This window comes from Desulfobacter hydrogenophilus (assembly GCF_004319545.1).
Lineage (GTDB): Bacteria > Desulfobacterota > Desulfobacteria > Desulfobacterales > Desulfobacteraceae > Desulfobacter > Desulfobacter hydrogenophilus.
The window spans coordinates 57,672-115,342 of sequence record NZ_CP036313.1; the positions used below are offsets into that span (position 1 = coordinate 57,672).

Here is a 57,671-nt window from a genome sequence, read left to right on the forward strand (position 1 = left end):
GCTGCCAGGGATGCAAAATGGTCCATACCATGCTCATGGAATCAGAGCAGTACAAAGATACAAAAGATTTCAAGGAGACCGACCTTTACAAACAATGTGTTGCCGCAGGTATTGTCCCGGACACATCTTTAGAAACGTCGGCATCGTCGGAAAGAATCCCTGAAATACCTGCCGAAAATGTATCCGGGATGGATGAAGAGGTTCCCATTGATTCCGAAAATTTTCTGACCCTTAATCTCCAGATTCAAAATATGTGGTGTCCGGCCTGTGCGTGGATAATTGAAAATACGCTCACCCGGTCAAAGGGCGTGATAACCGCCTCTTGCAATTTTTCCAGCGACCGGGGAAGCGTGATGTATGATCCCGTAAAAACCTCTCCTGAAAAAATTTATACCGCCATTGAAAAACTGGGTTACCCTTCTACTGATATTGATCAGAAATCCCCAAAAAGCAGAAAAGAATTTATCCGTATTTGCGTGACCCTGTTTTTAACCATGAATGTCATGATGCTCAGCTGGGCCATCTATTCCGGATTCTTCATTGAGCTATCGCCCCACTCCGTTCAGCTGCTGGCCTGGCCGGTATGCATCATGGCCACCATTGTTGTGTTTTACGGCGGATACCCCATACACAAACGGGCCCTTGTGGGTATCACATCCGGATGGCCCGGAATGGAAACGTTGGTATCCACCGGTTCATTCTCAACCTATACGTACAGCCTGTTTCATTTTTACCGGGGAAGCATCCATCTCTATTTTGATGCCGCATCCATGCTGATCCTGCTCATACTGACGGGAAAGATGCTCGAACAGTCCGCAAAAAACAAAATTGCTGAAGGCCTGTGGAAATTTTTTTCCCTGGTTCCCCAGAAAGTCAGAATCTGTGCAGCGCAATTTCCCAAGGGACGGTATGTTTCCATAAAACAATTGGCCGAGGGGGACTCGTTCCTGGCGGAAGAAGGAGAAATTTTGGCTGCAGACGGCATTGTCACCCAGGGTGCTGCCGTCATTGACGAGTCATCCATCACAGGGGAGGCAAAACCTGTCAATGTCCGGTTGCAGGACACGGTCAAAAGCGGTACCCGGATTGTTTCCGGCAAGATTCAGGTAAAAGCCGTGAAAGTGGGTGATAATTCAATTCTCGGCAGAATGCTTGCCATCATGGAAAACAGTCTTTCAGAACAAACCGCCCAGACCCAGCGGTTTGAGAACATCTTAAAATTTTTTGTCCCATCGGTTATCGGATTTTCCGTGGTGACCTATTTCTTCTGGATGTTATACGGACTGACTTCCTACGATGCCTTTAATCGGGGGATATCCGTCATGGTCATTTCCTGCCCCTGCGCCCTTGGCATTGCCATTCCCCTTGCCCTTGTGGCCGGCGTGTCTGCCGCCGGGAAAAAAGGTATCCTGGTAAGGGATTTTGAAGCATTTGAACGGGTTGATGGACTGGATACCATTGTTTTTGACAAGACTGGTACACTGACCACGGGCCAACTGAAGGTGCTGGGCATGGACACGGCAAACGATTTTTCCGAGCAAAAAGCCTGGCAGATAATCCACGCCATGGAACAAGGCTCGGACCACTACATTGCCCACACCATATCAACCTATGGGATGAGCCGGAAAATACCGCCCCTTGAACTGGAAGATGTTGTTTACCACGCCAACGGTATCAGTTGTCGGTTCCAGGATGAAACCTATTGTTTCGGCAGCATGGATTTTATGAATAAAAGCCTTCCGGAAGGACCTTCTTTTGTCTCGTTTTCCAGGCAAGGTGCACAGGTCATATCAACGGTTTTTTTATCTGCGAATGATAAGATTGTAGCCGCTGTCCATCTGGGAGATTCAATGAAAATCGGTGTAAAGACGCTTGTTTCAGATCTTGATAAAATGGGACTCACCTGTTTTTTGATTTCAGGAGATGCTGAAAAATCCACCCTGGCCGCCGGCAGCTTTGTGCAGATCCCGGCTGAACATACCCATGGGGGATTGCTGCCGCATGAAAAAGCCGAATTTATCAAAAACCTTAAACAATCGGGCAAAAAAGTTGCCATGGTTGGGGACGGTGTAAACGATGCTCCCGCCATGGGTCAATCCGATATTGCCATGGCCGTCCATTCAGGCCTTAACCCGGCTGAAGGTGTTGCCGCCATCACCCTCATGCAGGAGACCCCGGTCCAGCTCATTGATTTTATATCGCTTGCCATACGCGTGAATCGTAAGGTCAAGCAGAACCTTGTATTTGCGTTGATTTATAACATCATCAGCATCCCGGTAGCCGCCGCCGGATTTTTAAATCCCATAATCGCTGCAATTGCCATGCTTTTCAGCAGTCTTTCCGTGACATGCAACACCCTGCTCCTGGTAAAAAGAGAATCCAGAAACAAACCGCAACCCCATACGTAATTGCAAATCAAAACTGTTTCTCGATAAAAATTGGGGTCATATTCATGCAAGTATTCATGACTCCTGAAAAGTCAATGCGTTTGCCCTGCCTGACCCTGCCCCCCCCCTTTACACAGTTCGGGAATACTGGTATGGAATTCAGCAGATATTAACAAAAAAATAAGCGCGCCGGTTATCCTTCTTTTCCGCATAATATGCGGTTAGATATCAAATCATTGAAGATATGCGGACAACCGGTCATCAACTTGATTAATGGCAGCCCCTATCAGCTAACTGGAAAAGGCTATATATGGAACAAAAATTAATCGAAATTTTCAAGGATACCGCGGCTGGTCCCTTTCTATTTCTTGGTTCAGGATTTTCACGAAGATATTTGGGGCTTGAGGACTGGAAAGGCCTTTTGTCTAAATTTTGCGTAGTAGGCAAGCCGTTTGAATACTACTTGTCCTCCGCAAATGGAAATTATCCTAAAGTAGCCGCGCTTTTAGCAAAGGATTTCAACGAATATTGGTGGTCAGCCCCGGAATACGAATCCAGTGTTAAAAAGTTTAAATCTAAGATCGAAGATGAAACGTCGGCGCTTCGAATTGAGATATCGAACTACTTGGCTACGCTAGATCAATCGAAAGCTAAGGAGTCTGGCTATTCTAAAGAAGTAACACTTCTTGCTAATCTGAACGTCGATGGAGTTATTACAACCAATTGGGATATGTTTATCGAACAAATCTTTCCTGAGTACAAAACGTATATTGGACAGAAGGAGTTGTTATTTCAGAATCCCCAAGCAATTGGAGAAATATATAAAATACATGGATGTTCTACCATGCCCAATTCACTGGTTCTAACTGACTCTGATTACGACAGGTTCAACGAGAAGAATACGTATCTCGCAGCTAAACTAATCACTGTTTTCGTAGAGCACCCCGTGGTTTTTATTGGCTACTCTATATCAGATGAAAATATCAGCGGCCTATTGAAAGCAATATCGTCGTGTATAGGAAGGGAAAACGTTGAAAAGCTCAGAAAAAATCTAATATTTATCCAGAGGTTAGCGGACGGGGAAGATCCTAATATATCTGATACTTACTTGACTATTGATGGCACACAAATACCTTTGGTTTTAGTGAAAACCAACGATTATATACCAGTCTATAAAGCAATCGAGTCTACCAAAAGAAAAATCCCTGCAAGAGTTCTACGTTACTGCAAAGAACAATTATATGAACTCGTTCAGTCATCGAACCCAGAAAAAAAGATATGCGTAGTTGATATTGACGAAATTGAATCAAAAGAAGATGTTGAGTTTCTTGTTGGTGTAGGAGTGGCGCACCAGGAGCCCACAAGCCCATCATGTGTTGGCTATGCATCAATTGGAGCCCCAGATTTGCTTCGTGATCTGATTCACGAAGATCAGGCTTTTGACAGCGAACAGGTGCTCAAGAATGTAGCTCCTAAAGTCTGTAAAAGATCGCCAAACGTACCAGTGTTCTTTTATCTAAGAAAACTTGGAGTAGATAGCCAAGAAAAATATTCAGACAGTGAGTTCGATTTAGACAAAGTTGTGTTGAGAAGTCTAAAATCATTTCGCGTGGAATCTTACAAGAAGCCCTTCTTCAGAAACTATGAACACATGTCTATGGATGAAATAATAGAGTCATGTACTCCTGAGAACGCCGCAGCATACATTCCCTTCCTTTCAAGAGATAAAATTGATGTCGATCTTCTTCATAAATTTTTGATTGAGAATGAACATAAGCTTGACTATGAGGTATCAAATTATGCAAGCAGTTTCAGGAAACTGGCATCACTTTATGACCGCTTAAAGTGGGGATGGTGACGTATAATGGGGATTTTGGCACAACGCCCCGAAAAGGAGCATTCCAGAGGCATGCGGTTTTTTCAAGTTATCAGAGATAAATCGAATTGATAAGAAAAGGGGTCAAGTCAAAAAGGGGTCAAAAAGGGGGCAAAAAGGGGGCAAGTCGACTTTTGACCTTTTTAACCTAATTTAAAATAGAGAAAAATAGAGGACGGACCCCGATTTTTGCATGAGAATACAATTGAGAAAAGACCGTGATCTTGTTCATCAACTGGATAAATTGACCGAATTGATCGATAAAAGTCAACTAATTCGGGGGCTAATTCGGGGGACACCTTACTTAATTCAAACAAGTGAAATGCTGACGGGTAAACCGCAGATTTCAATAGTTTCTGTTTAGTTCAAAATTCAAAGGTTAAAAAAATGCTGAAGAATCATGTTGCGTATTGCGCACCATGCGGTATAATAAACTTATGATAAAATCCTTTAAACACAAAGGGCTGCGAAAATTCTTTGAAACTGGTAATTTGTCAGGTGTTCAACCCGGACATAAACAAAAACTTAGAATACGGCTAATCGCGCTTGATTCCTCTACATGCATTGATGATATGAATACCCCAGGTTGGCGGCTCCACAGTTTAAAAGGTAATCGTCAAGGATTGTGGGCGATTGATGTAAATAAAAACTGGCGTATCGTTTTTGAATGTCAAATGGGGTCGGACCAAGGAAAATGCCATAACCCACTGTTAACATGTATAAAATTTTTCAAAAAACTCGAAAAACAGCTCTTAGCGGCCCCATTTTGACCCCGAAATAGGACTTCTAAGAGAATATGATCGAATAATTCGGTGTTAAAAAATTCAAACTAATTCGGGGGACATCTATGATAAGTTTTGTCAAGGGGAAAATGTAGGTTTCCCTTCACTTTTTAAAGACTAACTCCAAAAGCTGTTAATGGCCATCTATAATGACCCAATTTCGGCCAATACTTTTGACCCACTAAACTCATAAATTTCTGAAGAAAAACTTAATTCAGACAAAGAGCTTGGTTTTGATTTAGGCTCCCCCCCTTGACCATTTAAGACAAGGGGGACGAGATGAAGAGGTGGGATATGATCCATAAAATAAAGATGCTGCATGACAACGGCAATGGCCTTTCAATGAGACAGATAAGAGATGAATTGGGCATTTCCAGAAATACGGTAAAGAAATACCTGAAGATGGATGAAGAGGCTATTTGTAACCATTTCAGCAACCGGGAACGTGAAAAGAAGCTTGATCAATACAAGGAGTGGATAGTGCATCTCCTGCAAAAATTCCCCAAGCTGACATCTGTAAAGATAAGAAGGAAAATGAAAGAAAAGTTCCCTGAATTTGAGATGTCAGACAGAAGTTTCCGCAGGTATGTGGGAAGATTGAAGTCAGAATACCCTGTAAAGCAGGTATGTTATTATGAGCCTGTCATTGATATCTGAAGTTTCCTGATTTTTATTTTACTGTTATTTTGGACTAAATTGTATATAGTATTGAAATTATATGATATTTTTCTATCAGCGGGATTTGTATGAACAGGGAGAATAAAATGGGGTTTTGCTATTTACATGGCAAAACCTATCAAAATTAAACTCGACCCTGCTACAATCCCACATCATAGACAATCAATAGGCTGATAAAAATCAGGAAACTTCAGATTGATATGATTCCCGGTGCAAATGGGGTCGGACCAAGGAAAATGCCATAACCCACTGTTAACATATATTAAATTTTTCAAAAAACTCAAAAAACAGCTCTTAGCGGCCCCATTTTGACCCCGAAATAGGACTTCTAAGAGAATATGATCGAATAATTCGGTGTTAAAAAATTCAAACTAATTCGGGGGACACCTTACTTAATTCAAACAAGTGAAATGCTGACGGGTAAACCGCAAATTTCAATAGTTTCTGTTTAGTTCTAAATTCAAAGGTTAAAAAAATGCTGAAGAATCATGTTGCGTATTGCGCACCATGCGGTATAATAAACCTATGATAAAATCCTTTGAACACAAAGGGCTGCGAAAATTCTTTGAAACTGGTAATTTGTCAGGTGTTCAACCCGGACATAAACAAAAACTTAGAATACGGCTAATCGCGCTTGATTCCTCTACATGCATTGATGATATGAATACCCCAGGTTGGCGGCTCCACAGTTTAAAACTCGATGATCCAGTTTTTTTGAGGGAAGACCAGGTAATCAGTATTGAAAAATGCAAAGGCTGGTCAAGTCGATGCTATAATACCAATTTTCCAAACTGATATCTCACTCATCGGTTGGCCAGCCTTCAATGAGCAGAGTAAAATAAATGTTATTTGAATACAATAGTTCAATTGCAGTATAACACCTCATTTATGAAAATAAGGAATGAGGCGGATGTGTTAATAAATAAGCTGTTGCCGTTTGTTGAAAAGTATACTGATTCACTGAATACTGAATTAACACAGTCATCCCCAGGAATGACCTTAAGCAAATCACAAAAATTCTGGCTGGGTTTCTGCATCACTGGAATCATCTTGACCAGCAGCATCAATTGGGCTGCTTTTTCACGTATCAGTGTGGGATTGTATAAAACTACAGCTCTTTCCTGGATGTTTCGCCATTCTAAAATTGCTTGGGAGCATCTGTTTCATCTCAGCCTTAAAATTATTTTCAAAGTATATGGCATTACCAAAGGTGTTGTCAGTATTGATGATTCCGATAAAAAGCGTAGTAAATGCACAACAAAAATTTTTGGAGTCCACAAAATAAAAGACAAATCAACGGGTGGTTTTTGCATGGGGCAAGGCTTAGTATTTTTGGTGTTGATAACACCAAAACTCAGCTTTCCAATTGGCTACGCCTTTCATATTCCTGATCCAAAAATCAGCGAATGGACCAAGGAGGATAAAAGATTAAAAAAGGCTGGCGTACCAAAATCAGAACGCCCAAAAAAACCGGTGCGCTCAGAAGAATATCCTACCATTCCAATGATTGCCAAGGCTCTTTTAAAAATATTTGTAGAGAAACACCCGGAAATAAAAATAGAAGCGATTGTTGCAGATGCCTTATATGGGAATGCTGAGTTCATGGATGAAGCGTCTAAAATTGCAGGAAACGCCCAAGTTATCAGCCAAATAAGGTACAATCAAAATATTTTACTCAAGAGCGATAAAAAATCAGTTGAAACATATTTTAAAAATATTCAACCAATTCAAAAGACCATACATGTACGTGGAGGTAAAGAGGTTGTTGTACTCATTAAAAGTGCCAGAATACATGTGTGTGCTCATAAGAAAAAAAGATTTGTCATTGCAATAAAATACATTGGAGAAAAGGACTATCGGTATCTTGCCGCTTCGGATCTGACCTGGCGATATCCTGATATCATAGACGCATTTACACTCAGATGGTTAGTAGAGGTTTTTATTCAAGACCATAAGACGAATGAAGGCTGGGGAAATTTGACCAAACAACCTGATGAAGACGGGTCTTACAGAAGTTTGACCCTGAGTCTGTTGGTTGATCATTGTCTCCTGCTTCATCCTGACCAGGTGGCCTCGATAAATAACAAACTGCACGCAAGAACTGTTGGCAGCCTATGTGACACCGTCAAAGTTGACTGCATCTTATCCTTTGTCGAACAAATCATTCATAGTGATGACCCAGAATCCCATTTCAAGCAGATCTCGGTATTTTTAAAAGAGCATTTTGTAAAGGCAAACGATTCTCAAAAGCACATGAATCTAAATTCTTGGGGGAATTATCAATCCGCCCCATCATTAAAATACAAAGCATTCTGTTAGCATGGGGATAATAACTGCCAGCGAGGTCTCATGTCAATTTTTAAAAACTGGATCATCGAGTAAAAGGTAATCGTCAAGGATTGTGGGCGATTGATGTAAATAAAAACTGGCGTATCGTTTTTGAGTTTAAAGATGGTAATGCCTATATTGTAGATTATGAGGATTATCACTAATGGCTATGTATAACCCACCCCATCCAGGGGAATTCATCAAAGAAGTTTACTTGGAACCCTTAAGAGTCTCACCTCGCAGTGTTGCCTTACAGCTTAAAGTCTCGCCTTCCACATTCTCAAGGCTTATTAAAGGACAAAGTGCAATTAGTCCGGGAATGGCTCTACGCCTATCTAAATGCCTGGGGCGTAGTCCAGAAAGTTGGCTCCTGATGCAGGATAGTTATGATCTATGGCAAGCCAGACAAAATGTTGATCTTTCAGGAATAGAACCAATAGTAATACCAGTTTAATCAATCAGAATCACACAGAACCCGGAGCTGGAGTTGACCTGGGGCCACTTGGCGGCCTTTAAAGCTTAGGTTAGGTAAAAATTGAAATCATGCTGATCTTTCGGGATCAAGACCCTATGCAACTCCGCTTTATCGTTGGGCCTATTTATAAACAAGACCTTCAAAGGCAGAAAAGATGATTTGGACACTTAAAATTGAATGTGAGTGGGGAAGATATCTTGAAGAAGAATGTATTCGCATGATTGAAATAGACGAAGAATCAACTCTTTATGATTTACATTTGATTATCCAAAAATCCATCAAGTTTGGTAATGATCACTTGTTTGAGTTTTTTAGAGGAAGACATTTCAGACACAGAAAGCCCTTCTTTTCAGAAGATGCTTGGGATTTTGATTACGAAAAAGCAATTGATAATTATCAGCAAATGACACTCAACGAGATCTACCCCTTGCCCAAAGGGTTAAAGTTATTTTACCATTTCGATTTTGGTGATGATTGGATTTTTAAAATTACTAAATCAAGAAAAAAGCCAAAATCACCAGATAAAGAAGTTGAATATCCCCAACTCATAGAAAGTATTGGTCCAGCACCACAACAATACCCTATCTGGGAGGAGTGAAGTAAAATGAGTAAAGTAAAATGATAAAATTGATAAAATTAAAATGGGGTCGGACCAAGCAAATTATCGCAACCAATTGTTAATAAAAAGGAAAATTTTTCAAAACTCAATAAAACAGCTCTTAGCGGCTTTATTTTGACACTAAAACAAACCTTTTAAAGAGTGATTTCTATCATGAGAACATGATAGAAATAATTAACTCAACTTTCGGAGGAGTAAATTTATACCCCCAATAATTCCTCAGGCCTACTTGAAAAACCGAAATACTTGAGAGCTTGGCCCATTACCTGATCAAGCATCACTTGGGGGTTGATCATAACTTCGTCCACTTTGTGCCAATTTTTTAATTGACGGCAAAATAACGTTTTGATTACAGATGATTGATAGTGTCTTATATCTGGTCACCACATAGGCGGCCCATCTTATGATCAAGCCCATAAATCCGAAGAACTAGAAAAATCTACAACTACCGAGGAATCCTCGGTAGTTCGGCAGGAAGGCAAACGTCAGTTCGCAGAAAAATCAAATTTTATAATCTTGATGCAATAATTTCAGTTGGTTACAGAGCCAATTCAAAAAAAAGGACTCGATTTAGAATATGGGCTACTCAGCGCCTTAAAGAATACCTTGTGAGGGGTTACAGCATTAATCAAACTGATAATAAATCTACTCTGCCAAAACCAACAAATCAAATGAAGCGGATAAATCAGATGGCTTGAGTTTATGGACAACCGGTGGTTACAAAAAACGTCCCCACCCGACCGCGCTCTTGATTAATGAAAAAACTCAACAATAAACATGGATAAAAACGTGGTCTGTCCCTCATTTGCACCTCATTTGCAAAGCATAAGCTTTGTCATGATTTCAGGCGAATCCCGTCAGCCTTGTGCAGGGTGATGCGGCCTTGTTTATACAGGCTGCCCACGGCCCGTTTAAATTCCTTTTTGCTCATGGCAAATGCTGCTTGAATCTCTTCAGGGCGGCTTTTGTCATGACAGGGGCTTACGCCTCCACCAGCCTCAAGTACCTGTATAATTTTTTGGGCAGAGCCTTCAACTGAGGCGTATCCCGGCTGTTTCAGAGTTAAATCCACCTTGCCGTCCTCCCGGACACGAAGGACATACCCACTGCACCGGTCACCAATGGAGAGGTCTTCAAAGGTCTCATTTTTATAGAGCATACCCTGACAGGTTTTATTGATCAGGGCTGTATAGCCGATGGGTGAAATACTATGGATGATCAAGTCCACAGCCTCCCCATAAGACAGTTCCCCGGCATCACCAGAGGCAAGGTTCGACATCAGGGTGGACCCATAAATCCTGTGGGTGGATTCATCCAGACAAATCCTGACCAGATGGGTTTCACCAGGCTCCATCCGCCCCTCCTGTTCACTGCGGGGAACCAGAAGATCTTTTTCCAGACCCCAATCCATGAAAATGCCAAAAGGGGCTGTATCCTTGACTTTAAGTCCCACAACATCTCCCACAACCCCGGCAGGCTCCAATGTGGTTGCCACTGGCCTGTCCTCGGAATCAGTATAGACAAAAACACGGATTGTCTGCCCCACAGCAGCATTTTCCGGCACATACTTATTGGGCAGAAGCACCCGGTCCTGGCCAAAACTTAAATAGACCCCATAGTCGGAAAGGTTCTTCACCGTCAGATCCTGGAACTGCCCAACCACAGCGTCAGGGTCCTTTGCTAAAAAAGGATGGGACTGTCTTGAAGATGAAGAACGGGGCTGTCTTAAAGATGGCCGGTTTTGACTTTTTCTCAAAAATTTTTCTGCCTGCTTCCAGGGCGTAGTTTCTTCGGACATGGATTTTCCTTATTGTTAATATATCTGATCACCATATCATATCAGTGCAGGCACCACCATAAAAACGCCTTATTCACCAGGGTCAACGCACGTAATTGGATATTTTTGGTCGGGCTCACAAAATAGGTCCATTCAATATGTGTTGAAATTTTCGTACATTATAGTATAACCCCTTTTTTTGATAACAGATAATTCAACCCAGGCAAATGTAATGTCGGGTTTTATATTTTTATGGAAGAAGGATAATATAATGCAATTAAACTGTGGAATCGTTGGACTCCCCAATGTGGGAAAATCAACTATATTCTCAGCGCTTACATCTGCACCTGCAGAAAGCGCAAACTACCCGTTTTGTACAATTGAACCCAACGTGGGCATTGTGGAGGTTCCGGATAAACGCCTTGGAATGATCTCTGAACTTATTACGCCCCAAAAAATAATACCCGCGGTTGTTGAGTTTGTTGATATCGCAGGTTTGGTCAAAGGTGCTTCCAAAGGAGAAGGGCTGGGAAATAAGTTTTTAGGTCATATCAGGCAGGTGGGTGCAATCATCCATGTGGTTCGTTGTTTTGATGACGATGATATTGTTCATGTGAACGGGGTTGTGGATCCTGCAAGTGATATAGAAATAATTGGAATTGAACTTGCGTTAGCTGACCTTGAGACGGTTCTAAAAAGGCAGGAGAATCTTGTCAAGCAGATGAAGTCCCACGATAAAAAAATATCGGATAAAGCAAAGGCTGCTGATCCGATTTTAAAGCAGATAGCAAACGCCCTTGAAGAAGGCAGGCCCGCCCGAAGTGTTGAACTTGATAAAATTCAAAAAGAGCTGATTTCGGATCTTCATCTCATTACCATGAAACAACAGCTTTATTGCTGCAATGTAAATGAAGATGGGCTGGATTCCGACAATGAATACGTTAAAAAGGTAAAGGCACTTGCCCAGAAAGATGATTCCCAGGTGGTTGTCATATCTGGGAAATTAGAATCCGAAATTGCAGATCTTGACTCTCAAGAAGAAAAAAACGAATTTCTCGAAGCTGCCGGGCTCGAAGAATCCGGGCTTGATCAGCTTATCCGCACAGGGTATGACATGTTAGGATTAAACACTTACTTTACAGCCGGTGAAAAAGAAGTCCGGGCCTGGACTTTTCCTAAAGGGTGCAAGGCGCCCCAGGCTGCCGGAATCATCCATACCGATTTTGAACGGGGATTTATCAAGGCAGAGTCATATCATTGTACCGATCTTTTTGAGTATAAATCCGAGCTAAAGTTAAAAGAAGCCGGTAAGATTCGTCTTGAAGGTAAAGACTATCAAGTGCTGGACGGTGATGTGCTTAACTTTAGATTTAATGTTTAATGACGTCGTAAAAAAATAGGGAACAGACTAATTGTATCTTCTTTCAAATTAGCCAGGTAGGGTGGGCACAAAAAACGTTCCCACCCTACCCCGCTCTTGATTCATGAAAAAAACTCAAATGACGCTCCGGTCAACAAATCACTCCATCTCTTTTTGTAACCAAATTAATGTTTCCGGGAAAGTCTTGAATGTTACTTCCGTTCCTGTTTCGTTGTAGGATTCATTTATCATGCTGGCTTTGTTTTTTAACTGTCCTAGAAGATGCCCTTTGGCGTAGGGTATCACCATGGTCGTTTCGATCATATTTGATTCAAAGAACTGAAATTTTTTTCTCAGGGTTATGCGCGGAGATGAAAAGGCCATCGGGGAATTCAAGCGCGGGACCGAAAGGAGCATACAGATCCTGGTTGGTTCCCTTTTAACCTGAAAGTTGCAACTACCGCAAGTGCCTGGCAGCGCAGCAGATCCGGTTAAATAACGCTCCCGCAGGGTTCATGATTTTTAGGTTTAAAATAGATCAAGGAATGCCTGTTCTGCCTCGGTTGTGCCGATAAGAATCAACTCTTCGTTCTTTTTCAATGGAACCAGGGGATCTGGACCAACAATTATATCCCCCGGTGACTTGATGGCAATCACAGAACAGCCCGTCCTCTGTCTTATGTGGCTTGCCACCAGATTTTTGCCCACAAGGGATGGAGGCATGGGCCGTCTGAAAATATTCAACCCTTCGGTAAACATGGAAATCTCGTCACTTTTCAGGACGTTGATAATAGAATTTGCCCCCATAGAGGCATAGGACAAGACCAGATCTGCCCCGGCCATGTGAAGCTTTGCAACACTCCTTTCGTTGGTTGCCCGGCTGATAATCTGAACCTGGGGGCGTAACTGACGGCAGTAAAAGGCAAGATAAATGTTCATGGCATCATTGTGGGTGGTTATGATGATGGTTCTTGCCTCCATCACTCCGGCACGTTCCAGAACCTTGATATCCGCAGCATCCCCCTGGATATATCTCTCCCCTTTATCCTCGGTAAGAACGGCACGCTTCTCAACGACCCTGTAGCTGATACCATGCTCTTCGAGGGTTTCAACAACGGCCACCCCAACACGGCCACCACCAAGAACAAGAACCGGAGCATCCTTTGCATGCATCCCCTCTATAATGGCATACATGTCTTCAAATTTTCCAAGTTGTCGTTCGGTCCCTGCGAGCAGCAGCATGGTCGTTGCGCTGATAACCGTCTCTGGCTGGGGCAAATGAAACATGCCCTTTTCCCAAAGTCCAACAACGGTGACTCCGGTCTTTTCACGCATCCCGATGTCAATCAGATTTTTACCGCAAAGCCGGGTCTGGATCGCCGGAATCTCTGCAACGTGCAGCTTATCGGAACTGATCACAAAATTCACCGGCCTTCCCAGCCCGATCGTTCGATTGCCAAGGGCATGACCAAGCATTCTGGCAAATTGAAAGACGTGGATATTACCGGGGAACTGGAGAATGTCCAGGGAATTTTCATGATTGGCACTGGTGACGATGGAAACGTTGGGCGACGTTTCTCTAACGGTAAAGGCAACCGAAGTGTTAATCATGTCGTCACTTGTTGCCACCACCAGGGCCGCCTTTTTAACACGAAGACGGTGATAGGTTTCAGGGTCATCCGGCTCGCCAACAACGACTCTGTACCCTGCATCGTATAGCTCCGCCGCCTGCTGCAGCTCCGCCACGACGAGAACATACTGAAAATCTCTTTTTCTGAGCTTGGCAACGAGTTTTTCCGTTATGGGGTCTAGGCTTGTAATTATGATGTGACCCGAAGTGTTTTCCGGGAGTTCCCTAGGCGTCCGGCTCTTTGATTGTGCCTCCAGCCAGGGAGAATAAAAAAACTGAATAAAGGTAAACGGCAGCATGATCAAAAGCAGAATTACACCGGAACTGAGCACCACAATCGAAAAGAGCAGCCCCAGATCCGTAGAAAAAGTGATATCACCAAACCCCAGGGTTGACATAACAGTAAGGGTCCAGTAAAGACCAGTAACCCAGCTGTACTCCCTGCCTTCATAGAGCATGAGCTTATGAAACAAAAGACTGTACAAAAAAACGATGGTGAGAATAAAAGCGATGAACTTGGCCAGAAGGGTCAGGTTTTTTCTGGTAGTCTTATTCTGGAAAAAAAACAATAACTGGGACGGTAAAAATTTCATAGTTTGGCTCTGAATATCTCCATTAGCGACTCAAAAGAATAAAAAACAAGGATGAAAGTTTATAGGATTCAGCTTAACTTGTCTGTATATCATATTCCTCCCATTTTTAAAGACAAATCCAACCGTTTAAAAATTTGCGAATGGCTGCTCAGTGCTTATTTTAGCCTTTAACTTCTTAAAATGGAGTGGACAAATATGATACTCGATGATCCAGTTTTTTTGAGGGAAGAACAGGTAATCAGTATTGAAAAATGCAAAGGCTGGTCAAGTCGATGCTATAATACCAATTTTCCAAACTGATATCTCACTCATCGGTTGGCCAGCCTTCAATGAGCAGAGTAAAATAAATGTTATTTGAATACAATAGTTCAATTGCAGTATAACACCTCATTTATGAAAATAAGGAATGAGGCGGATGTGTTAATAAATAAGCTGTTGCCGTTTGTTGAAAAGTATACTGATTCACTGAATACTGAATTAACACAGTCATCCCCAGGAATGACCTTAAGCAAATCACAAAAATTCTGGCTGGGTTTCTGCATCACTGGAATCATCTTGACCAGCAGCATCAATTGGGCTGCTTTTTCACGTATCAGTGTGGGATTGTATAAAACTACAGCTCTTTCCTGGATGTTTCGCCATTCTAAAATTGCTTGGGAGCATCTGTTTCATCTCAGCCTTAAAATTATTTTCAAAGTATATGGCATTACCAAAGGTGTTGTCAGTATTGATGATTCCGATAAAAAGCGTAGTAAATGCACAACAAAAATTTTTGGAGTCCACAAAATAAAAGACAAATCAACGGGTGGTTTTTGCATGGGGCAAGGCTTAGTATTTTTGGTGTTGATAACACCAAAACTCAGCTTTCCAATTGGCTACGCCTTTCATATTCCTGATCCAAAAATCAGCGAATGGACCAAGGAGGATAAAAGATTAAAAAAGGCTGGCGTACCAAAATCAGAACGCCCAAAAAAACCGGTGCGCTCAGAAGAATATCCTACCATTCCAATGATTGCCAAGGCTCTTTTAAAAATATTTGTAGAGAAACACCCGGAAATAAAAATAGAAGCGATTGTTGCAGATGCCTTATATGGGAATGCTGAGTTCATGGATGAAGCGTCTAAAATTGCAGGAAACGCCCAAGTTATCAGCCAAATAAGGTACAATCAAAATATTTTACTCAAGAGCGATAAAAAATCAGTTGAAACATATTTTAAAAATATTCAACCAATTCAAAAGACCATACATGTACGTGGAGGTAAAGAGGTTGTTGTACTCATTAAAAGTGCCAGAATACATGTGTGTGCTCATAAGAAAAAAAGATTTGTCATTGCAATAAAATACATTGGAGAAAAGGACTATCGGTATCTTGCCGCTTCGGATCTGACCTGGCGATATCCTGATATCATAGACGCATTTACACTCAGATGGTTAGTAGAGGTTTTTATTCAAGACCATAAGACGAATGAAGGCTGGGGAAATTTGACCAAACAACCTGATGAAGACGGGTCTTACAGAAGTTTGACCCTGAGTCTGTTGGTTGATCATTGTCTCCTGCTTCATCCTGACCAGGTGGCCTCGATAAATAACAAACTGCACGCAAGAACTGTTGGCAGCCTATGTGACACCGTCAAAGTTGACTGCATCTTATCCTTTGTCGAACAAATCATTCATAGTGATGACCCAGAATCCCATTTCAAGCAGATCTCGGTATTTTTAAAAGAGCATTTTGTAAAGGCAAACGATTCTCAAAAGCACATGAATCTAAATTCTTGGGGGAATTATCAATCCGCCCCATCATTAAAATACAAAGCATTCTGTTAACATGGGGATAATAACTGCCAGCGAGGTCTCATGTCAATTTTTAAAAACTGGATCATCGAGTGATAGACAAATAAAAAATTAAATGGGCAGAATGGGCTTAAATCGCTGACCTTTATCAACCATCTTCCCTGTGATATAGAAACCGAAAAACTATCGCCACCAGGTCAAAAATGCAAACTACTCGATTGTCCAGCCTGCCACGGTTAAAAAGCCTGAGCTGGGGGCTGCATCATGGGAGGCGGCCGAACTCTTTGACCTCTCCATGGAAGACCTATATTCGTCTTTATTTCTTGAGGTCTTTTCCGGGAACCGTTTTATTGCAGGTATGAAGCCCTTTGTAACTTGCTATGGAGGGCATCAATTCGGCAGCTGGGCAGGCCAGCTTGGCGACGGCAGAACTATCAATTTAGCCCATCTTTTTGGGTGAGGGTTAAAATCTACTATAATTGCAAGCTACTCCATTTTTGATTTATTCGTTATGGCACTACTTTTATTTATTACTCTTTTAACCGTTCTCCCAGGGTAAAACCTGATCTCCAAGGCAGAATAAATTTCCTGTTGCCTTGGCTCTGATCGGGTACTTTTTCTCACATACACGATATCATCATTTTTGCAGCACATTGAAACTGTGGTTCTATTCTGACCTGTCAGTTGCTCTCTTAATCCAGACCAACCAGTGACAATGCCGGCCTTTTTAAGCCGGTTGAGCACGGGCTCAAAAAATAATGCCGGTTTCGTTAAATTTCGGCCACAATAGCTTAGCACAACAGCGACACTTTCGAAATTTTCAAAATTTCAAGAGGATTTCATAGTTACAAATCAGCTAAAATGCGGTAATTTACCACCCTTTTTTATGTAAAAAGGAAAAGTGTCGCTGTAGTGTTAGGGGTATTGAAAATAGGAATTGGGTTCACAATATATCTATCATTGAACTTCGAGAACCTTTCCAGGAAAGGCGTTTACGACCTCAAGATTATGTCACTGGAGCTTTGAATATTGATGAAATGATTTTTTGTAAAAATCATCTTCCATACCGTCCAAGTGTTTCCCTGTTTGAAATTGTCCATAGAAATGTTATCATCAAACCATGTTAAAATTCCTGGATAAAATCCCATATTCGCTGCTGATCGTTTTTACCATAATGATGCTGGCGGCTCCGATAGTGCCAATGCCTCATGTGGTTGAGAAAATTCTAATGCTGAGCAATGGTACTCTCACCAGGCCCATTGATATTTTCGATTTATGCTTTCACTTGTTTCCGCTGATTCTTCTGATCTTAAAATTCATAAAAGACCGCAGATGGACACCTTAGCCGGGGGAGTGTAGCTCTGGGGACATACGTTGGCGGTTGTTTGTTGCAGGCCTGCAACAAAGATACTTTTTTTTACAGAAACAAATCCATGAGCACCACACACAGAAGAAAGAGTGGATAATAACTTGCTTTGTTGAAAAGGGTCATTGCGGCTTGGTTTAGTCCTGTTTTCCGAAGTTTTTGGGCAGGAAGAATCAATAGGAAAAAAGAGCCTGTCCCGAAAATTAGATATGAAAACCAGTTAAAATTAACCGGCGACATAAAAAATACTATCGTCATTACACATAACGCGGCACCCAGAGACCCCATGATCAGAAAACTTGCCGTTTCACGTCCAAACACCAAGGGGAGGGTTTTTGCATTTATCTGCCGGTCTTCTTCTATATCGGTATAATCGTTGGGGATATTCTGCCCCCCGGCTTCCCATAGGAAAAAGAAAATAAAAATTAAGCATAAAAACAGGGCATCGGGATTTTTGTCCACGGCAAAAACAGCGGCAACGGGACCTGCGGCTTTTACAAATCCGTTGATGACAATCCTGAGATAACTGATTTTCAACAAAAAGCAATAAATAACTTCCAGCAGCGCGCCGCCCAGAAAAATCAGGATACAGACAGGGTTTAAATACCAGGCACCCAGCAAAGCCGCAACAGACCAGAAACCTGCCCATACAGCAGCGGATTTCAGGCTGATCACGCCCTGGGCAAGGGGATGCCGGATCAGGATCGAGTCCAGATCGGTTCCGTTTTTGTCACCCGGCCGAATATTTTTTTTATCATCCCTGTATCCGGCAATATCATTGAGTGCATAAACTGCTGTATAGCCGGAAAAAACCGTAATAATCCCTGCCAGGACAATCCCCGGACCAGGAAACTGACCAAGATAAACCAGGGCGGCAAAAACAGGTGCCATCATATCAAGTACGCCATGATGGGTACGTGAAAGCGCAAAAAAAGATTGAAGCTTTGCTGGAACTATCGTGTCATAAAAGGACATTACATATTTCAATCGCCACCCCGCCAAAAGGAGAATTAAGCATCAAACACCGTATTAAAGCCAAGTCATCATCCTGTCTAAAACCGCACGCCCATGTAGTGATTCTTTAAAATTATTGTTGTAGATAACCAGATCTTTATAGTAGAAAGCCATAAACATACAAAGGCTGCATCAAAACATCGGTGAACCCATTGCAATAATCACGCATGGACAAAAAGTATAAACGGATCAGGTTAAAACTTCAAGAAATTAGTGACTAAAACGCTTGAATAAAACCATAGACAGGGAGTTTCAAGGAACCGGATGACATACAATATATCTTCGAGTGAAATTGAAAAATTCAACGATTTTGCAACCGACTGGTGGGATAAAAACGGAAGAATGAAATCTCTTCATGATATCAACCCCTTAAGGCTTGAATACATTATGCAGCAAACGGATCTTAAGGGAAAACGGGTGCTGGATGTGGGTTGCGGCGGCGGAATACTCACTGAAAGGATTGCCCGGCAGGCTGCCGAGACCATCGGCATTGATGCCTCCTCACATATGACGGCCATTGCCCGGACCCACGCAAAACAATCAAATATGGACATCCGCTATATTGACACGGACATCGAACATATCACCCGGTTCACGAAAACCGGTTTTGACGTTATCCTCTGCATGGAACTGCTTGAACATGTGCCAAACTATGAATCGGTTATTGGTGCATGTAAAAAGGCCCTGAATCCCGAGGGTATCGTCATTTTTGCAACCATCAACCGCAACCTGATGTCTTTTTTTCTGGCTGTGGTGTGTGCGGAATATGTTCTGAGGCTTCTGCCAAAGGGTACCCATGACTGGGCATCATTGATCAAGCCTTCTGAATTGAACCGGGCCTGTTCTAAGGCTGGATTAAAACAGGTGGATATCACAGGGTTTTCATACAACCCGATTACCCGGAATTACTATTTATGTAAAAATCCCATGGTCAACTATCTGACAAGCTTCACCGCTGTTTGACCACTTTGGTGATCCGGTTGTTTATACCCGGATCACAGCAGGCTCTTAAGAAATGCAATCCCCTGCCTGACAACGTCAAAATCCATTTCATGGCGTTCACATTTCTCCCCGATGCCATGGGGCATGGTAAATGTCAACCTACCCCCCAAGTGCTGCCGGAATTCTTCAAGCCCGTTTTCTATTTCAAGGCGACCCGAAGGGTCCGTGGCCTCCAAATATTCGCTCCAGACCGGGAGACCGCAATTGATCAACGATGTGATGAGACGATCGAGTTCAGCCCGGGACATCAGGGACATCTGCCATGCATAATAGGAATCGAGAGCAATGCCAACCGATACGGCTTGGCCGTGTCCCATGGAAAACCCGGACAGCATTTCAAGCTTATGGGCAGACCAGTGTCCGTAATCCAGGGGCCGTGACGACCCTGTTTCAAAGGCGTCACCGCTGTGGGCGATATGATCAACGTGAAGCCGGGCGCATCTTTCGATGGTTTCTTCTATGGCCTTTGAATCCCTTTGTTTCAGCAGTGCGCTGTTCTTCTCAAGAAATAAAAAAAAAGACTTATCGCGTATCAAAGCAATTTTAAAGGCTTCCGCCACCCCTCCGATAAAATGCGCAAAGGGCAGCGTTTCCAGGAAATCATAGTCATTAATCACCGCTATGGGCAGATAAAATGTGCCGATACAATTTTTTTTGCCATACTGGTTTATGCCGTTTTTAACACCAATGCCGGCATCATTCTGGGCCAGGGTTGTCGTGGGAATCCGTACCAGCTGTATCCCCCTGTGGAAAATGGAAGCGCTGAATCCGGCCATATCCAAAAGGGCTCCCCCGCCCATGGCAATGACCACGCCATGCCTGTCTATGCCCGAATCATCCATGGTTTTTGTTGCCCGGTGCACATGGTCCCAGGAATTTTTTACCTGCTCACCGCCGGGAAAGACCATAGGTTCCCAGGCCAGACAAACAAGATTCTTGTGGTATTCAAACCACTGGAATATGTCATTTAAAAGCTGGGGATTCTGATGGGTCAGCCCGTCATCAATCATCACCACTATTTTCCTTGGCCCGGTCTGGTTTTCACCGGCAAGGGTATTGATGAGAACGGGATTTGCGGTATTAAAAATATCCCGGGTAAAGCAAACCGGGTAATGATACGCCTGATTAAATTTCAGCGGGACAATGGTCTCTTGGGTGTGGTCTTTTTGTAACGATACTTTATTATTCATAATTAAACTGGAAAACCATATTTTTCCATTACGGGTTTTAACGTCTCAATACTTTTCACTCCGGCCTCGCAAGGGGCTTCGGTATAGGTATAAAGCTCAACACAAACATCTTTGGTGTAGTTGAGTTCCCCGAGTCGTTTAAAAAATGCATCATAGTCTATGGCACCCAGACCCGGGATGAGATGGTGGTGCTTTCTTGTGGACGCAATATCTTCAATGTGGATATGGCCAATTTTATCAAACAGGGTTTCAAGGGCGACTTCCGGCGCCTCACCCACACAGTAAAAGTGACCCACATCAAAGTTAACCCCCAGGTTTGGAGATGTAAAATCCTTAATAAACGAACTCATCTGGCTGCTATTTTCTATTAAAAGATCGGGTTCCGGCTCAATGAGGATGGAGACGCCCAGGGCCTCTGCTTTGGGAATGACTTGTTCAAGCCCTTGGCGGAACAGTTTCAATGATGCGTCCCGGCTCATTTCAACCGGCGGCCCGCCGGGGGGAACCGAGATACACGGGCTTCCCAGGAAATGGGCGATATCCAGACAGTTAAGTGTATGGTCGATTCTCTCCTGCCGTCTTGATTCATCCGGCTCTATCCAGGAAGGAAGCCAGGTATTGCCCACGGCAAAAAGGGTGAAGCAGTTGAGGTTGGTAATCGTCAAATTTAGCGATTTGAGTAATTGCTTGAATTCTTCAAGATCCTGTTTGTTTGCATCCGGGGGGTACAGATGGGGTCTGTCGCACATGATCTCAACCCCCTTAAATCCTGTCTGGGCGATTAATTTAACTGCCTCGGCAAGAGAATATTTAACAAACGCATTGGTGCTGTATGAAAATACCATTAATTTCAAATCCTCATTTTTATCATTGATCGACGACTTTTCCCCATAAATACGTTTAAGGCCATATCATGTCAAGGACAATCAACCATACCAACGGGGTGTTATGGGTGTTTTTCCAAGACCGGTATAACGACCAAGAAAACAAGGAAGCGTTTGACAGAACTAAATTCAAATTGTATTGTTTTAAAAAAAATCGTCAGTTAATTCGGTCAAGCAAAGGAAAATGTCATGACACTTCACTTGGACCCCGCCCTACTTGCAAGACTTCAGTTTGCCTTTACCATATCGTTTCACATCTTGTTTCCGGCTTTTACCATAGGCCTGGCAAGCTGGCTGGCGGTGGTGGAATGGCGATGGCTTAAAACCGGTGATGAGACATACAGGGATGTCTACCGGATGTGGGTAAAGATATTTGCCGTGACCTTCGGCATGGGCGTTGTCTCCGGTATAGTTCTTTCCTACCAGTTCGGTACAAACTGGTCCGTCTTTGCCGATAAAGCCGGCAATATCATAGGCCCGCTTCTGGGGTTTGAAGTACTGACCGCCTTTTTCCTGGAAGCCTCTTTTCTGGGAATCATGCTGTTTGGATGGAACCGCGTCAGCCCCAAAATGCATTTTTCCGCCACAGTAATTGTGGCCTCAGGAACCCTGGTTTCCGCTTTCTGGATCTTGTCAGCCAATTCCTGGATGCAGACCCCCCAGGGATTCTTTATAGGCGATGACGGCCTTTACTATCCCCTCAACTGGCTGGCCATTATTTTTAATTCATCCTTTCCCTATCGCATGATCCATATGGTGACTGCGGCATACTTGACAACGGCCTTTGCCGTGAGCGGGGTGGGCGCCTTTTATCTGTATCGCAAAAAATTCACTAACCAGGCAAAGGTCATGTTCGGCATGGCGATGCTCATGGCGGTATTTGTTGCGCCGCTCCAGCTCCTGTTCGGAGACCTTCACGGCCTGAACACGTTCAAGGAGCAGCCGGTCAAGGTAGCCGCCATGGAAGGCCTGTGGGAAACCCAGGAAGGTGCGCCGCTGGTATTGTTCGGCTGGCCGGATGAAGAGAGGGAAACCACCCGGTTTGCCGTTGAAATCCCTAAAGTGTCCAGTCTTATTCTCACCCATCACCTGGACGGAGAGGTCAGAGGCTTGAAAGAATGGCCCAAAGACCGCCGACCACCGGTTGCGCCTGTTTTCTGGTCCTTCCGGATCATGGTGGGTGTGGGTATGATGATGATTCTAACCGGGGTTATAGCCCTTTTTCTGTATTGGAAAAAACGCCTGTTTGACTCCCCGTGGTTTCACCGCTGGTGTATGTTGATGACGCCGGCCGGTTTTATTGCGGTTCTTTCAGGATGGTTTGTAACGGAAATAGGCCGCCAGCCGTATATCGTTTTTAACTCTCTTTTGACGTCTGAATCCATATCCCCGGTGGCAGGTATTCATATCAGTCTTTCGCTGATAGCCTTTATCATCATTTATGGTTTAGTATTTGGTGCCGGCATTTATTATATCTTCCGCCTTGTCCAAAAAGGACCGGTTCCCGAAACGGAAACCCCATACGGCGGCCATGGTATTGAAGCCCCACCCCTTGTTTCAGATGTTGTAACGGCAAAAGGAGAAGACCATGTTTAGTTTTGAAGGGTTTATTGATCTGCCCCTTATCTGGTATGCATTGATTGGTACTGCCATTTTTTTATATGTTCTGCTGGATGGATTTGATCTGGGTCTCGGCATCCTGTTTCCCTTTGCACCGTCTGAAAAATGTCAGGACCGCATGATGGGATCCATTGCCCCGTTCTGGGATGGGAATGAAACCTGGCTTGTGATGGGCGGCGGCGGACTTTTTGCGGCCTTTCCCCTTGCCTACGCCATTTTAATGCCGGCGTTCTACATTCCCGTCATCTTGATGCTCCTGGGTCTGATTTTAAGGGGGGTTTCCTTTGAATTCAGGTTCAAGGCCCACGACCGATCCAAAAAACGCTGGGGCTATGTTTTCCATTTGGGCTCCCTGGTTGCCACACTCACCCAGGGAATGATGCTGGGCGCTTTTGTCCAGGGAATCAGCGTCACCGGAAGAACGTTCAGCGGCGGACCATTTGACTGGCTCAATGCTTTCAGTGTCATGACCGGGGTTGCCTTAGTGGCCGGTTATGCCCTACTGGGTGCTGCCTGGCTGATTATGAAAACCGAAGATGTGACCCAGCAGTGGGCGCGCAAATGCACCGGATATCTGTTCTGGCATGTGGCCCTTTTCATGGGACTGGTAAGCCTTTGCATGCCGATCATGGATACGAGAATCCGAGAGTTGTGGTTCAATCCGCTCAATTTCATTTATCTCAGCATCATGCCGGTCTCTTGCATGGTCATGTTTTGGATGCTGTGGAAGGACCTTCGCAACAAAAATGAATACCGGCCCTTTTTCCTGATTCAGGGGATTTTTCTGATGAATTACATTGGCATCGGCGTCAGTACCTGGCCTTGGCTGGTGCCCTACCGGGTGACCTTTCGCCATGCCGCGGCCGCACCGGAATCACAGTCCCTCCTGCTGATAGGAGCAGTGATCATGTTGCCGGTTGTGCTTGCCTATACCGGTTATTGTTACTGGATATTCCGGGGTAAGAGTTCCCATGAAACCTCCTACTAAAAGCCTCAAACAATGGCTCTGGTTTGCAGCGCTCTGGTGCGGTGGACTGCTGTCCTTTGCCCTGATTGCCGCGATTGCCCGCTGGATTGTCCGGCTGGGATAAATGACTTGAGAACTCTTTAGCGCCTGTTTAAAAATTAATTGATCATTATGAATTCTTTTGAAAAGAAATGAAATGAGATCCTTCAAACGCCGCCAATTTTTAAAAACCCTGTCTTTAACGCCTTTATCCCTGTCTTTATTTCTTCCTGCTGCCAAAGCAATGGATTGTAATGTACTGCATCCCTTGATGCCGCCGCAAACTCAGTTCCAAGGACAATGTCCGGTTTGCGGCATGGTTCGACCAATGTGGGCGCGAACCTGGATCAGGTTTAAGCCTCTTCAGGGGGTAGAACAGGTCTGCTCTTTTCATTGTCTGGCCGACTGGATTATAAAAACAGGCCGGAATCCAACCGATATTATGCTCGCGGTGTATCACAATCCCGGGAAGATGATACCTGCAGACAAAGCGTTTGTCGTTCTGGGGTCGGCTGCGGCAGGCACCATGAGTCCGGTTTCCAAAATCGTGTTTGATGACAAGACCAAGGCCGCTGAATTTGCTGAGCACTGCGGTGGTGAAATCGTTGATTTCCCGGGCGCGCTTGCTGCGGCTAAATCCAGCGTCTTAAAAGAAAACACGATGGTCAAGGCCCGGCAGCTTAAAAAGGGCAAGATCGTTGAACCGTCCGAGACAGACAGATGTCCGGTCTGCAATATGTTTCCGGCCCGCTACCCCTATGGCAAATGTCAGATACAAATAAAGAGTGGGAAAACGTTTCACTTCTGCTCGACCCAATGTTTATTCGCCTTTATGGGAAAGCAGTCCCTATATGTGGATACGCCGGTGGAACCTTTTTTAATTTGGGTGGTGGATCGCAATTCCGGCATGTGGACCAGTGGCCGAACCGCATTTTATGTGATCGGATCGTCAAAGGTATTCGGCCCCATGGGGTATGAGGCGTTTCCCTTTAACTCAATTGCTGAAGCATCAGCATTTGCTGCCGAGAACGGCGGCACTGCCGTCGGCTATGGTGGGGTCAGCGTTGAAAAAATTGTGCCGGAGTGGCGGTATCCTCTTAAGGTCTTCAAAACAACTGAATGATCAAAAAAGGGCTGCAATCCCATCCAGAAGAAGAGATGCGGCCATGCCGATCATGAGCATGCCGGAAAAAAGATCAAAGTGCCGCCGGTAACGGCGGGCGATGACAGAGGCTCCCGTACCCAGAAGCAGCAGTCCCGGCAGTGTTCCCAGACCAAATGCAAGCAGAAACAATCCGCCCTCCATTGGCCGACTGGCAGCCAATGCCCTTGAAAAGGCAGCAAAAGACAGGCCGCAAGGAATGAAGCCCATAAACATTCCGGTAATAACCATTAACCAGCGATCGGATCTTTGAAAGGCTGAACGTACAATAAAGCGGTAACCCGGTATTATCTGGGGATTCGATATCATGAGCCATTCAGACTGCCCCAGGATGCCCAGCTGGCCAAGGCCAAAGAGAACCAGAAAGATGCCTGCCAGCAAAGAAAAAACCAATTGTATGCGGGCCAGGGTTGCCAGGTAGTCGAGACCTGTAACCGAGGCAAGTTTTGCCAGTGCCAGGCCAAGACTTCCCATAAGGACACCAATGCCCGTGTAGGTTATAATCCGACCGGCGTGGTAACATAGATGGGAATCGAATTTTCCTGATTTACCGGGAAATGCAAGGATAAGCGGACCACACATGCCGAGGCAATGTCCTGTTCCGGAAAGGCCCAGCAAAAATAAGGACAACAGGGAGGATGCTTGCATCATTCAAGGGTTCCATTCGTGGGGCATGAATTGATTTGGGTTGCTTATCACTTTTGAGTATAGTACCGAGGGATGGGTAGTGCGTCAACCAAGGAAGCGTCTGCTTAAAAAATAAAAATAATTCGAAAAAGCTTTGCACCGGATAAAAAAGGAGGAAATTTGTTAAAGCGCTTCATTAAAAAAATAATGGGTACCATAGCACTTTTACTCACATTTGCGCTGGTATTGCTGCCTATAGCGGGAGCTGAGGCTTTCGACGGAAAACACCCCCAGAGCGGCCTCAAGCCCTTAGACGAAAATAGACAAATGCAGATAAGTCCCGGGGATCGTTGTCCGGTTTGCGGAATGACTGTAATTCAGTATCCAAAATTTAATTGTGCCATCCAGTTAAAAAATGCAACCACTTATTATTTTTGCACGACCGGTTGTATGGTTCGTTCTTGGATGCACCCTGAAATATACCTGGGCACGGCCAGGGATATGCTTGAACGACCCATCGTTAGAGAATACTTTTCTGGACAGCAGATTGACGCCCGTGACGCAGTACTTGTATATGGTTCTGATGTCATTGGCCCCATGGGGCCGGCCCTCGTACCTCTTTTGGATGAACGTTACCTGACGGTTTTCAAAAGACGGCATGGCGGTAAAACCCAGGTTCTTCTCAAGGAGCTGACTGATGACAGGTGGTATGAAATGACAGGCAAAAAAATAGCAGAATAAATGAAGCGCGAACCCTGCGATCGATTGGACACATCCAGATATGGCCTGATGGTGATAACCCTGGTAAGCTTTATTGCGCTTGCTGTTATGACCATACTCACTATCCATACCCATCGCGACTCCCGGCAAACAACCCGGATGTGGATCACCTATTTAGCACTCCATACCCCTGCCGTTCTTCCATCAGGCCATGTATTACGAAATAGCGGTTATTCAGGTCCGGCAATTGACCGGCGTCACAGTCCATATTTGCCATTGATGGATTTTTCCCTGGAAAGCATAATGGTCGGCAGCCTCAAACCGGAAAGAGGAGAGATGCCATTAAAAGACTGATGTTTAATACCATGCAGATCTGGGCTTTCAGGGATCTTTTGCGGCGGCCTTTTGAGTCCCTTCTCCTTGGCATCACATTGACATTGACGGTTGCAATATTGGGGACCCTGCTGCTATTTCCACGGGCCCTGCATGATACGCTCAACACCTTATTAAAAGCGACACCCGCCATTATCCTGAGACGCTTTGATGCCACAGGCTTTTGTCCCTTGCCGGTTCAGGCGTCGGTCCTGGCTGCGGAAAACGTTATCGGGGTCGTTTCTGTAAGGCCCAGAATCTGGGGCGTGGTCAATGGCCCGAATGGCCCATTGACCATCGTAGGGATATTAGAAAACAAAATACCCAAAGCCCTTGCCGACAGCTTGACCCGCCTGCCGGAGCCCGGTCAGGTGATCATCGGGTTTGGCGTTTCCACCGGCCCATCTACCGACACCCTGGAATTAAAAGGCGAAATCAGCCGGAACTATCAGGTCATTGATCGGTTACCTGAAAAAACAAGCATGTTTACCCACGACCTGGTACTGATGAATCCTGAGGATGCCCGACAGCTGATCGGCCTTCCCCAAGGCTATGCCTGTGACCTGGCCATTGACGTTTTCCATGAAAATGAGCAGGACGCCATTTTATCAGACCTGACCGCGTCGTTTTCCTGGCCGGTGGAATGTGTCACAAGATTACAGAGCCAAGGGCTTTGTGCAGGCCATTTGAATCGCGGCAGAACGCTTGTCGCCATTGCAGTGATTCCTGCTGTGCTGGCGTTGTGTCTTCTGGTTGCGGTAAACACCCGAAAATCAATGGGACGGCAATCGGATCTTGGTGTCATGAAAGCAATAGGCTGGACCACAGGTGATATTATCCGATTTCAACTGTATCGGGAATTATCTGTCTGCCTGCCTTCGGCCGTTGTGGGCATCTGCCTGTCCTTTGTTCTGGTATACGGACCCGGCGCAGGTTGGGCCGCTGATTTTTTCCTTGGCTGGAAAACTCTGCCCCCCTCCCTTTACCTTGAAATAACGGGAGCTGCAACCGTTGTGCTGGAAATGGCAGGGTTGATGCTGGTGCCAATGATTGCGTCGGCTTTTTTACCGGCATTAAAGGGCGCAACCTCGGATGTTCATGATATGATCAACGATGCAGGTAGTCGATGAGTTCGGAAATTACATGCCACGATGTGAGTGTTGTTTTCCCCATGGGCAACAAAAAAAATCGCCGCGTACTGGACAAGATCAATGTCAGTTTTCAGGCAGGCAAAATAAACATTATCACCGGCCCTGTTGGTGCCGGCAAAACCACCCTGCTCAATATCCTGGCAGGGCTCTCCCGGCCAACATCGGGGGAGGTGATTGTAAACGATGAGAAGGTTTCCCGGTGGACCGGACCCCACAGGGAGCGATGGCGGCGGCAAGCGGGCATTGTTTTTCAACACGACCATCTTCTCCATGACCTAACGGTGCTGGAAAATGTCATGCTGCCCTTGATTCCCCTGGGGCGCTCCCTGGCCACATGCCGAAACCAAAGCATGGAGGCACTTAAACAAGTCGGGATGTTGCACCATGCAGGCAGTTTAGCCAAATCCCTTTCAGGGGGGGAACGCCAGAAAACAACCATTGCCAGGGCAATCGTAAACCAGCCGGGTTTTATCTTTGCGGACGAACCTTTTGCTCACCTGGATGCCGAAAGCAGCAAACAGATGATGAATCTGCTGCATCATCATGCCTGTCAAAATGCGGTTGTGATCGTTGCCGCCCATGGTTTAAACCTGGAGACACTCCCGGAAAACCACCTTTGCTACCGGCTGAAAAACGGTGTACTGAACCCATTGAGTTCCTGAGGCGTATCATGTTTTGGCACCCCCTGTTGCTGGCCGTCATATCATCACAATTTATGGCACTGCTTCTGTTGCTTGCGGCCTGCCCCGCATGGTTGAACACGGCACTGAACTGGGATCCGCTTGTCGCCGACCATCGGCAATTGTCACTGGAAACTAAGGCCGAAGGCGCCTCCATATTGGGAAGGGCCGCTTTCGGGTTATCCTTATTTTCAGGGGTGCTCCTTGTTTTCGGTATTGCCAATATCTTTCATGAGGATATTCCCGGCGCAATGTGCGGTACCGGCGTGTGTCAGGCAATGTCCGCCGATGGCAGCACCCGATTGCTGTTGTATAACGGTCTCTTAATAATGTTGATGAAGCTATGGTATGAACTGGACAAACTCAATCGCATGCTTGCTGAGATGCCGTTAACCCAAATATCCGCCCGCCTGTTCCTGACCATTCCCGTGGTGGCTGTATTAACATTAAAACAAACCTATGACTCTTTTGCAGGGATCAGGCCGAACCAGCCGGTCGACTGCTGTGCCGTTGTTTACGATCAATTTTCAACCATAGAACAGGCAACCAGTATTTTTGGCCTGGGGGATCATGTGTGGCTCATTGCTTTCATTGTGCTTAACATACTGCTTTTAATTGTGTCAGTGGCCTTAAGCGTTTCAAGGATTGACCGTCCCTGGGAAAGACCCGCACTGGCCGTCATCACCTGGCTGTGGCTGCCGGTGGCAGCACTGATACTGGTCAATGTTCTGTCAGCCTATCACTATGAAGTGCTTCACCACCATTGCCCATGGTGCCTGTTCCTTCCCGAACATCATATGGTTGGTTATCCGCTTTATGGCGGAATGACCCTTATAGGAATGGAGGGGGTTACACTCTTCATACTTCCTATTTTAGTGAAACACGACACCGGCATTTACCGGATCGCAGTGAATCTTGGCCGCCAGGCAGCAAAAAAAATCGCCATAGCACAACTTCTTTTTCTGATTATAGCCGTTCTGCCGGCCATTATCTGGCGGCTGCGCTATGGTGTATGGATGTCTGGATGAAGCACCTACGGCTGGCATGTAGATCCATACTATGCCCGCTCAGAATACAAGGAACAACCAAAACTTAAACGAATAAGGATAAATCGTGTAAGGAACAAACCACGATTCCATCCGATTATTGAACAAGTCCGGCCATGAATCAGGTTGTTTCAATATATGAAAAATATCCTTCCGGGTAGAGGCATCGGTTGCCCGACGCCTCTACCCGGAAATAAAATTCTTTAAAATCAGATTCTGATACTCGATGATCCAGTTTTTTTGAGGGAAGAACAGGTAATCAGTATTGAAAAATGCAAAGGCTGGTCAAGTCGATGCTATAATACCAATTTTCCAAACTGATATCTCACTCATCGGTTGGCCAGCCTTCAATGAGCAGAGTAAAATAAATGTTATTTGAATACAATAGTTCAATTGCAGTATAACACCTCATTTATGAAAATAAGGAATGAGGCGGATGTGTTAATAAATAAGCTGTTGCCGTTTGTTGAAAAGTATACTGATTCACTGAATACTGAATTAACACAGTCATCCCCAGGAATGACCTTAAGCAAATCACAAAAATTCTGGCTGGGTTTCTGCATCACTGGAATCATCTTGACCAGCAGCATCAATTGGGCTGCTTTTTCACGTATCAGTGTGGGATTGTATAAAACTACAGCTCTTTCCTGGATGTTTCGCCATTCTAAAATTGCTTGGGAGCATCTGTTTCATCTCAGCCTTAAAATTATTTTCAAAGTATATGGCATTACCAAAGGTGTTGTCAGTATTGATGATTCCGATAAAAAGCGTAGTAAATGCACAACAAAAATTTTTGGAGTCCACAAAATAAAAGACAAATCAACGGGTGGTTTTTGCATGGGGCAAGGCTTAGTATTTTTGGTGTTGATAACACCAAAACTCAGCTTTCCAATTGGCTACGCCTTTCATATTCCTGATCCAAAAATCAGCGAATGGACCAAGGAGGATAAAAGATTAAAAAGGCTGGCGTACCAAAATCAGAACGCCCAAAAAAACCGGTGCGCTCAGAAGAATATCCTACCATTCCAATGATTGCCAAGGCTCTTTTAAAAATATTTGTAGAGAAACACCCGGAAATAAAAATAGAAGCGATTGTTGCAGATGCCTTATATGGGAATGCTGAGTTCATGGATGAAGCGTCTAAAATTGCAGGAAACGCCCAAGTTATCAGCCAAATAAGGTACAATCAAAATATTTTACTCAAGAGCGATAAAAATCAGTTGAAACATATTTTAAAAATATTCAACCAATTCAAAAGACCATACATGTACGTGGAGGTAAAGAGGTTGTTGTACTCATTAAAAGTGCCAGAATACATGTGTGTGCTCATAAGAAAAAAAAAAGATTTGTCATTGCAATAAAATACATTGGAGAAAAGGACTATCGGTATCTTGCCGCTTCGGATCTGACCTGGCGATATCCTGATATCATAGACGCATTTACACTCAGATGGTTAGTAGAGGTTTTTATTCAAGACCATAAGACGAATGAAGGCTGGGGAAATTTGACCAAACAACCTGATGAAGACGGGTCTTACAGAAGTTTGACCCTGAGTCTGTTGGTTGATCATTGTCTCCTGCTTCATCCTGACCAGGTGGCCTCGATAAATAACAAACTGCACGCAAGAACTGTTGGCAGCCTATGTGACACCGTCAAAGTTGACTGCATCTTATCCTTTGTCGAACAAATCATTCATAGTGATGACCCAGAATCCCATTTCAAGCAGATCTCGGTATTTTTAAAAGAGCATTTTGTAAAGGCAAACGATTCTCAAAAGCACATGAATCTAAATTCTTGGGGGAATTATCAATCCGCCCCATCATTAAAATACAAAGCATTCTGTTAGCATGGGGATAATAACTGCCAGCGAGGTCTCATGTCAATTTTTAAAAACTGGATCATCGAGTGATATGATTATACTATTTCCTAAATATATTCTTCAATTTGTTTTTTCTATTTTTGGGAATTAATATGGCTCATTTCCCAGGACAATTGGTCTGTTTATCTATATTCACCTTCATTACTCAACTTTCGGAGGAGTAAATTTACACCCCCAATAATTCCTCAGGCCTACTTGAAAAACCGAAATACTTGAGAGCTTGGCCCATTACCTGATCAAGCATCACTTGAACCATACGCTCGGTAAAATTAAATAATTGCCGAATATTTACCAAAGCTAAACGCATGATCCGCTCCAAAGAAACCATAAAAGACAAATTGGTCATCTCATCGTTACAGGCCCTGAAGAGCTCCCCGAATGATCTCTGATCCATACATTGCCGCTGATAAAGGCTGAGAATATTATACCTGGCAATAACCAGAGATGTATGGCCCACAAGGCCATCGTAATTTCGAATTTGTATTTCCTTCACCAATTTTAAGTGCTGTTTGCACATTTTGAAAAAGACCTCTATATCCCAACGTTTGCCGTACAGACGAATGATTTCTTCATTAGGAAGGGCCAAATCTGTCGACAGGAGTGCAAGCCAGCCACGTTTTTTATCACAGGGAACAAAAATGATTTTTGCCTGCTTGCCGTTGGAAAGAGTAACAATAGCTTGGGCTTTGACTTTTGCTCTTCCTCGTTTTTTCTTCAATTTTCCATAGAGTTCGGACAGCCTAAGCTTTTTGCCTTGATATTCATAAAGCCATTTTGGATGATCTTTCAGCATGCATATGACGTGTATGTATTCCCGCAAATTTGCGATTGCTGACGGCATCGAAAACCAACTGTCCATTAAAATATACTTAGCCCGGACACCCATATCAAGGGCTCTTTTTACCATCGGTACGAGATGGGCTGTGGTTTTGTAACCGCTTCCTGGCGGCGATGATATCCGCAGGTCCTTTTATCAATATCAGGATTTATTTCATTGTATCGATTCTTTTTGTCTACAGATGATAAAAGGGCAAAATCAAGTCCAAGAAAACTGTTACCGTCAGACCAGCCAAGAGTCAGCATCCGGAATCCTTTGATGTACTTCATATCTGTATGATCAAACACCCGGGATAAAAGCTCGACTTTTTAGAACGGTTTCTGCTATAGGTAGAATCGTCGAAGATAAGAACTTCTTCAGAAGAATCATCAAGGAGCTTTCTGATGATAAAATAAATTCGGCGGCAGAGCTGAAGGGTAAACCGCCGCCAGTTATATGTTGGAGAGTTCAAAAATTGTAAGCGGCGTCCTTATCGACCTCAACTTTTTATTTTTCACAATGCCCTGGTATAAATTCTTGTTGTGAAATGCCAAGTTAAATAGGGCTGTGAAAATGGCAAGCGGTGAGGCTCCTTTGGTTTTAACGATTCCTGATTGATTCAATAACTTACCAATTTTGAATTTTGTAAAATAATCATTGAGTACGCCGATTTGTTCTGAATTTGTCATTTGATTTTCTACGTTGGTAAGGGTAGTATTCATTTTGGCGAATTTCCTTTGTATGAAATGTTTGTTTAGTGGTAAACAAAGCGTATCATATAAAGTGAAATTCGTCAATTTAAATAATAAAATCAGTTTGTTGTGTTTTTATTCACTATCATTTTTAATCACCGAAAGTTGAGTTCATTATAATCTGTGTTTGCGGCATTGCTGGTGCAGTCTGCAAGGCTCAAGGCTGCACAGCCCACAGCCCCCCCCCTAAGAAAACGGAATTTTTTCCGGTTTATGACCTGATCAAACCCAATGTGATATTCTGGTCCAATGTATTTACCCAATACACCCAGAGTCGAAGAAGATATTATCAACGCAATGCATCGGTGCTGGCCATGAAGTTACAATTTCTTTGCTCGCCTCCGGCGCTGCTGATTTTGAAAAAAAAATTATTTTCCAGCAACATAAAAAAAGAAAAGGAACAATGGCGGTTACCCAAATGTTGTACACGGAAGCTATATCAAGAATGAAACCTGGTGACGTTATCACTTTTGGTGGTAAGGGCGAATCTTCTGAAACTATTAAATTTTCCACATTTTTTGATGTGTCTCACGTTGGTGTTATTCTCCTTTAATGAACTTATTACCAACTGAAAGAAGATACGAATAAAAAAATTAAGCGTTACAAATACAGCGAATCCTTCTCATTGGAATATATAGGGCACTAACAAGGTAGAGCTGAGCAGATCGGCCGTTGGTGCGAATAGAACCGACTACAAGATTGTATATGCGACTTGACGAAAAACTGGATCATCGCGTAAAAACCCGCGCGTAAGCGCGCTAAGTTCTCTTTCTGAAATGTATAGAATTAATAGTATATAGCACAACATAATTATTGTAATAATTTAAGGTTTAAACCTCTATCAGGAGTAAAAATTAATGAAATCGTCGAGCATTGCCAAAAAAATATGGTTCAGCCTGGGCATCCTGATCATAGGGTATCTTATATCCATGGTCGCCGGGTTTTACCTGGGGTTAAAAATAGAAAATAAACTAATCGTGGCCTCTGATGCACTTTTTCCGGCAACTATGCACAGCAACACAGCCTTGAACTCCTTTGAAAAACAGATAAAAGGCTATAATGATGCCATCCTCATGGGGGAAGAATCCATTTTCGCCATGACCCGAGAAAAAGCGGATGAAGTCCGTGCCAGCCTTGAATCCGTAATTGAAATGCCCGACATCAGCGAACCCCTTAAAACAGATATGCAGCAGACCATCAAAGAACTGGCAGCATTTACCCATACGGCCCAGTCCTATTATGGTGCTGTCAGCCGGGAAGAAGCTGAAATGGATGCTGAAAAAATGGGTGCGTTAGCGGCCCAAACCCAGGTGATTCAGAAACAACTCACCCAGTACAAAACCGAACTGACACAAGCCCTCAAGGACAATCTAACCCATATCGGCGAATCATCAAAAGACCAGAGGATGATGAACATCTGGTTGTTTCTTGCCGTGGTTATCGTATCCGTGGTCAGTGCCTGGTTAATCATCACCCGGGCGGTGATCGGCCCAATCAAAAACACCGTTACCATGCTCCAGAACATTGAAGGGGATCTGACCAAACGTCTTGATATCAAAAATAAAGACGAAATGGGTGATGTCGCCAATGGTTCAACACCTTTATTGAGAACCTCCAGTCCATCATCACTGAATTTGCAAAGAATGCCACCGTCCTGAATACGGCCTCAGATACCCTGGTCAACCTTTCCGCCCATATGACCGAAGAATCCCAGGGGCTTTCGAACAAATCCAATACAGCCTCCTCCGCAGTCCAAGAAATGAGCGAAAACCTTAACTCAATGGCTGCTGCCATGGAAGAAACCAGTGCCAACACTACAATGGTGGCATCTGCTGCAGAAGAGATGAACGCCACCATTAACAATATCGCCAAAAATACAGACCAGGTCAAAACCATTTCCAATACAGCTGTTAGCCAGACTCAGAATGCCTCAAACAAAATGAAGGAACTGGCCTCCTCTGTCAAAGCCATCGGCATAGTCACAGAGGCGATCACCGATATCTCTGAGCAGATAAATCTTCTAGCCCTGAATGCCACCATTGAGGCTGCCCGGGCCGGTAGTGCAGGCAAGGGATTTGCCGTCGTGGCCAACGAAATAAAAGAGCTGGCCCTGCAGACCGCTAAATCCAGCGCAGATATCAAGAGCCAGGTTCTCGAAATCCAGCAGACCACAGATTCTACCGGTTCTGAAATCGACCAGATTACACAGGTGATCGCTACTATCAATGAAAATATAGACACTATTGCTCTGGCCGTGGGGGAACAATCCGAAACCACCCGGAACATTGCAGACAACATTGCCCAGGCATCCCAGGGCATCCAAGAAGTCAATGAAAACGTAAACCAGAATTCCACCTCTGCTGCTGAGATTAACAATATTATCCACGAGGTGAATCAATCTGGAACCGAAATTTCAGGCAATTCCGAAAAGGTAAACCTTAATGCCCAGGATTTAAAGAAAATAGCTGATGTGCTTAATGGGATTGTCAGTCGGTTTAAAATTTAGAATCCAACCTTTAAGACCCGAAGATATAAAATTAAAAATAATTTTTCCCGGATTCCTTGGGTGAATAATCCGGGATGTCAAAACTGCCTTTTTTATCCCTTTCTGCCCAGGCATGATACAGCAGAAAAAACGGGCAGCCCACTACAACTAAAACTAAAATCATGCAAAAAAAGGAGAGCAAAGAATGAAAAAAAACGTGAATGGTTGATCCTCATCACCATGGCGCTGCTCATGATGATCCCCATGTTAGCAGCGTCCCCAGCCCGGGCCGGCGGTGTAAAGGTCATTACCAGTTCAAGTACGCCTGTGGATTCCATTGACCAGGCCGATGTAAAAAAAATTTTCCTAGGTAAAACCAAATCCTGGCCCGATGGAAATCCAGTTGAATTTGTAGTGCTTAAGTCCGGTGACGTCCACGAAAATTTCCTTAAATCCTACGTCAAAAAGAGCGCATCCCAGTTTAAAACCTACTGGAAAAAACAGGTGTTTACAGGTAAGGGAAAAAACCCCACAAGTTTTGGTTCTGAAAACGAACTGTTGGCCTATGTGACTGGGAAAACCGGGGTAATCGGATATGTTTCCGCCGAAACAGACACGGCCGATGCAAAAATATTAAGTGAACAATAAGGAGATGTATATAAAATGAAAAAAAAAATTATCGGAATTGCTGCAGCAATTATTTTAGCAGGCACCTGCCTGATTACCACCAGCTCATTTGCAGTGGAACTGGGAGGCGTGGATATACATGGGTTTATATCCCAGGGATTTATCATAAGTGATGAATATAATTACCTAGCCCACAATTCCACAGACGGCAGTTTTGAGTATAATGAAGTGGGAATCAATTTTTCAAAAGAATTGACCGAGCAGCTCCGTCTGGGCATCCAACTCTTTTCAAGGGATATTGGGGATGCCGGAAATAACAAGGTCACCATTGACTGGGCCTATGGTGATTATCGATTCAAGGACTGGCTGGGGTTCCGGGCCGGCCGGATAAAACTCCCTTTGGGCCTTTATAATGAAACCCGTGATATTGACATGCTCAGAACCAATATTGTCATTCCCCAGTCCATTTATCCCGACCTACTCCGGGATACGGTTATTGCTGCCAACGGCGTCAGCCTGTACGGAACTATTGATTTATCCTCTGTAGGAAGCTTGGAATACCAGGCCATTGCAGGTCAGGTCAACATTGACAATGACAGCGGATTTGAAAAATATTTCGAGCACCGCACCGATGATTTCGGTACTGTCGTTACTGGTGACTCAGACTCGGACATCACCTATTCAGGGGCCCTGCGCTGAAACACCCCCCTGGAAGGACTCATCATAGGCCTTTCCGCTTTGCAAAGTACCGTTGACACCCCTATGGACGCTTATTTTGGATTTAGTTTTTCGGGAAATACTGAATCAGAAAATACCTTTTATACCGCCAGTATTGAATATACCTGGGAAAATCTTGTAGTCGCCGCCGAATACCAGCGTTATGAAACCGATTCTATCGTGAGCAACTCTAGCGTGACCTTGCCGGAGCTCTCCACTACCAGCGAAGGATATTATCTGTCCGCCTCCTACAGGTTCACGGACCTATTCTCACTTGGAGCCTATTATTCAGTATTTTACGCGGATAAAAACGATAGGGACGGTGATGACCTTGCTGTCAGGAGCGATGCCTGGGAAAAGGATTTTGCCCTGTCCCTTCGGTTTGACATCAACGAGTATATGATATTCAAAATAGAAGGCCACATGGTCGATGGAACTGCAAGGGTTATTCGTGCCGATGATAACGCGGGTACCGATGAAGATTTTACCTATGGCGTTGCCAAAGTAACCTTCAGCTTCTAGACCATAAAATCATACCGGACTCTATCCATCCAGTGCGGTTACACCGGGCGGGTTTCATAAAAGACCAGTGAACCCACCCGGTTTCTTTTAAAACAAGATTAATCTTAACAATCCGATTTAACTCTAAAAAATACATTCATAATTTTTAGTAAGGGGGATCACATCCCATGCTTTTTTTTCAGGCCCCGGAATTGGTCATAGGATATTCCAAGGTTTGCTGCGGCCTGTTTCTGGTTAAACCGAGCCTCGGTCAGGGCCTGGGATAAGCGGAAGCGTTCAAGGGCAAGCACGGCCTTTTTCAGCGGCAAACCAGCCAGTTCCGCCAATGGCAGGACAGCATATTCATCGGGGTCCAGTGCCTTTTCTGTATCCCGGATTGACTTTCTATCAGCAGACACATCAGCTGCCCGGCTTTCAGCTCGTCCGACTGATGGCGTCCCGGGCCCAGGCCCGGGCAAAGGTCCGTATGGTGACACAAACGGTGAAAAACCAATTCGGGTAATGACCTGGCCGTTTGTTTTATACACAGCGCGTTCCACCACATTTTTCAATTCCCGGACATTACCGGGCCACGCATGGGATTCAAGGTCCTGAACCGCTTTTTTCCCAAATTCCGGCACTTGATCAAATCCCAGTTCAAAGGCCATGCGTCCGGCAAAATGATTGGCAAGCAGCATGACATCGCCTTTGCGCACCCGCAACGGGGGGACATAAATCACCTCAAAAGAGAGACGGTCCAAAAGATCCTGTTTAAAATGGCCAAGCCGGGCCATTTGTGCCAAATCCACATTGGCAGCCCCCACGATGCGAACATCGGTATGGACAGGCTTAACTGCCCCCACCCGCTCAAACCGGCCGTATTCCACCACCCGAAGAATCTTTTCCTGGACTTCCATGGGGATATTTCCGATTTCATCCAGAAACAGGGTACCGCCGTCGGCCTGTTCAAACCGCCCGATGCGGCGGGTACCGGCCCCGGTAAACGCACCTTTTTCATATCCGAAAAGCTCGGATTCGATCAGGGTAGCGGTTAGGGCAGCGCAGTTCAGCGTAACAAAAGGCTTTTGCCAACGCCGGGATAAAAAATGCAGCCGCGCGGAAGCCAGTTCCTTGCCCGTGCCGCGCTCTCCTAAAATCAATACAGGCCGGTCAATGGGCGCTACCCGGGAGATCTGCTCTTGAAAATTTAAAAACGCCTCGGACTGCCCCAGAGCCTCGGACATACTCACAGACCCGGTACTGTTATCCATGGAATCGGTATATGCCAACCCCACCCCCCCTGTTAATAGTTAATTTAACCAAATTTTAGTAATTTATACTATATCACGACCAATATCACCACTCAAAAATTTTTTATAAAAAAATATAACCAACCGAAACTCAAGGTAAATATGACAATAACACCTTGTGGCACATTTTCTGCTTTAATAAAATTCAAAAACCGAGAGTAGAAAAAGTCAAATAACTTATAAAAGGAGAATAAAAATGGGTATTTTTACACGCTTCAGAGACATTGTATCTTCAAACATCAACGCCATGTTAGACAAGGCCGAAGATCCTGAAAAGATGATTAAGCTCATGATCCGGGAAATGGAAGACACCCTGATTGAGCTTAAATCATCCTGTGCCGGCACCATTGCCAATCATAAAAAAGTGGAACGTTTAGGGCAGGATGTCAGGGAAAAAGAGGCATTCTGGAACGAAAAAGCAGAACTGGCAGTAACCAAAGGACGTGATGATCTCGCCCGCCAGGCCCTGATGGAAAGACGCAGATTCAGCCAGCGTTTGGACGCTGTGGAAACAGAACTTGTTGACCTTTCAGCCATGGTGGATCAGTACAAAAACGACATCACGGAACTTGAAAACAAGCTGAAATCTGCCCGGGAAAAACAGCGCATGCTGGTCCAGAGGCATATCCGTGCCCAGCATAAAAAACGGGCCAGACAGGAAATCCGCAGGGCAGACTCCACCGAAGTAATCAAAAAATTCGAAGAAATGGAAAATCATATTGAACGTATGGAAGCCGAAGCCGACCTAGTTGATTTTGGCAGACGATCCAGCCTTGAGACTGCCTTTGATGACCTCGCAGCTGACGAGGAGATCGAAAATGAACTCAATATATTGAAATCCTCCCAATCCGGCGCAATTAATGATACAAAATCCTGAGCCTAACTTTGACAATTCCAAAGGAGGAATATGAGCAGCATATTCATTGCAATCATCAATGTCGGCGGGTCAATACTTGCCTTGGTTATTCTGGGAATAATCATCATCGCCATTATCCGGGCAGCCAGAACCGGAGGGCTTTCAAAAAATGATAAAGACTCCCGGGACGAAGAGACAAGAATGATCCAAGACATATACAATGCCCTGCCAAAAATGGAGGAGCGGATTGAAGCCCTTGAAACCATCCTCATTGAACGTGGGCACCAAAACCGTTAACGGCTGTTTTCAACACGCCTGAAAGGATAAAAAATGAGATACCATAAAAACCGTTATCGCCGTGCAGGTGCAGGCATGGGGGGGGGGACAAAATATGGCGGATTCCGTCAGAGAATGGACCGCCTGACTGCATCCGAGGGCTTCTACCGCTCCAGGCGAGGCATTATCTTCGGCGTTTGCCGGGGCTTGGCAGAACATTTCAATTTTTCAGTATTCTGGACCCGGGTTGTTGTACTTGTCCTGTTTTTATTCACTGGATTCTGGCCCGTCGGCGTCCTTTATTTTGTTGCAGGGCTTCTGCTGAACCCTGCGCCTGTCATTCCGCTGGAAAATGAAAGTGACGAAGAATTTTATCAGTCCTATACCCGATCAAGATCCTCGGCCATCCAGCGGATTAAAAAAAAATTTGACAATATTGACCGTCGGATTCAGCGCATGGAAGATACGGTTACATCAAAAGAATTTGATTTTAAGTAAAAATAGTGTTAGGTCAAGGGCGGAACAATAAAACGTATTGTTCTTTTCCTTTTTTTCGCCTGCCCGGCAACGGGCAGGCGTTTTTTTATGCATCAAAAATTTAATCGTTTACAAAACTGTGCCCGATATTCCACGAGTCAATCACGATTTCCCTGATTTTAGGCCGAATCAGTACTCTACTCTACCCAATTTGACACTACCTGTTCGCGAATCAATCCCGCTATCGGGGGGATCAGCCGACTTGTCTGGGCCTATCCGAAGGCCTATGCTGAATCGCGCAGTACGGACCCTTATGCTGCGTGGTGTGGGAGGGAGGAACCGCAAGGCTCCTCCCCTATCCCGATCGGTTTTGGTGTTTGAATTAGAAGTCAAACAGCTCACCTAAAAAACCACCTTCTTTTTCTTTTTATGGTATTCATAATCTCGTGAATCCTGTGAATATTGTTTTGACCTGCTCTCATCATGCATAGATTTTTGTTGTGGTGATGCCGCACTGGAGCGTTCGATTCTTTTATTCAGTTCACCACGATCTAACCAGACGCTTCGGCATTCCGGACAATAATCAATGTCTATACCTTGGCGATAGAAAATCGTGGTCTGTCCCCAATTTTTCAATTTTTCCCAATTTTTCTTTATTGACTCCATTGGGGTTGAACGTAGCATTTACTTAAAATTAGCCTGGAAATTATAATGACCATATCCGGTAATCAATTAGTTCTGAAATCTTCGGATACAGATCTGCGCTTCATGGCACCAATGATATCGCTATTGAGAATTCTTTGTATAGAATAGCCAATAAGTCACAGTTATTTCTGCCCAACTTATTTAATCTGCGGTCCTAAGGCCCTATACCGTAGATGATCGGAAGCAACCAGGAAAGCGTGATCCACATTATCAGGACCAGTGGCACTCCAATCCGAAGAAAGTCATTGAAGTGGTATTTTCCTGCGTTCATGACGAGCAGATTGGTCTTGTAGGCCATGGGGGTGGCATAGCTCATATTTGCACCAAACAGTACCGCAAGGACAAACGGTTCGGGTGGTTGCCCCATTTGGGTAGCAATGGAAACGGCGATGGGGGTGCCAATGACCGCTGCTGCGTTGTTGGAAACGATGTTGGTAAGAATGCCTATCAAAAGCATCAACCCGCTGATCACGAAAGTCGGCGAAGTGTCCCCTGCCAGAGTCACAAAAATTTGTGCCAGGTAATCCGCACCGCCGGTCTTGAGCAGCGCAACTCCGATGGCAAGACTTGCGGCCACGATAAGGATGACCTGCGCATTCAGTGCATTCGTGGCATCTCGCCATTCCAGGCATCCGGTGAAGATCATCATCAGCGCTCCGAGCGGTGCGCTGATGGCGATGGGCAGAAACCCTACGGCGGCCGAAACAACAATGCCCAGCATAATGAGCAGGGCCACCGGTGCCTTCCGTTCAAAAGGCAGATCCGTCGTGGCATCGAGCACGAGAAAATCCTTTTCTTTTTTGAGACCGGCGATCTGTTCCCGGGGGCCCTGAACCAAGAGGATATCCCCGCCCTTCAGACGGATATCCCCAATTTTATCGTATAACTTTTCGGGGTGCCTGCTCGCCCTGTGTATGGCCAGCGCAATCATCCCGTACCGATCTGCGAATCGGATTCCGTTAAGAGTTCTTCCCGCAAATCGGGACCCTTCAACAAGAACAACCTCCGCGATCTGCTGATTTTCATCCTCTAACGGGTGTTCATCGTCAACAGGTGCGACCATGGCGTCATCCGCATAGAGTGTTCCCTCCAATACCTTTTCAAATTCCTTCAGACGATCGGGCGTGTCACGGATAATCAGGTGGTCGCCAGCTTTCAGTACCAGGGTGGGAAAAGGTATCAGGAAGTTGTTAAGCCCGCGTTCTACGCTCAGGACTTTCATGGACCCATCGACTTTTTTTCTGGCGTCGGCCAGTGTCATTCCTTCAATCGGGGTTCCTTCTATAACGGCAAGATGGGCGGAGAAAACCCTGAGGGAGGTGTCTGCCAGGGTGGGTTTACGCTCCGGTATAATCCGAGGCGCAACGAGCCAGAGATAAACGATGCCGACGCTTCCGGCAATGGCCGCCGGCACCATGAAATCAAACATATCCATCCGCTTTAAGCCCATGTCTGAGGCCACGGAGACTACCAGCAGATTCGTGGAGGTTCCGATGGTGGTGCACGTGCCCCCCAGCAGAGTTGCGAATCCCATGGGCATCAACACGGAAGAAGCCTTCATACCCGTACGCAGGGAAACGTTGATCAAAATAGGAAGAAACAATACGACAACGGGGACATTGTTTATGAACGCGCTGATAAATGCCCCAACCACAAGGGTCAACAGCAGGGAAAGACTCGGGCTCACCTTCCAGAGCCGTGCCATCACCCTTCCCACAGGTTCCAGCGCCCCCGTGCGGACAATTCCCTGTCCGGCGATCATCAAGGCGCAGACGGCAACCAGCGCCTCGTGTCCAAAACCCTGGAAAAAGTCCACGGCGTGTAAAACGCCCCCGTCCACCTGGAACGGAAAGAGTTCGAACCCAACAACCAGACCGATGAGCACCAGGAAACTGGAAGACTCAAGGGGTATCTTTTCACGGGTGAACAGAATCAGTGCTACGACGGCAAGGATTAGCACGGCCACGGCATGGGCATTGGGCGGCGGAGGAAGGATCATATCGTGTAACTCCATGTTATAATCATTTGCTATTTTATTATTTTTTCTAAAAGTTCTTTTGCGCGTTTTTTATATTCTTCTTCACTAATATCACCATCATCAAGTGCTTTTTTCATCCTTTTAAGTTTTTCATCTGCAATTTCTCTTTCTTCATCTGAAAAATTTTTCCATGCCTTCCATGCTTTTGAAATAGCTTCATAAGAAAAGGTTCCACCTGTAACAGCATAAACAACAATCCAACCTGTAGCTCCAATAACACCAGCAGGTGCGAATGCGGGTATACTGAGCAAAACACCAACGGCAGTTGCACCAGCTAATAACGATTTTATAAAAATATTATTTTGAATCGAAAGAGGGATGAATTTTAAGACTACTTCTTTGATTTGTTCTGCTGAAAGACGAGCCATGAAATGATCTCCTACTTATTAAGTTAATGACATTACGGTACCAACGTCAGGGTCTTTTGTGCATGGGCCTTAATGGCGGCATCTGAAAACCACCAGTACTGGACAGAACCATCCATAAAATCTTCAACCAGGTCTTTCTGGTGGGGATGAAAGGTACGGCCTGCCGCCCCGCCCGGCAACACCGCCATAAGCTTTTCATCATCCCCCATATCCGCCACAAAGCGCAGGGATGCACAATGGGTCACGGCATAGGGGGCGTCAAAATCATACCATCCCCGATACAGCGTTTCACCGGATCCGCCCATGGGCATGGGCCCTGTGCCAAACAAGGTCTTTAGTGACCCGTTACGAACAAGGGGATTAACCAACTCAAGGGTATGCAGATCCCCCCAGCGCCATTGGACAGGGTCATCGCCAAGGGCATGGGACAACTCTCTTCGGGCGGCATGGGCAGCCTGGACAAAAAGATCGGCCATGGTTTCTGTTTGACCGGCAGTGCGTACATCATCGAAAAAAAGACTATCACCGGCCAGCACAAACTGCAGGAGGCGCTCCTGCCAGTAATACCAGGCATTCAATAGCGTCCAAACCTTTTTGGGGCCCAGGTCGTCTTCAAACACAGCCAAAGCAAAATACCGATATATGGTTTGAAACACCAAAGGCCCTGGTTTTTCAGGATCATCTTTAAAATCCCAATCCGCCAGAATCTGTCCTAAATCATTTGTATCCCCGTTTGCCAGAAGAATCTGTGACATAATTGGCGCAATGCACCGGGCCATTACATTGCCTGTATCCCTCTGATATTGCCACAAATCCAAAGACGTCTGCTTGGCAGTGCCGGCCATGAGTTCCTTTAGCCTTGCATAACGAAATGACGGTGCAAAAAAGGATGAGTAATAATAGGGAAAGTCGGCGTCCACCGTTTTATTGTTGCAGGTGCCAACCCACTTTTTTACCGGGTTGATCTGCCCAGGCATCTGATCCTGGGCAATCCAGCCCTGCCAGTTGTCTGTACTGTCTTTGACCACATGGGGGAAAGTGCCGCCGCTCCTGCGCACGGGAATCCGGCCGGATGCCTGGTGGCCGATATTTCCGGAAGCGTCGGCGAACACCCAGTTAAAACAGGCTACGGCCAGGTCCTGCATGGCCCGGGAAAGATCTTCGGCATTTTTTGCCGTAAGTATATCCAACAATCCGATATCAGGCATCATGGACTCCACTGGCGCAAATCTGAGCGTAAACACCTTATTGCCGTCCAGGCCCTTGAGAACCTTAGACATCACCGGTCCCCTGCGGGTGGTCCGGATATCCAGGTCTTCTGTGCGAAAGCCGCCGGGCGCCTTCTTATCTTTAATTTTCAACCGCTCTTTAATATGCCCGAAGGCAATGGAATTGTCCCCTTCCATATAATGATCCGGATTTCCCGGATCCACGGTTTCAATATAAAGGTCCACCATGTCACCATAATTGTTGGTGGCGGACAAAGCAATGTGTTCAGTGCGCCCCACGCCCATACCCGGAATGCCGGGGATTTGAACACCAAGGGCCCGGATACCGGGGCAGATCAGTCCTGCCGGATACCAGACCCCGGGCAACATTCTTGGATCCAGGTGGGGATCACCAGACAGCACCGCAGCCCCGGTGACGGATTTTTCAGGCGCCACGGCCCAGTTATTACTGCCCACCCGCAACAGCCTGTCCCCGGCATAGGCCAAAAGCCCGGGGTCAAATGCCAGGGACAACCCAATATTCTCCCTGGGCGGCATGGCAATAAAGCCTTTGTCATCAGGATCATCCACATTGATATTCAAAGGCAGAAGCATGGCCGTTTTTTCATATCCCAGGGTATCCAGCAGCATCTGGGAAATAATCTCCGTGGTCAGGTTGGCTGCCGTGGAATATCCCATATAAAACAGTACACCAAGGCAGTCTTCCACCTGCCAGAAATCCGGTTTTATTCCGGCCAGACGAAATTCCAGAGCAAGGTCAGCCGGGCACTTTTTTATGAAGGTATTTATGCCGTCCACATAATGCTGGAACTGTTTTCGCAAGGCAGGGTTCAATATCCGGGCCTGTTTTTTCGCCATGCGTGACATTCCGATGGTGCGCATGCGGACATCCAGATCTTTGGCCTGTGCCCCTGCCAGTTCGCACATCCGTCCTTCATAATACATCCGGGTCATCTGCATCTGGAACAGCCGGTCCTGGGCCGTGACAAATCCCTGGGCAAAAAACAGGTCCCCAATATTTTCAGCATGAATATAGGCAATGCCCGAATCGTCCCGGGTTACGGTCACAGGATGGCCTAAGCCGGCAAGATTCAATTGTCCGTTATCCTGATAATCATTCAACTGCGGCAGAAAGAAAAAAAGAGTCACACAGCAGGCTATCAGTAAAGCGATGATCACACTGACACGTCGAATCCATTTCATGGCAACTCCTTGAATAATCGGTAGATTACCCCATCATATGCCCTTGGCACCGGCCATGTCAACAAAGGCGAAAATGCTTATAGCCAGCCCAGAAGCCCTGCTCCCTCCCGGGCAAGCCCCCAGGCAAAACAACACAAAAGAAATCCCAGCCCACGCATGGTCCAAACATAGGCGGCACCGGTTAAAAAACTGCGGGTCCGGGCCACCACAAAGGCCAGGGCGAGTTTGGAACCCACAAGCAGCAAGTAGAAGCCGGCCACAAATCCAATGGCACCCCCGGGATGGATCTGCCAGGCCTTGGACGCCAGGGGTGCACCAACGGTAATCCAGAACAGGTAGGGGTGGGGGCTTAAAATATTTACCAGCACCCCTTTCATAAGGGACGCTGACGCCCGGTCCGGGGATTTGGGCATCTGCCCGGCAGTTCGGATACTCGAGATGCCCATTTTCAAAACAATCACAGCCCCAGCAAGGGAAATGATCCCCAGCACCGGGTCGGACCCGGACAGGTAGAAAACCAAAAGAAAGGAGACAATTAACACAGGCAAATCAGAAATTAGCGGTGCCATGGCAACACGGATACCCGCGCTGAACCCCAAGCGAATGGTTTCACTGATGACAAGGGCCAGTAAAGGGCCTGGTGACAAACCGGCAGACAAGCCTAAAACCATTCCCATGAACAAATATTTTTCCACTTGCCGACCTCATTTTTGTTTGTCCAAAAATTTTCAGGCAATCAATGTACCAGCTATATTTCACCTTTTCCATCACAAAGACAGTGGGGCCCTAAAAATCATGCCTTGCAATCATCTGCACTATGGTTTAATTTTTGGCGCATTATTTGGTGGTTTCCATAGAGATGATTAGTACGCGGCCTGTTGCCGCTTTTTTAAAAACCTGGAATATATTATGAACACCGAACAGCAAATTTTACCCCTGTCCAGATTCAGACGCATCGTGGTCAAAGTGGGCTCAGGGGTGCTGACCCGGAAAAACAGCCTCAATCTTGATGTCATCAACAGCATCTCAAGTCAGATCTGCGCACTCCATGACCGGGGTATGGAAGTGATTCTTGTCTCTTCCGGAGCCATGGCTGCGGGCGTTAAAAAAATCGGTCTAAAAAAAAGGCCTTCGGAAACCCCTAAACGTCAAGCGGTTTCCGCCATTGGCCAGGCGGATCTGATCCATGAATGGGAAAAAGCCATGGAACACTGCGGCCGAAAAGTGGCCCAGATTCTTCTAACCCGGGGCGACCTGTGTGACCGGGGCCGGTATCTGAATGCCAGAAATACCCTGAACACACTTCTGGAATGGAAGGTGCTGCCCATTATCAATGAAAATGACACCGTGGCTGTGAAATCCCTGCAATTCGGGGATAATGACAACTTGGGCGCCATGATCACCATGTTGCTCGACGCTGATCTGATGATAAATCTCACCGATATCGGCGGTCTGTACAATAAAGATCCCCGGAGGCATGACGATGCGCAGCTTCTCAGAGAGGTGACAGCCATGGGCAGCGATATCGAGGCCATGGCCGGAGAGATAGCCGGGCCTTTGGGCACAGGGGGCATGGGCACCAAAATAAGCGCGGCCAAAAAGCTGACGTCGGCAGGCATTCCCATGATCATTGCCTGCGGCCTGGAACAGAATATCCTGGTCAAAATAATGGACAACAATTATACCGGCACCTATTTTGTCCCCAATGAACAAAAGGCCTCATCCAGAAAAAACTGGATCGGCCTGACCCTGCAGGCCAAGGGGAGGCTTACCATAGACAAAGGTGCCCAGAAAGCCGTGGTGGAAAAGGGAAAAAGCCTTTTGCCGTCAGGCATTACCCGGGTGGAAAACTATTTTGAGGTAGGCGATCCCGTGGAATTCATCACAGAGGACAAAGTGGTCCTGGGCATGGGCCTGGTCAATTACAATGCCTCGGATATTTTAAAAATCATGGGCTGCAAGACCAGCCAGATTAAGAAACGTTTAGGGTTCAGATCCTATGACGAGGTGATTCACAGGGATAATCTGATGATCACCGCTTACCCGGATGATGCTAGGTTATAATTATTTTCGGGATAAATATAAAGGAGAACCATTCTATGTCTTTAGAAAATCAAATCATTGAAATTGCCAAACAGGCCAGGGCAGCAGCCCGAATTATGGCGGCCCTGCCGACGGAACAAAAAAACAGGGCGCTTTTTGCCATTGCCCGGCAGTTGGAAAAGGATAAAGACGTCATCCAGGCGGAAAATGCAAAGGATGTGGCAGCGGCCCGGGAAAACGGATTGTCCGATGCCATGATCGACCGGCTGACCATTACGGATAAGGTATTGAACGGGATGGTTGAGGGTCTGGAATATGTGGCAGGCCTAGAAGATCCCGTGGGCACCTTATCGGACTCCTCCATCCGTCCCAACGGTATTGAAATGGCCAAAATGTGCATTCCGTTGGGGGTTATCGGCATTATCTACGAATCAAGACCCAATGTCACTGTGGATGCGGCAGGCTTGTGTCTCAAGGCGGGCAATGCCGTGATCCTGCGGGGCGGTTCCGAAGCCATTTACTCCAACCAGGCCCTGGCCCGGGCCATTGAACAGGGTATTTCCACAGAAGGTCTGCCGGCCGGTGCCGTCCAGGTGATCCCCACGTCAGACCGGGCTGCTGTGGATATCATGCTCAAACAGGAGGAATATATCGACCTGATCATCCCCCGGGGCGGCGAAGGCCTGATCCGCCATGTGGTGGCAGCCTCCAGCATCCCTGTACTCAAACATTACAAAGGGGTGTGCCACGCCTATGTGGATGATCTGTCAGACCTGGACATGGGCATCAGCATCGTAGTTAATGCAAAGGCCCAGCGGCCCGGGGTATGTAATGCCCTGGAAACCCTGCTGGTCCATGAAGGTGTGGCGCAACAATTTCTGCCCATGGCCCACAAGGCACTGGCCGATGCCGGTGTCACCCTTAAGGGGTGCCCAAAAACCTGCGAGATACTTCCCGATGCAGTCCCCGCCACCGAAGCGGACTGGCCCATGGAATACCTGGATCTGATTCTGGCAGTTAAAGTGGTTAAGGATATGGATGATGCCATGGCCCATATCGCGGCCTACGGCTCCAACCACACCGAAGCGATCATCACAACGGACCTGAACCGGTCCCGGCGCTTTATCCGGGAAGTGGACGCCTCCCTTGTCATTGTCAATGCATCCACCCGGTTCAATGACGGGGGAGAGTTGGGCCTGGGCGCTGAGATCGGCATATCCACCTCAAAGCTGCATGCTTACGGTCCCATGGGCATAAAAGAGCTGACCACCACTAAATTTGTGGCCTGGGGAAATGGACAGATTCGGTCCTGATCAGCACCGCTTCAATGTTGTTAACTTAAGCGTTGATGGCAAAAAACTGGAAACAAAAACTTGAGTGCCACTTATAAAACTTAAGATCAGGCCAGGGTAATCCGATCAAATTGTCCGGGCTGATCTTAAGTCTTCCCTGTTCAATGGCATTGCGAGCGATTTTAATCTTTTGAAATTACTTTACTTTCAACTTGCGTCTTTATACCAAATCTTAAATATTAGGATCGAATTCCAACAATATATTCAAATATCATTAATTCCGTGAATGATATGCGGTTAGATATTAAAAATATTAAAAATATACGGACAACCGGTAATCAACTTGTTACATTAAACCTGGACGGTGAATGTGCCAGTTTTATACTGCTCGTAGAACCCGAAACGCCTATAAAATAAGGATTTCCCAATCTATGGTGCAGACTTTCCCGGAGAACGGGGGGCTTCGATAACCGATGAAGACACTCTGCAGTCATACCCCGCTTCCTGATAAATCGGCAACCGGCCCGACCGTAGGTGATATCTTCAGGGAATACGGCCCTGCCTTCAGATCCTCAAACAGGCTGCATCCCCGGCAGCACAAGGTGATGTACGATATCGAGCACTGTCGGCGCGGAGAGTTCGGCACCCACTGGGAGATCTGCGACACATGCGGCCATCTTAAAAAAGGATATAACTCCTGCCGGAACCGTCACTGCCCCGGCTGCAAATAAGAATTAGGGTCGGACCAAGCAATATGATGTAAGTAACTGTTAATATGTATAAAAAACTCACAAAACTACGAAAAATAGCTCTTAGCTGTCTCATTTTGATACCAGAATGGACCTTCTAAAGAGACTATTTCATAAATTCTAAAATGGTGGGGTGGGGTCGGGCCACAGCAACCTACTGGTAATTCGGGGGACACCTTACTTAACTATTGAGGGTTATGTAAAGTGTCCTCCGAATTACTATGTTTTTGCTCCCCCCCAAAAAACATCAATCTAAGCACAAGACGGCCTTTCACGCATAGAGAGAACCGATATTTGATCCCAGCTCATGTTTGATATAGCACTCATTGATGTCACAAAAAAAGAATTTACTTAAAACGAAAAAAAATGGAGATTTTTTTATTATGAAACGAACAATCACAATTGGCTTATCACTCCTGCTGTTCGCCTTGCTATGTGCCTGCAGCCAGCAAGCTAAAAAACAACAGAACCTCGGTTCATTATTACCGAAAAGTATCGGCGAATGGCAGCAGATTCAGCTGGTCACCGGCACCGAAGCCCTGGAACAAATCAACAGCTTGCATGGCAAAGATATTATCGTAGAAGCTGGGGCCATCGGCACCTACCAGCTACCTGGAAAACGCCCCGCCATGATCTGGATATCACGCAGCAAAACCGCGGATTTGACCAGAGATCAGGCTGAGGTCATGGCAGAAAAAATGGTGAGCAATCCTCGTTCACCATTCCATGACCCAGAAACCTTTATCAGTAACAAAATCAAAGTGTATAAGTTTCTTGGGATGGGACAAGTACACTATATTTTTTGCCAGGAACAATTGGGATACTGGATTTCAGCCCTACCAGAAGATGGGGAAAAGCTGCTACTCTATTTCTTAAAAAATGGATCGTAAATTCGAATGAAATTCGGCGTAGAGTAGAGCACTGATTTAGCCGGTTTCTTTAGCCCTTTATATATTCGAGACGCCTTGCCGCACGCGGCTACTACGTGTTCCAAAGACCTTGCACCCTCAGTGCTCCCTCATCAAACAGTACATTATTTTTATAGGCATTAAGGAATCAAGCTACGGCTTTCGGTTCTTGGTTCTCGTAGCCGTATAAAAATGATTCGCGCAGCGACACCTTAAATCAGCGATTTTAGTCCATAGTGGTTGAATGTTCCTGATTATAACGAACTGATTTGGGGGGGGAGGCTATGGTTTGGATGTGGCAAAAGCCTTGAAAATTATAGCCTATTCGTATTCAAAACAGGGTTTATTATCCATTTTAACGTATTGCACCCTTCTGAAAAGTCGGTTGCTCAGTGTATGATTCCAATAGGTTATGTTTTGACCCTCAAATCCGTTATAACCAGCATAAATTTAATGCGAGGGAGATTCGACTCCTCCAAGGCCCATTTTACGAATTACTTCCTGGTAAATTGATTGATGAACTTATCATGTTCAAAGTCTAAAATGATAACATCCGTGATTGCTTGAATAGCGCATAAAGTCAAAGTGCATTATTTTACCCTTAATATTGAAAAAAAATCCCAATGTTACTATTTTTGCATCTTATAAAACAAATTGACATACAAATTATCGCGAGCTATAGTGTTACTGAATTGGTACTTTAATAAGACAAAATCATCTAATGTGGACAATTGGTAACTTTATTATGTTTGAAAATTTATCCCCCATCGCAATCGCTGAACAATTAGGAGAGCGATTAAAACAAGCGAGACTGAACGCCGATTTAACCCAGGCAGAAGTAGCAGCAAGAACGGGTTTGAATAGGAGGACGATTCTTAATGCCGAGAAAGGTAATGTTCAACTTAAAAATCTGGTTGCAATATTGGTAAGCCTTGGAATGGTAGAGCAAATCAACATGTTTATACCCATGCAGGAAATTTCCCCTGTACAATTGGCTAAACTGAAGGGAAAAAAACGACAACGCGCTTCGAAAACTCAAAAGAAAAAACGCCAAATCAGAGAAGATAAATCATTATGGTAATCGAAGTCATTAAAGTGAAATATAACGAACAGAATGTTGGTGCTGTCAGTTTCAATACTGAAACAGGTGTTGGCGCATTTGAATTTGAGTCTCGTTTTATTAAGTCCGGTATTGAACTTTCACCTATAAAAATGCCTTTATCTAAAAAAATATTTTCATTTCCGGAAAACAGTAACGAAACCTTCAAAGGCTTGCCTGGAATGATTGCCGATTCTTTACCTGATGATTTTGGTAATGCCGTGATGAATGCCTGGATAGCAAGACAAGGGAAATCACCAACAGACATCACTCCATTGCAGCGTCTTCAATACACTGGAAAGCGTGGCATGGGGGCATTAACCTATTCTCCGGCAATCCAACGAAAAAATCTGAATAGATCACAGCAAATTGAAATTCAGTCATTAGTTTTTATTGCTCAAGAAATTTTGGATAAACGGGAAAAATTCCAGGTCACACTTGGATCACAAGACAAGGAAGATAAAAAGGCGATGATGGCGCTATTATCTGTGGGTATGAGTGCTGGCGGTGCCAGGGCTAAAGCAGTTCTTGCATTTGATAATGACTTTACCCAGGTCAGGTCAGGGCAAACCACTGCACCTGAAGGATTTACGCATTTCGTGATGAAGTTTGATGGTGTCAGTGAAACCAACAAAGACAAAGAAACATTTGGTGATCCACTGGGGTATGGCACAATGGAGTATGTTTATCACCTCATGGCCAAAGCCTGCGGCATAAACATGATGCCATGCCGGCTGCTTAATGAAGGGAATAGACGCCATTTCATTACTCAACGATTTGACCGGAAAGGCAATCAGAAGATACATGTACAAACCTTAAATGGAATTGCACATGTAGATTACAAGAAGGTTGGTTCATACTCATATGAAGAGTTGTTTTCACTTGCAAGGGAGCTAAAGTTGGCTCCAGATGATGCAATACAAATATTTAAACGAATGGTGTTTAATATTATTGCACGTAATCATGATGACCATTCTAAAAATTTTGGATATATGCTTGACAGCCAAGATAAATGGCAACTGGCTCCTGCTTATGATATAGCATATAGCTACAAGCCGGGAAGCCCTTGGATCAGCAGCCATTGGATGAAACTCAATGGAAAAAGAGACAACTTTACCCGTGAAGATTTTTACAGCTTAAAAAAAATAAGCCCCATATTTACCAACCGAAAAATTGATCATATCATTGAGGAAATCACAGAGCATGTTTCACGATGGAATGACCTGGCTATCGAGCATAGTGTTCCAAAATCATTAATCAATCTCATAAGTAGTAATTTGCGACTGAAAATTTAGTGATGCCATCTTAAAAATTTAAATCCAAATGGCGAGACATCATACCAATTGCCAACAACGAACATGCTGACGGATAAACCACAGATGTTCATGTTCTAAATTGGCGCTATTTTTTAATGACATTCCAAGCGCAGCTATACAGTCATTGCCAATAATTTCGTGTCAAAGAAAAAATTGTTGTTTTGATGAAACCGCATTGACCCGGGGGGCGGGAGATGTGATTCCCGGGATGCTAATAGCCCTGGGTCATTGGTAGATCGAAAAAATAGATAACCGTTGCTTAGGACCGCGGATTAAATAAGTTGGGCAGAAATAACGCCGAATTTTGGTTCATCTACAAGGCGTATTAAAGGTTGGATAGCAGGCCTATTGGGCCTTTGATACAACGAAGTAGATGCGCCAATAGGGAAACTATTTCGTTCAAGTTATTTAATCTGCAGTCCTTAAATTCGCCCATGCTAAATTTTAAAAAGATTCATAAGCTGTTTAAGCTTATTTGCAAGATCCGCCATCTTTTCTGCATTGACAGTCATCTGGGATCCGCTGTTGGCAAGACCGGACACAGACTGATTAGTCGCATCAATCTCCTTTGCAATGCTGTTGACGGCCAGGGCGCTGCCGCTCACATTTGCGCTGACCTCCGCTATCCCATTGGAAAGCTGTGAAATATTGCTTGATATTTCCTGGGTGGTGGCCGTCTGCTCCTCAATGGCAGCGGCAATGGATCCAATCAAATCATTGCAATCGGTTATGATCGATTCCACTTCCTTAATATTGAGAACAGAAGTGTTTGTGGCGCTTTGAATCCCTGAAATCCTGGTATTAATTTCCTGGGCTGCGATGGTGGTCTGCTTTGCAAGTTCCTTGATCTCGCTTGCGACCACTGCAAAACCCTTTCCCGCATCTCCAGCCCTGGCAGCTTCTATGGTGGCGTTAAGGGCCAATAGATTTGTCTGCTCGGAGATATCGGTTATGGTATCTGTCACCTTGCCTATTTCATTAGCCGCCCCCCCCAGTTCCTTAATCTGCGATGAGGTTTCCTGTGACACGGACACAGCCTTTTCCGAGATTGTCCTGGCGGAGGCTGATTTCTGACTGATCTCATTGATCGTCGCACTCATTTGTTCAACAGCGCTGGCAATCATGGAGATATTGGCATTGGACTCTTCAATGGCCGATGCCACCGATTCCATGCCAAGATTAACCTCTTCTGCCGAAGCTGCAATAGTCTGAATTCTTGAAGATGCTGATGTGGTTTCTACTGACACGGCCTTGGTGATATCCAGCATTGTGCCGGAGGATTCATCCACCTTGGCGCTATAGCTGGTCGCATTGGCGATAATGCTGCTCAGCTTATCCAGGAAGGTATTAAAAGCCGTTGCAAGGATGCCTATTTCATCACTGGTGGTCACCTCAATCCGCTTGGTAAGATCCCCTTCTCCCTGGGAAATGTCTTCCAAAGTAGCAACCGTTTCTTTTACCGGTTTCAATATCTTGTTAATGAAAAAGGACAAAACCAACACCAAAACCACAATACAGATCAGGGTCATGAGGGTATTAACGGTTTGGATTTTCCCCAGCCCCTTGCCCAGCTCCTTTTTGGGAATCTCAAATACAATTTTCCAATTGGAGGCGGGAATTATTTTAAAGACCACCAGTTTTTCAATGCCCTTCTCGTCAATATATTCTTTGGTTCCCTTTTCCTCGGTCAGGAGGGCCTGGACGATCTCTTTTTGAAACCCTTGATCAGGTATGTTCTTGATATTTTTTATGGTGAAAACATAGTTTTCGGACGGATGGGCCTGAATACTTCCGTCCTGGGAAATAAGAAAGGCAGTACTGTTTTCGCTTAGCTTGGTTGTGCTCAATTGTTCGGAAAGGGCTGTGAGGTTGATGCCGGCGCCTGCCACACCAATTGGATTGTCAACAGGCCCGACAAGCAAATTGATAAAGGCCATGAGGGTTTTGGCTTTTTCTGCAGTATCAATATTGATGGCAAGCTTTGTCTTGCTTTTCAAGGTGTCGAAAAACCAGCTGTCCCTAGGGTTATCTGCGCTCACAGTCTTAAAGAGCCCATCACTGGTATAGTAGTTCTTGGAATTGGCCGATACCAGAAAAACAAAATCCATATCATTCTTCTTCACTTCCTTAAAAAAGGATATGGCCTGGTTCATGCCCTCTTTTTTTTCGCCATCCTTGATCCACTGAATAATATGAGGATTGTCTGCAATCAGCCGGGCGATACTCAAAGATTTATCCATTTTCTTTTCAAAGGTTTCAGCAATATAGTTCACGCTGGCAGGCGCTTCTCTGTTCACAATTCTATCATATATAATAGCAAATGAAATTTTGGCGCTGATATATCCGGATACCAGCATTAGGGCAATAACAAAAATCGTCACGCTAAACAGTAACTTTGCCTTAATGTTTAACTTTTTAGGCATTATTTTTCTCCTTTTCATAATGGATATGGGAGACCTTGTTATCTTGTCCTCCTCGCATCCCCTCCTCTATACCGGTTTATCCCGGCGCTTTCGGTCTATCCCCTATTTTTCTATTTTTGGTCTCCTATTTTTGGTCACCCTCTTCGCCGCGAATTATCACTGACACAACAGAATCAAAGCTTATTGGAAGCCCACCCGTTATCCCAATCTTCCAAAATTAAAAGACAAACAGTTATCGGGATCAAATATCTGAGTCATCTATTAGGCAAATAAACCTGGCCGGGCAACAAAAGAATACGGACTGGCTAATTATAAAACTACAACATTACAATGTTCATGCTTGACAAGACCTGCGCAATGCCCTACCAGATACCTGTAATTGAGTTATTCACCAGCCAAAGGAGTTTTTTATGGTTCATCAGCCGGACACCCTGAGAAAAGAGGTCCTTCAAAGTGACTGCTGGGATCTGTCACCCATGTTTCAAACCACCGAGGCGTGGGAAGCGCGTTCCCAGGCACTGGAAAAGAAATTGCCCACCTATGACGATTTCAAAGGGACCCTTGCCCAGGGGCCTGATGCGCTTTTAGCCTGCATTGAATTCGACCACAGTGTCGGGCGAGAAATGGCGTTTCTATATACATTTGCCCACCTGAAAAACGATGAAGATAAAACCCAGTCGGACAACGAGGGGCTTTTCCAACGTGCCTCCAATCTTTACACCCGCATCGGGGAGGCCTCAAGCTTTATTTCGCCTGAAATCCAGGCCATACCCTCTGACCAGCTGACAGCGTATCTTAATAAAGAAGCGTTTAAACCATACCGGTTTTACCTGGAACAAATGATCAGGTACATTCCCCATACCAGGACTGCCGAAATAGAACAGCTGATGGCAATGGCCGGCGAAAGCCTGGGCGCGCCCCAAAGAATTTTCTCCCAGCTGGATAATGCAGATCTTAATTTTGATACGATAAAGCATCCCGCAGGCGATGTGCTTCCGTTGACCCATGGAAACTTTATTACTTTTCAAGGACATAAAGACAGAACTTTTCGCAAAACAGTCTTTGATCAATATTACCAGACCTACCATGACCACAGACACACCATTGCCGCGACTTTAGCCACCTCAGTAAAAAAAGATCTGTTCTGGGCCAGGGCGAGGCATTTTGATTCGGCACGAAAGGCTGCCCTGTTTGCGGACAATGTTCCGGAAAATGTCTACGACGACCTGATTATCAATGTTAAAAAAGCTTTTTCGTCCCTTCACCAATACCTTGATTTCAGGAAACAGGCCCTGGGCGTTGACGAACTGCACATGTACGACACCTATGTGCAGCTTGTTCCTGATATTGACTTTCACATGGACTATGAACAGGCGGTTGCGACCTGCATTGAGGCGCTTGCACCCTTAGGCCAAGACTATTGTGGCACCTTGGAGCAGGGCCTTCTCAAGGGCTGGGTGGACAG

54 protein-coding genes and 1 pseudogene (1 of these 55 only partly in view) are annotated in these 57,671 nt (G+C 45.2%); 41 read left to right on the forward strand and 14 right to left on the reverse strand.

Going from position 1 to position 57,671, the window contains the following annotated elements; translation table 11 throughout:
- Nucleotides 1-17 precede the first annotated feature (17 nt).
- The 10 genes from EYB58_RS00295 to rhuM all read left to right on the forward strand — a co-directional run bounded on the left by EYB58_RS00295 (nucleotide 18) and on the right by rhuM (nucleotide 9,843).
- On the forward strand, nucleotides 18-2,408 hold the full coding sequence (locus EYB58_RS00295; RefSeq protein WP_163354388.1) for a heavy metal translocating P-type ATPase: 2,391 nt from the start codon (nucleotides 18-20) through the stop codon (nucleotides 2,406-2,408).
- Between the two features lie 289 nt (nucleotides 2,409-2,697).
- Nucleotides 2,698-4,245: an SIR2 family protein gene (locus tag EYB58_RS00300; RefSeq protein ID WP_111956665.1), complete on the forward strand. Its 1,548-nt coding sequence runs from the start codon at nucleotides 2,698-2,700 to the stop codon at nucleotides 4,243-4,245.
- Nucleotides 4,246-4,700: 455 nt separating this feature from the next.
- On the forward strand, nucleotides 4,701-5,033 hold the full coding sequence (locus EYB58_RS00305) for a type II toxin-antitoxin system RelE/ParE family toxin (protein ID WP_111956679.1): 333 nt from the start codon (nucleotides 4,701-4,703) through the stop codon (nucleotides 5,031-5,033).
- Between the two features lie 306 nt (nucleotides 5,034-5,339).
- Nucleotides 5,340-5,702, forward strand: a complete 363-nt coding sequence (locus EYB58_RS00310) for a helix-turn-helix domain-containing protein (RefSeq protein WP_163354390.1) — start codon at nucleotides 5,340-5,342, stop codon at nucleotides 5,700-5,702.
- Between the two features lie 546 nt (nucleotides 5,703-6,248).
- On the forward strand, nucleotides 6,249-6,518 hold the full coding sequence (locus EYB58_RS00315; RefSeq protein WP_111956681.1) for a type II toxin-antitoxin system RelE/ParE family toxin: 270 nt from the start codon (nucleotides 6,249-6,251) through the stop codon (nucleotides 6,516-6,518).
- Nucleotides 6,519-6,611: 93 nt separating this feature from the next.
- A complete protein-coding gene (locus EYB58_RS00320) occupies nucleotides 6,612-8,042 on the forward strand; it encodes a transposase (protein ID WP_170299865.1) in 1,431 nt (476 codons plus the stop codon).
- 47 nt (nucleotides 8,043-8,089) lie between these two features.
- Entirely contained in the window at nucleotides 8,090-8,215 is a 126-nt protein-coding gene (locus tag EYB58_RS24630) for a type II toxin-antitoxin system RelE/ParE family toxin (RefSeq protein WP_111960705.1), read from the forward strand.
- Between the two features lie 5 nt (nucleotides 8,216-8,220).
- Complete coding sequence (locus EYB58_RS00330; protein WP_242637678.1) at nucleotides 8,221-8,505, forward strand: HigA family addiction module antitoxin; 285 nt, start codon at nucleotides 8,221-8,223, stop codon at nucleotides 8,503-8,505.
- 175 nt (nucleotides 8,506-8,680) lie between these two features.
- A complete protein-coding gene (locus EYB58_RS00335; RefSeq protein ID WP_111960709.1) occupies nucleotides 8,681-9,124 on the forward strand; it encodes an IS1096 element passenger TnpR family protein in 444 nt (147 codons plus the stop codon).
- A 548-nt stretch (nucleotides 9,125-9,672) separates the two neighbouring features.
- The gene (gene rhuM, locus EYB58_RS23425) at nucleotides 9,673-9,843 is read left to right on the forward strand and encodes a RhuM family protein (protein WP_242637679.1); all 171 of its coding nucleotides are present in this window, start codon (nucleotides 9,673-9,675) and stop codon (nucleotides 9,841-9,843) included.
- Between the two features lie 137 nt (nucleotides 9,844-9,980).
- Here the strand turns inward: rhuM and EYB58_RS00345 are convergent, their stop codons facing one another.
- Nucleotides 9,981-10,943, reverse strand: coding sequence for a CvfB family protein (locus EYB58_RS00345; protein ID WP_111960711.1), 963 nt, complete (start codon nucleotides 10,941-10,943; stop codon nucleotides 9,981-9,983).
- 250 nt (nucleotides 10,944-11,193) lie between these two features.
- Between EYB58_RS00345 and ychF the strand changes: the two genes are divergently transcribed.
- Entirely contained in the window at nucleotides 11,194-12,303 is a 1,110-nt protein-coding gene (gene ychF / locus EYB58_RS00350; protein WP_111960713.1) for a redox-regulated ATPase YchF, read from the forward strand.
- A gap of 507 nt (nucleotides 12,304-12,810) precedes the next feature.
- Here ychF and EYB58_RS00355 read toward each other — a convergent pair.
- Nucleotides 12,811-14,505 carry a potassium channel family protein gene (locus tag EYB58_RS00355; protein ID WP_111960717.1) on the reverse strand — a complete coding sequence of 565 codons (1,695 nt, stop codon included), beginning with the start codon at nucleotides 14,503-14,505 and terminating at the stop codon, nucleotides 12,811-12,813.
- Between the two features lie 393 nt (nucleotides 14,506-14,898).
- Between EYB58_RS00355 and EYB58_RS00360 the strand changes: the two genes are divergently transcribed.
- Nucleotides 14,899-16,329 carry a transposase gene (locus tag EYB58_RS00360; protein WP_170299865.1) on the forward strand — a complete coding sequence of 477 codons (1,431 nt, stop codon included), beginning with the start codon at nucleotides 14,899-14,901 and terminating at the stop codon, nucleotides 16,327-16,329.
- A 217-nt stretch (nucleotides 16,330-16,546) separates the two neighbouring features.
- Entirely contained in the window at nucleotides 16,547-16,756 is a 210-nt protein-coding gene (locus tag EYB58_RS00365; RefSeq protein ID WP_242637680.1) for a protein adenylyltransferase SelO family protein, read from the forward strand.
- Nucleotides 16,757-17,713: 957 nt separating this feature from the next.
- Here the strand turns inward: EYB58_RS00365 and EYB58_RS00380 are convergent.
- On the reverse strand, nucleotides 17,714-18,649 hold the full coding sequence (locus tag EYB58_RS00380; protein ID WP_242637498.1) for a UbiA family prenyltransferase: 936 nt from the start codon (nucleotides 18,647-18,649) through the stop codon (nucleotides 17,714-17,716).
- 291 nt (nucleotides 18,650-18,940) lie between these two features.
- Between EYB58_RS00380 and ubiG the strand changes: the two genes are divergently transcribed.
- Nucleotides 18,941-19,639 (forward strand): bifunctional 2-polyprenyl-6-hydroxyphenol methylase/3-demethylubiquinol 3-O-methyltransferase UbiG, encoded by a 699-nt coding sequence (gene ubiG, locus EYB58_RS00385; protein ID WP_111960408.1) that lies wholly within the window; start codon nucleotides 18,941-18,943, stop codon nucleotides 19,637-19,639.
- A 32-nt stretch (nucleotides 19,640-19,671) separates the two neighbouring features.
- Here the strand turns inward: ubiG and EYB58_RS00390 are convergent, their stop codons facing one another.
- Nucleotides 19,672-20,868 (reverse strand): 3-dehydroquinate synthase, encoded by a 1,197-nt coding sequence (locus EYB58_RS00390; protein WP_111960406.1) that lies wholly within the window; start codon nucleotides 20,866-20,868, stop codon nucleotides 19,672-19,674.
- A 2-nt stretch (nucleotides 20,869-20,870) separates the two neighbouring features.
- Complete coding sequence (locus EYB58_RS00395) at nucleotides 20,871-21,713, reverse strand: sugar phosphate isomerase/epimerase family protein (protein ID WP_111960404.1); 843 nt, start codon at nucleotides 21,711-21,713, stop codon at nucleotides 20,871-20,873.
- Between the two features lie 228 nt (nucleotides 21,714-21,941).
- Here EYB58_RS00395 and EYB58_RS00400 point away from each other — a divergent pair, with 228 nt between their 5' ends.
- The 3 genes from EYB58_RS00400 to EYB58_RS00410 all read left to right on the forward strand — a co-directional run bounded on the left by EYB58_RS00400 (nucleotide 21,942) and on the right by EYB58_RS00410 (nucleotide 25,501).
- Complete coding sequence (locus EYB58_RS00400) at nucleotides 21,942-23,348, forward strand: cytochrome ubiquinol oxidase subunit I (protein WP_111960402.1); 1,407 nt, start codon at nucleotides 21,942-21,944, stop codon at nucleotides 23,346-23,348.
- Nucleotides 23,341-24,360 carry a cytochrome d ubiquinol oxidase subunit II gene (cydB, locus tag EYB58_RS00405; protein WP_111960400.1) on the forward strand — a complete coding sequence of 340 codons (1,020 nt, stop codon included), beginning with the start codon at nucleotides 23,341-23,343 and terminating at the stop codon, nucleotides 24,358-24,360. The genes EYB58_RS00400 and cydB overlap by 8 nt, the downstream gene beginning before the upstream one ends.
- A gap of 175 nt (nucleotides 24,361-24,535) precedes the next feature.
- A complete protein-coding gene (locus tag EYB58_RS00410; protein WP_111960398.1) occupies nucleotides 24,536-25,501 on the forward strand; it encodes a nitrous oxide reductase accessory protein NosL in 966 nt (321 codons plus the stop codon).
- On the opposite strand, the gene EYB58_RS00415 is transcribed toward EYB58_RS00410, so the two are convergent.
- The gene (locus EYB58_RS00415; protein WP_111960396.1) at nucleotides 25,502-26,191 is read right to left on the reverse strand and encodes a sulfite exporter TauE/SafE family protein; all 690 of its coding nucleotides are present in this window, start codon (nucleotides 26,189-26,191) and stop codon (nucleotides 25,502-25,504) included.
- Nucleotides 26,192-26,347: 156 nt separating this feature from the next.
- On the opposite strand from EYB58_RS00415, the gene EYB58_RS00420 reads away from it, so the two are divergent.
- The 8 genes from EYB58_RS00420 to EYB58_RS23700 all read left to right on the forward strand — a co-directional run bounded on the left by EYB58_RS00420 (nucleotide 26,348) and on the right by EYB58_RS23700 (nucleotide 31,982).
- Nucleotides 26,348-26,908: a nitrous oxide reductase accessory protein NosL gene (locus EYB58_RS00420; protein ID WP_111960394.1), complete on the forward strand. Its 561-nt coding sequence runs from the start codon at nucleotides 26,348-26,350 to the stop codon at nucleotides 26,906-26,908.
- Nucleotides 26,909-27,241, forward strand: coding sequence for a hypothetical protein (locus EYB58_RS00425; protein ID WP_111960392.1), 333 nt, complete (start codon nucleotides 26,909-26,911; stop codon nucleotides 27,239-27,241).
- Nucleotides 27,241-28,389, forward strand: coding sequence for an ABC transporter permease (locus EYB58_RS00430; protein WP_111960390.1), 1,149 nt, complete (start codon nucleotides 27,241-27,243; stop codon nucleotides 28,387-28,389). The genes EYB58_RS00425 and EYB58_RS00430 overlap by 1 nt, the downstream gene beginning before the upstream one ends.
- On the forward strand, nucleotides 28,386-29,072 hold the full coding sequence (locus EYB58_RS00435; RefSeq protein ID WP_111960388.1) for an ABC transporter ATP-binding protein: 687 nt from the start codon (nucleotides 28,386-28,388) through the stop codon (nucleotides 29,070-29,072). The genes EYB58_RS00430 and EYB58_RS00435 overlap by 4 nt, the downstream gene beginning before the upstream one ends.
- Nucleotides 29,073-29,080: 8 nt before the next feature.
- The gene (locus EYB58_RS00440) at nucleotides 29,081-30,118 is read left to right on the forward strand and encodes a hypothetical protein (RefSeq protein ID WP_111960386.1); all 1,038 of its coding nucleotides are present in this window, start codon (nucleotides 29,081-29,083) and stop codon (nucleotides 30,116-30,118) included.
- Nucleotides 30,119-30,550: 432 nt separating this feature from the next.
- Nucleotides 30,551-31,168 carry a hypothetical protein gene (locus tag EYB58_RS23690; RefSeq protein ID WP_242637499.1) on the forward strand — a complete coding sequence of 206 codons (618 nt, stop codon included), beginning with the start codon at nucleotides 30,551-30,553 and terminating at the stop codon, nucleotides 31,166-31,168.
- Nucleotides 31,165-31,497: a hypothetical protein gene (locus tag EYB58_RS23695; protein WP_242637500.1), complete on the forward strand. Its 333-nt coding sequence runs from the start codon at nucleotides 31,165-31,167 to the stop codon at nucleotides 31,495-31,497. Before EYB58_RS23690 ends, EYB58_RS23695 begins: the two co-directional genes overlap by 4 nt.
- Complete coding sequence (locus EYB58_RS23700) at nucleotides 31,455-31,982, forward strand: hypothetical protein (protein ID WP_242637501.1); 528 nt, start codon at nucleotides 31,455-31,457, stop codon at nucleotides 31,980-31,982. The genes EYB58_RS23695 and EYB58_RS23700 overlap by 43 nt, the downstream gene beginning before the upstream one ends.
- Nucleotides 31,983-32,181: 199 nt before the next feature.
- Here EYB58_RS23700 and EYB58_RS24635 read toward each other — a convergent pair.
- Nucleotides 32,182-33,554: pseudogene (locus tag EYB58_RS24635) on the reverse strand (IS4 family transposase).
- 361 nt (nucleotides 33,555-33,915) lie between these two features.
- Between EYB58_RS24635 and EYB58_RS00455 the strand changes: the two are divergent.
- The 6 genes from EYB58_RS00455 (at nucleotide 33,916) to EYB58_RS00480 (ending at nucleotide 37,935) form a co-directional block, all read left to right on the forward strand.
- Nucleotides 33,916-34,137 (forward strand): hypothetical protein, encoded by a 222-nt coding sequence (locus tag EYB58_RS00455; protein WP_111959431.1) that lies wholly within the window; start codon nucleotides 33,916-33,918, stop codon nucleotides 34,135-34,137.
- Between the two features lie 304 nt (nucleotides 34,138-34,441).
- On the forward strand, nucleotides 34,442-35,242 hold the full coding sequence (locus tag EYB58_RS00460) for a HAMP domain-containing protein (RefSeq protein WP_111959433.1): 801 nt from the start codon (nucleotides 34,442-34,444) through the stop codon (nucleotides 35,240-35,242).
- Nucleotides 35,243-35,343: 101 nt separating this feature from the next.
- Nucleotides 35,344-36,090, forward strand: coding sequence for a methyl-accepting chemotaxis protein (locus tag EYB58_RS00465; protein ID WP_163354542.1), 747 nt, complete (start codon nucleotides 35,344-35,346; stop codon nucleotides 36,088-36,090).
- Between the two features lie 60 nt (nucleotides 36,091-36,150).
- Nucleotides 36,151-36,717 carry a type 2 periplasmic-binding domain-containing protein gene (locus EYB58_RS00470; protein WP_131071976.1) on the forward strand — a complete coding sequence of 189 codons (567 nt, stop codon included), beginning with the start codon at nucleotides 36,151-36,153 and terminating at the stop codon, nucleotides 36,715-36,717.
- Between the two features lie 15 nt (nucleotides 36,718-36,732).
- Entirely contained in the window at nucleotides 36,733-37,395 is a 663-nt protein-coding gene (locus EYB58_RS00475; protein ID WP_111959439.1) for a hypothetical protein, read from the forward strand.
- 39 nt (nucleotides 37,396-37,434) lie between these two features.
- The gene (locus EYB58_RS00480; protein WP_111959441.1) at nucleotides 37,435-37,935 is read left to right on the forward strand and encodes a hypothetical protein; all 501 of its coding nucleotides are present in this window, start codon (nucleotides 37,435-37,437) and stop codon (nucleotides 37,933-37,935) included.
- 158 nt (nucleotides 37,936-38,093) lie between these two features.
- On the opposite strand, the gene pspF is transcribed toward EYB58_RS00480, so the two are convergent.
- Nucleotides 38,094-39,209, reverse strand: a complete 1,116-nt coding sequence (gene pspF, locus EYB58_RS00485) for a phage shock protein operon transcriptional activator (protein WP_242637505.1) — start codon at nucleotides 39,207-39,209, stop codon at nucleotides 38,094-38,096.
- A 211-nt stretch (nucleotides 39,210-39,420) separates the two neighbouring features.
- On the opposite strand from pspF, the gene pspA reads away from it, so the two are divergent.
- The 3 genes from pspA to pspC are packed head-to-tail and all read left to right on the forward strand — an operon-like array spanning nucleotide 39,421 to nucleotide 40,854.
- On the forward strand, nucleotides 39,421-40,101 hold the full coding sequence (pspA, locus tag EYB58_RS00490) for a phage shock protein PspA (protein ID WP_111959443.1): 681 nt from the start codon (nucleotides 39,421-39,423) through the stop codon (nucleotides 40,099-40,101).
- A gap of 30 nt (nucleotides 40,102-40,131) precedes the next feature.
- Nucleotides 40,132-40,377, forward strand: a complete 246-nt coding sequence (locus tag EYB58_RS00495; protein ID WP_111959445.1) for a phage-shock protein — start codon at nucleotides 40,132-40,134, stop codon at nucleotides 40,375-40,377.
- A gap of 33 nt (nucleotides 40,378-40,410) precedes the next feature.
- Nucleotides 40,411-40,854 carry an envelope stress response membrane protein PspC gene (gene pspC, locus EYB58_RS00500; protein WP_111959447.1) on the forward strand — a complete coding sequence of 148 codons (444 nt, stop codon included), beginning with the start codon at nucleotides 40,411-40,413 and terminating at the stop codon, nucleotides 40,852-40,854.
- Between the two features lie 381 nt (nucleotides 40,855-41,235).
- Here the strand turns inward: pspC and EYB58_RS00505 are convergent, their stop codons facing one another.
- From EYB58_RS00505 to EYB58_RS00525, 5 genes are all read right to left on the reverse strand, one after another.
- Entirely contained in the window at nucleotides 41,236-41,517 is a 282-nt protein-coding gene (locus EYB58_RS00505) for a TFIIB-type zinc ribbon-containing protein (protein ID WP_242637506.1), read from the reverse strand.
- 175 nt (nucleotides 41,518-41,692) lie between these two features.
- Nucleotides 41,693-43,552 carry an SLC13 family permease gene (locus tag EYB58_RS00510; protein WP_207309112.1) on the reverse strand — a complete coding sequence of 620 codons (1,860 nt, stop codon included), beginning with the start codon at nucleotides 43,550-43,552 and terminating at the stop codon, nucleotides 41,693-41,695.
- Between the two features lie 14 nt (nucleotides 43,553-43,566).
- Complete coding sequence (locus EYB58_RS00515; RefSeq protein WP_111959451.1) at nucleotides 43,567-43,944, reverse strand: gas vesicle protein GvpG; 378 nt, start codon at nucleotides 43,942-43,944, stop codon at nucleotides 43,567-43,569.
- A gap of 32 nt (nucleotides 43,945-43,976) precedes the next feature.
- A complete protein-coding gene (locus EYB58_RS00520) occupies nucleotides 43,977-46,376 on the reverse strand; it encodes a penicillin acylase family protein (protein ID WP_111959453.1) in 2,400 nt (799 codons plus the stop codon).
- A gap of 77 nt (nucleotides 46,377-46,453) precedes the next feature.
- On the reverse strand, nucleotides 46,454-47,071 hold the full coding sequence (locus tag EYB58_RS00525; RefSeq protein WP_111959455.1) for a LysE family translocator: 618 nt from the start codon (nucleotides 47,069-47,071) through the stop codon (nucleotides 46,454-46,456).
- Between the two features lie 214 nt (nucleotides 47,072-47,285).
- Here EYB58_RS00525 and proB point away from each other — a divergent pair, with 214 nt between their 5' ends.
- The 6 genes from proB (at nucleotide 47,286) to EYB58_RS00555 (ending at nucleotide 53,762) form a co-directional block, all read left to right on the forward strand.
- Nucleotides 47,286-48,440: a glutamate 5-kinase gene (proB, locus tag EYB58_RS00530; RefSeq protein WP_111959457.1), complete on the forward strand. Its 1,155-nt coding sequence runs from the start codon at nucleotides 47,286-47,288 to the stop codon at nucleotides 48,438-48,440.
- A gap of 35 nt (nucleotides 48,441-48,475) precedes the next feature.
- Nucleotides 48,476-49,732: a glutamate-5-semialdehyde dehydrogenase gene (locus EYB58_RS00535; RefSeq protein ID WP_111959459.1), complete on the forward strand. Its 1,257-nt coding sequence runs from the start codon at nucleotides 48,476-48,478 to the stop codon at nucleotides 49,730-49,732.
- A 452-nt stretch (nucleotides 49,733-50,184) separates the two neighbouring features.
- Nucleotides 50,185-50,442: a transposase zinc-binding domain-containing protein gene (locus tag EYB58_RS00540; protein ID WP_111959461.1), complete on the forward strand. Its 258-nt coding sequence runs from the start codon at nucleotides 50,185-50,187 to the stop codon at nucleotides 50,440-50,442.
- A 401-nt stretch (nucleotides 50,443-50,843) separates the two neighbouring features.
- A complete protein-coding gene (locus EYB58_RS00545; RefSeq protein WP_131071977.1) occupies nucleotides 50,844-51,350 on the forward strand; it encodes a hypothetical protein in 507 nt (168 codons plus the stop codon).
- Between the two features lie 763 nt (nucleotides 51,351-52,113).
- The gene (locus EYB58_RS00550; protein WP_111959495.1) at nucleotides 52,114-52,449 is read left to right on the forward strand and encodes a helix-turn-helix domain-containing protein; all 336 of its coding nucleotides are present in this window, start codon (nucleotides 52,114-52,116) and stop codon (nucleotides 52,447-52,449) included.
- Entirely contained in the window at nucleotides 52,443-53,762 is a 1,320-nt protein-coding gene (locus tag EYB58_RS00555) for a type II toxin-antitoxin system HipA family toxin (protein WP_111959465.1), read from the forward strand. The genes EYB58_RS00550 and EYB58_RS00555 overlap by 7 nt, the downstream gene beginning before the upstream one ends.
- A 458-nt stretch (nucleotides 53,763-54,220) precedes the next feature.
- Here the strand turns inward: EYB58_RS00555 and EYB58_RS00560 are convergent, their stop codons facing one another.
- Nucleotides 54,221-56,206: a methyl-accepting chemotaxis protein gene (locus tag EYB58_RS00560; protein ID WP_163354540.1), complete on the reverse strand. Its 1,986-nt coding sequence runs from the start codon at nucleotides 56,204-56,206 to the stop codon at nucleotides 54,221-54,223.
- 410 nt (nucleotides 56,207-56,616) lie between these two features.
- On the opposite strand from EYB58_RS00560, the gene pepF reads away from it, so the two are divergent.
- Nucleotides 56,617-57,671: the 5' portion of an oligoendopeptidase F gene (gene pepF, locus EYB58_RS00565; protein WP_111959469.1), read on the forward strand. 757 nt of this gene lie beyond the right edge of the window; 1,055 of the gene's 1,812 nt are visible here — the first part of the coding sequence; it begins with the start codon at nucleotides 56,617-56,619; its stop codon lies off the right edge, out of view.

Bases quoted from the DNA above. Each gene is read 5' to 3' on its own strand.
- EYB58_RS00315 (WP_111956681.1), top strand. From the start codon at position 6,249: ATGATAAAATCCTTTGAACACAAAGGGCTGCGAAAATTCTTTGAAACT.
- EYB58_RS00440 (WP_111960386.1), top strand. From the start codon at position 29,081: ATGTTTTGGCACCCCCTGTTGCTGGCCGTCATATCATCACAATTTATG.
- EYB58_RS00510 (WP_207309112.1), bottom strand. From the start codon at position 43,552: ATGGAGTTACACGATATGATCCTTCCTCCGCCGCCCAATGCCCATGCC.
- EYB58_RS00305 (WP_111956679.1), top strand. From the start codon at position 4,701: ATGATAAAATCCTTTAAACACAAAGGGCTGCGAAAATTCTTTGAAACT.
- ychF (WP_111960713.1), top strand. From the start codon at position 11,194: ATGCAATTAAACTGTGGAATCGTTGGACTCCCCAATGTGGGAAAATCA.
- EYB58_RS00545 (WP_131071977.1), top strand. From the start codon at position 50,844: ATGAAACGAACAATCACAATTGGCTTATCACTCCTGCTGTTCGCCTTG.
- EYB58_RS00355 (WP_111960717.1), bottom strand. From the start codon at position 14,505: ATGAAATTTTTACCGTCCCAGTTATTGTTTTTTTTCCAGAATAAGACT.
- proB (WP_111959457.1), top strand. From the start codon at position 47,286: ATGAACACCGAACAGCAAATTTTACCCCTGTCCAGATTCAGACGCATC.
- EYB58_RS00540 (WP_111959461.1), top strand. From the start codon at position 50,185: ATGAAGACACTCTGCAGTCATACCCCGCTTCCTGATAAATCGGCAACC.
- EYB58_RS00360 (WP_170299865.1), top strand. From the start codon at position 14,899: ATGAAAATAAGGAATGAGGCGGATGTGTTAATAAATAAGCTGTTGCCG.
- EYB58_RS00330 (WP_242637678.1), top strand. From the start codon at position 8,221: ATGTATAACCCACCCCATCCAGGGGAATTCATCAAAGAAGTTTACTTG.
- EYB58_RS00465 (WP_163354542.1), top strand. From the start codon at position 35,344: ATGAGCGAAAACCTTAACTCAATGGCTGCTGCCATGGAAGAAACCAGT.
- EYB58_RS00390 (WP_111960406.1), bottom strand. From the start codon at position 20,868: ATGAATAATAAAGTATCGTTACAAAAAGACCACACCCAAGAGACCATT.
- EYB58_RS00415 (WP_111960396.1), bottom strand. From the start codon at position 26,191: ATGATGCAAGCATCCTCCCTGTTGTCCTTATTTTTGCTGGGCCTTTCC.
- cydB (WP_111960400.1), top strand. From the start codon at position 23,341: ATGTTTAGTTTTGAAGGGTTTATTGATCTGCCCCTTATCTGGTATGCA.
- EYB58_RS00410 (WP_111960398.1), top strand. From the start codon at position 24,536: ATGAGATCCTTCAAACGCCGCCAATTTTTAAAAACCCTGTCTTTAACG.
- EYB58_RS00560 (WP_163354540.1), bottom strand. From the start codon at position 56,206: ATGCCTAAAAAGTTAAACATTAAGGCAAAGTTACTGTTTAGCGTGACG.
- EYB58_RS00430 (WP_111960390.1), top strand. From the start codon at position 27,241: ATGTTTAATACCATGCAGATCTGGGCTTTCAGGGATCTTTTGCGGCGG.
- EYB58_RS00400 (WP_111960402.1), top strand. From the start codon at position 21,942: ATGACACTTCACTTGGACCCCGCCCTACTTGCAAGACTTCAGTTTGCC.
- EYB58_RS00515 (WP_111959451.1), bottom strand. From the start codon at position 43,944: ATGGCTCGTCTTTCAGCAGAACAAATCAAAGAAGTAGTCTTAAAATTC.
- EYB58_RS00495 (WP_111959445.1), top strand. From the start codon at position 40,132: ATGAGCAGCATATTCATTGCAATCATCAATGTCGGCGGGTCAATACTT.
- EYB58_RS00550 (WP_111959495.1), top strand. From the start codon at position 52,114: ATGTTTGAAAATTTATCCCCCATCGCAATCGCTGAACAATTAGGAGAG.
- EYB58_RS00520 (WP_111959453.1), bottom strand. From the start codon at position 46,376: ATGAAATGGATTCGACGTGTCAGTGTGATCATCGCTTTACTGATAGCC.
- EYB58_RS00475 (WP_111959439.1), top strand. From the start codon at position 36,733: ATGAAAAAAAAAATTATCGGAATTGCTGCAGCAATTATTTTAGCAGGC.
- EYB58_RS23690 (WP_242637499.1), top strand. From the start codon at position 30,551: ATGAAAATAAGGAATGAGGCGGATGTGTTAATAAATAAGCTGTTGCCG.
- pspC (WP_111959447.1), top strand. From the start codon at position 40,411: ATGAGATACCATAAAAACCGTTATCGCCGTGCAGGTGCAGGCATGGGG.
- pspA (WP_111959443.1), top strand. From the start codon at position 39,421: ATGGGTATTTTTACACGCTTCAGAGACATTGTATCTTCAAACATCAAC.
- EYB58_RS00435 (WP_111960388.1), top strand. From the start codon at position 28,386: ATGAGTTCGGAAATTACATGCCACGATGTGAGTGTTGTTTTCCCCATG.
- ubiG (WP_111960408.1), top strand. From the start codon at position 18,941: ATGACATACAATATATCTTCGAGTGAAATTGAAAAATTCAACGATTTT.
- EYB58_RS00535 (WP_111959459.1), top strand. From the start codon at position 48,476: ATGTCTTTAGAAAATCAAATCATTGAAATTGCCAAACAGGCCAGGGCA.
- EYB58_RS00555 (WP_111959465.1), top strand. From the start codon at position 52,443: ATGGTAATCGAAGTCATTAAAGTGAAATATAACGAACAGAATGTTGGT.
- EYB58_RS00320 (WP_170299865.1), top strand. From the start codon at position 6,612: ATGAAAATAAGGAATGAGGCGGATGTGTTAATAAATAAGCTGTTGCCG.
- EYB58_RS00335 (WP_111960709.1), top strand. From the start codon at position 8,681: ATGATTTGGACACTTAAAATTGAATGTGAGTGGGGAAGATATCTTGAA.
- EYB58_RS00310 (WP_163354390.1), top strand. From the start codon at position 5,340: ATGATCCATAAAATAAAGATGCTGCATGACAACGGCAATGGCCTTTCA.
- EYB58_RS00345 (WP_111960711.1), bottom strand. From the start codon at position 10,943: ATGTCCGAAGAAACTACGCCCTGGAAGCAGGCAGAAAAATTTTTGAGA.
- EYB58_RS00395 (WP_111960404.1), bottom strand. From the start codon at position 21,713: ATGGTATTTTCATACAGCACCAATGCGTTTGTTAAATATTCTCTTGCC.
- EYB58_RS00460 (WP_111959433.1), top strand. From the start codon at position 34,442: ATGAAATCGTCGAGCATTGCCAAAAAAATATGGTTCAGCCTGGGCATC.
- EYB58_RS00505 (WP_242637506.1), bottom strand. From the start codon at position 41,517: ATGCTACGTTCAACCCCAATGGAGTCAATAAAGAAAAATTGGGAAAAA.
- EYB58_RS00425 (WP_111960392.1), top strand. From the start codon at position 26,909: ATGAAGCGCGAACCCTGCGATCGATTGGACACATCCAGATATGGCCTG.
- EYB58_RS23695 (WP_242637500.1), top strand. From the start codon at position 31,165: ATGATTGCCAAGGCTCTTTTAAAAATATTTGTAGAGAAACACCCGGAA.
- EYB58_RS00295 (WP_163354388.1), top strand. From the start codon at position 18: ATGGTCCATACCATGCTCATGGAATCAGAGCAGTACAAAGATACAAAA.
- EYB58_RS00300 (WP_111956665.1), top strand. From the start codon at position 2,698: ATGGAACAAAAATTAATCGAAATTTTCAAGGATACCGCGGCTGGTCCC.